Raw genomic sequence first — 57,483 nt, 5'->3', positions numbered from 1 at the left:
ATGGGTCAAGCCGATCGTCCTTTTTTTGCTCATCGCGGTGACGGTCTACACCCTGCTGCGCAAAGAGATGGGGTTGGTAGCGCGGGCGCATCCTTTGACGACGCGTGAGCGCTGGTATGCATTCGGCTGGTCTGCGGTAATTGGCGCGTACGATGGTTTTCTTGGCCCGGGGACAGGGAGTTTTTTGATCTTTGCGTTCATCCGCTTTCTTCGTTTCAATTTCGTTCAAGCTTCCGCATTGGCAAAAGTCGGTAACGTTGCGACCAACGTTGCGGCAATCGCATTTTTTTCCTGGCAGGCGCAGCCCATTTGGCTCTTGGGAATGTGGATGGCGTTTTGTAACGTGGCTGGGTCACTGTTCGGAACGTGGTTTGCGTTCCGATTCGGGGCGCTGTGGTTGCGTCGACTCTTTTTGGGCGTCGTTTCTTTGACGATACTGCGCTTATCGTACGAATGGGTGATACAATAGCCGGTTTCATTTTATCCGGATGGGGGACTTGCGATGAATGGACTTCATCTGATCGCCGATCTTTATGTCTGCCGTTGTGATCCCAAGTTGCTCAAAGAACGGGCGCAGTTGCAAACGTTGTGCGTGGACGCCTGTAAAGAAGCAGGCCTTACGGTGCTCGGCGACTATTTCTTTCAATTCACCTATGACAATGGTGAACCGGCAGGCGTGACGGGAACGGTGGTGCTCGCAGAATCGCATTTGGCGATTCATACCTGGCCGGAAGATCGCAATGTCACCCTGGATGTTTATGTGTGCAATTATTCGCGTGACAATTCAGCGCTTGCAAAGGCGGTTTATGACCGTTTGATCGAAGTCTTTGCGCCGGTTGAGACCGTTGGGCATCGTGTGGTTCGGGGACACATCGAAATGCCGCCGACGGAGGGTGTGTAGATGGCATTGCAACGGTTTTGGGAAAAGTTATCCGATGTCACCGGCTACTATTACGATCTGGAATTGATCGAATCTGGCCAAAGTCGCTACCAATCCTTTGAAGTCGGCATCTCTCCGCTCTATGGCCGCATGTTCCGCTTGGACGGATGTGCGATGACCTCTGAAGCCGACGAGTTCATCTACCACGAAAACCTCATCCACATACCGGCATTGGCGCATCCGGAACCGCGTCGCGCATTGATCATCGGCGGTGGGGATGGCGGGTCTGCCGAGGAGCTTTTGAAATACCCCTCGATAGAAGCGATCGATCTGGTCGAGCTCGATGAAAAAGTCATCGAATTGGCGAAAAAGTATTTTCACGCGATCCATCGTGGCGCACTCGATCATCCCAAAGTATCGGTTCGGATCGAAGATGGGTTGCAGTTCGTTGCGGAAGCGGCCCAATCCGGCCGACGCGATTACGATCTGATCGTGCTCGATCTCACCGACCCGGTGGGACCGGCCGAAGCACTTTACCAGGAACCCTTTTTCCAGCAGTGCGCCCTACTTTTGGGAGAGAACGGCTTATTGTCGTTGCACATCGGTTCGCCCGATCATTTGCCAGAGCGTATTAAAACTTTGGTGGCCCGTTTGCGGCGGGTCTTTCGTTATGTCTATCCCCATTTCCACTACATTCCGCTCTACGGCGCGCTCTGGGGAATTGCCGCGGCATCGAACGGAACCGATTGTGCGGTGATGACGCCGGAACGGATCGATGAGCGGATCACAACACGGGGGATTACGGACCTGCGCTATCTCGATGGGGAAAATTATCGTGCGCGGGGAATTTTGCCCCGATATGTTCGTGACTTGATCGCCTAGAAAGGTTTCACGTGAAACACAAGGCGCACTCAGCGGGCCATTATGCTGCACCAGAAACGCTCGCGGGTGCGCTCGATTGTGCGAGCGCGATCGTCGCCGCCGTGATCCGAGGGGAAAGTGCCACCGCGGCGTGGCAACGGATGGTCGCGCACAACCCTCAGGCCCCAGGATGGGCGAGGGTACAGGATTTTGCATGGAGTACCTTGCGTGATTACGGCTGGGGCGATGCCGTACTGGCGGCATTGAGTCGCAGACCTATCGATCGCACTGTGCGGCCACTTCTCTTGGTTGCGCTCACCGAATTGCGCAAAGGTCGTGTGCCGGTTCATGCGCTGATCCATGAAGCGGTTGCGGTTGCAAAAAAACGACGCACCGCCGCCTCAGGCTTCGTGAATGCACTCCTCAGGCGCTATGATCGCGAGCGCGCCCAGTGGGCACCCGAAGCTTGGGGTGCACGGAGCGATCAGGCAATCGCGGCGCATTGGCGGCACCCTCGATGGTGGGTCGAAAAAATCCAATTTGCCCACCCAAGTGTCTGGCAGACGGTGTTGCATCAGGGAAATACCCATCCGCCGATGGGATTGCGCGTCCGTAGCAGCGAAAAACGGAGGGAGGTTATCGCACGACTGCGGGAAGCGGGGATCGCAGCGGAACCGTTTGATCCGTTACCCGGCGCGATTTGGTTGCCAGAACCCGTTGCGGAAACGAAACTGCCCGAACCGGTGAGGAACGAGGTGGTGATCCAGGATATCGGAGCGCAATGGGCGGCACCGTTATTGGCGGTACGCCCAGGGGAACGGGTGTTGGACGCGTGCGCGGCGCCAGGCGGAAAAGCGCTCCACCTGCTCGACAGCGCGGCGATCGATTTGACCCTAGTCGAAAAAGAGAAAAACCGGTACCGCGCGATGCTCGCGCGCTTTCCGGAATTGAGTGAGCGCGCACAAGCGATCGTGGGCGATGCCCGCGAACCGCACGCATGGTGGGACGGGCGACCGTTCGACGCGATATTGCTCGATGCGCCGTGTTCCGGTTCGGGTGTCGTGCGCCGCCATCCCGATATCAAATGGTTACGGCGGGTAAGCGATCTCGAGACGTTCCGCACGGTGCAGCAAGCACTTCTGACTGCACTGTGGCCTTTGCTCCGACCCGGAGGCCGACTGCTCTATGTCACCTGTTCCGTGTTCGCCGAAGAAAACGAAAGGGTCATTGCAAAGTTTCTGAACAACCACAACGACGCTAAGCGGGTTCCCACCGAAGGGGTTGACGGGTACTATTTGCCCACCGAGCAGCACGATGGCTTTTACTATGCGCGTATCGAGAAGGTTGCCGAATCGTAAGCGCCGGCGTGTCGTGGCGGCGCTCATCGGTGGCGCAGGGAGTTTGTGGCTGCAAACCGGCAGGCGCACGCTCGCAGCCCAACCCGAAAACGAGCAAAAATTCGTGACGATCACGCACGCGGCGCTACGCGAAGCCGAAGGTTGGTGGGTGCTCGATGCCAAACTCACGTGGGCAGAGTTACCCGCAATTTGGCGGTCGCTGTTGGAAAAAGGGGTGAAGTTTCCTTTTGCGATCACGTTCCGCCTGCTTCAGGTACGATGGTGGTGGACGGATCAGGTTATTTGGGGGAAACGGTGGACTTTTCAACTGCAATACCGACCTGGAACGCGCATCTGGTGGCTGCAACACAACGGCAGCGTCGTTGCGCAGGGCAGTTGGCATGATGCGATCGCACCGGTGACCACCCTGCGCGGTTGGCGCCTGTTGGAACGCGATCGCTTGACACCGAATCCGGAACTCGAAGCCGAAGTCACGGTTTCGGTTGACGAACGGGAGCTCGGGCCGGTGTTACGGCTTCCCAGTGCGGAAAGCCGTGATCGCATCGATTGGGCGGGAACCCCGTACCGATGGCGACCCTGGGCGTAAATAGTGTGCGCGTTGCGGTCGGGTTTGCCGCGGCGATCTTCGTCATCCTGCTGGCCGCTTCGGCCAGTTTGGAAACGGTTCTGTTCGCTCAAGCGTTTCCCTATTTGCTCGGGCTTGCGGCGATCGCGGTCGCCGCGTTATTGACGATTGCACTCCGGCAGGGGGTCCATCTGTGGCGCCAGGTTCGCATGGGTCGGTTTGGCTCGCGACTGCGTGCAAAACTCACGGGCATCCTGCTCATGATGGCGCTTTTCCCTACCTTGGTCTTGTACGGCGTCACGGTCTTTTTCGTCGTGCGCGCGATCGACGCGTGGTTCGACGTCCGGGTGGAGCGTGCCCTCGATGCCGCTGGGCAGCTTGCCCGGCACGCGATCGATACCCAAGTGGCGCGTCTATTGGCAGAGGCGCAATGGCTCCAGAGCGAATGGGTCGCAAACGCGCACAGCATCCAAGGCGCGACTTTGGAGCAGTGGCGGCAAAAGATGGGGCTCGATGGCTTACTGATTTTGACGGGTAAAGGGGTCGTCCAAGGTTTTGCTGGCGAAGATCCACAATGGGTGCAGCAAGAAGCGGGCACTCCAGCCGAATGGCAATTGGCGAAACTGCAAGAAACCAGCCATCGCGTCGTCGAAACCGAGGAGAGTTCTTGGGTAAGGGTCGTGGTGTGGATCCCGCAAACGATCGAACAAGAGAGCGCCTTTATGGTGTTACTGCGCCGGGTGCCCACGTCGATTCGCACTGCGATCGACGAAGTCACGGAGGCACGCAGCGAATACGCGCAGATCACGCACGGTCGCGAGGCGTTGCAACGGCTCTATTTGGTGATCCTCTCCGTTGCGGTGGTAACCGCGTGGATTGCCGCCGCGATGATCGCGCTGCAGATTTCGCGCCATTTCATCACACCTTTGCTCGCGCTGGAAGAAGGCACGCGGGCGCTGGCAGAGGGGCGCTACGTCCCCGTGGCGGATCGTATTTCCAGCCAAGACGAGTTGGGTTGGGTCGTCCGCTCGTTCGATCGCATGAGCGAACAATTGGCAAAAGCGCAAGCCGAACAAGCACGGGCGCATGCCGAGGTGGAAGCCGCCCGCGCTTATCTGGAAACCGTGCTCGCCCATTTGACCACTGCAGTGCTGGTCTTCGATGAAACCCACCATTTGGTTCTCGCAAACGCGGCCGCGAAAGCGCTGCTCGGGGACGAAAGCACGACCCCGCTCAACGCCAACGATGCTTGGCGCGGAAATCCGGCATTGCGCGACCGCTTACAGGCAGTTATGGCGGTTGCGAGCGGCCCAGTTACCTTCGAATGGGTCGACGAGGATAAGGGCAAAACCTTCGTGGTTCATGTGGCACCGCTCACAGAGGCCACCAGCGGATGGGTTGTGGTGATCGACGACGTCACAGACGTCGTCCTTGCACAACGCCTTGCGGCGTGGGGCGAAATCGCGCGGCGGCTCGCGCACGAGATCAAAAACCCCTTGACGCCGATTCGTCTTGCGGCGGAACGGCTGCGGTACAAATTGGCCGAGAAATTGCCCGAGAAAGAGCGCCAGCTCCTTGAGCGCGCCACGACAACGGTGATCGACCAAGTGGAAGCGATGACCGAAATGGTCAATGCGTTTCGCGATTATGCGAAAATGCCGAACGCAAAAAAAACGCGTGTCGATCTTGCCGAACTCATCCGGTCGCTTTTGGTGTTCTACGAAGAGGGCGGGATCCCCGTCGAATGCGTCGTAGAAGGCGAAGGACCGTGGGCGATCGAAGGGGATCCCAGGCAGCTGCGGCAGGTGCTGCACAACCTTCTGCAAAACGCGCAAGACGCTCTGGAGGGGATCGCCGACCCGAGAATCGTTGTCCGCTTGGTGCGTCAGAATGATCGCATCGAACTGAGCGTTCAGGACAACGGGATCGGTTTTCCCGAAGGGTATCAGCAAAAAGCGTTCGAACCCTACTACACCACGAAGCGCAAAGGGACTGGGTTGGGCTTGGCAGTAGTCAAGAAGATCGTCGACGATCACCATGCGGCGATCGTGCTGACGACACCGGCGGATGGCAAGGGTGCAGAAGTACGTCTGACATTTGCCGCAGCCGACCGTGAGGAAGGAGACGATGGCAAAAGTTCTGATCGTCGATGACGAAGTGGGGATCCGCGAATGGCTGAGCGAGATCCTGGAAGACGAAGGCTATCGCGTCGCAACGGCCGCAAATGGTTCGGAAGGGCGGCAGAAACTGGCGGAATTCGCTCCTGAGGCGATATTGCTCGATATCTGGATGCCCGATTGTGACGGGATTACCCTGTTGAAACAATGGCAGAGCGAAATGGGGAGCGCACTTCCGCCCGTGATCATGATCTCCGGACATGCCACGATCGAGACCGCGGTCGAGGCAACACACCACGGTGCGTTCGGCTTTCTGGAAAAACCGATTTCGATGCAAAAATTGCTCGACGTGCTGAAAAAGGCGATCGAGCGCTATCGGGCACAACCGAAAGCAGAGACTCCACTCACGGTATCGCGGGTACCGCGACCACTTGCCCCCGTAATCGACGCGCTCAACGCGAAATTGCAGCACGACCATGCGGCGCTTCTTCATTTTCCCGAGCCGTTTTACGAGCAGTGGCTGTTGCGCCACCTCGGAGAAGGGCGGCACACCGTATGGTTGACGACGGAAACCCCACCGCTCTCGGTGGACCAGGTGAAGCAGTGGCGCAGCCATTTGGTCTTCGCGAATTTGGGCGAACGCGCGAACCGGATGCTCGCGAAAAACCTGTCGTTCCTCTATCAGTACGCAGCGGTTCATCAGGTGCGGTTGATCGCGGCGATTCGCGCGTGGGACGCTTTCGCGCAGTGGCGTCCCTTGGTCGGTGAAAAATTGGCGCGGGTATGGGAAGACCCCATCGTCGTACCCAAACGGGACGAGTCGATCGCGCTCGGTACGCTCGTCCAGGAGGCCTTGGAAGCCGAACTGGGGCAACCGTTGGCATGGCCAGAGGAGGCGAAACGGACGATCGAACGGATCGCGCTCGATGCCGAATGGACACTCGACGGGTGGACCCAGGCGCTCTTGCCGTTGGCCACCGAAGATCGACTCGATCCTGCAGCGATCGAAAGGGCGCTTCAGCGAAACCAACCGGAGAACGTGAGTACGCTCTTTGCACTGCCACTCAAGGAGGCCCGGGAAGCGTTCGAGCGGCTCTACCTGGAACGGTTGTTGGCGCGCACCGATCTCCCCGTGCAGCGGCTCGCGGATCTGGCGGGATTGGAGCGCACCCACTTCTACCGCAAGCTCCGCCAGTTGGGCCTCTCGCTGCGCCGGAAAGAGGAGGACGACGCGTGAACGTGATCATCTTGGGGGCCGGTCAGGTCGGCAGCACGGTGGCGGAGCATCTGGCGAGCGAAGAGAACGACATCACGATGATCGACGTCGACGCCAGCCGCTTGGCGGAGGTCGCAAACCGCATCGAGATGCGCACTTTGGTCGGGAACGCCGCGTCCCCCAGTCTGCTGGAACAGGCGGGCGCGCGCGATTGCGATCTGCTCGTCGCGGTGACGCAATCGGATCAGACCAACCTCTGTGCGTCTCTGATCGCAAAACGGCTCTTCAACGTCCCGCGCAGTATCGTCCGAGTGCGCGCCGCCGACTACACCGCGTTCCAAGAACTCCTGGGCGAAGAGGCTTTTGCGGTCGATTTCGCGATCTGCCCAGAACAGATCGTCTGCGAATACATCGTCCGCCTGGTGAACCACCCAGGGGTGCTGCAGCTGCTCGATTTCGCAAACGGCGCCGTCCAGCTTGCCGCGGTGCGTGCCGAACGGGGCGGAAAGCTCGTTGGCCACCCGATCAAACCGTTGCGCTACCACCTTCCCAACGTCGAAATGCGGGTCGCTGCGATCTACCGCCACGGGGTGCCGATCATTCCAGAAGGAGATACGGTGATCCATCCCGGCGACGAACTCTTTTTCTTGGCAAGCGCGGGACAAATCCCGGCGCTGCTTCGCGAACTGCGGCCGGCGGAGCGGCGCGGTTCGCGCGTGATGATCGCGGGGGGCGGCAATATCGGAATGCGGCTCGCGAAGCTGCTCGAACGCGACTACCGCGTGAAATTGATCGAATATAACAAGCAGCGCGCGCAGCAGCTGGCTGTCGAGCTCACCGATACCTTGGTGCTCGCGGGGGACGCCACCGACGAACATCTGCTCGACCGCGAAGGGATCGAAGAGGTCGATCACTTCCTCGCGGTGACCAACGACGACGAAGACAACATCATGGGGGCTGCGCTCGCCAAGCGGTTGGGCGCGAAAAAGACGTTGGCGATCATCAACCGCTCCGCGTACGTCGATCTGGTGCAAGGCGAAACGATCGACATCGCGATTTCGCCGGCGCTGGTGACGATCGGTGCGCTCCTCAAACACGTGCGGCGCGGTGACGTGGCCGCAGTCCACCGCTTACGGCGCGGTGCCGCGGAGGCGATCGAAATCGTCGTTCATGGCAACGCGCAGACGTCGAAAGTGGTGGGGCGGCGGATCGACCAAATTCGCTGGCCGCCGGGGGTGACGGTTGCGGCGATCGTCCGCGAAGAAACGGTCTCGGACGACGAAGAGGCTACCCCCACGCGGAAACAGAAACGGGTGGTGATGGCCCACCACGACACGGTGATCGAAGAGGGAGATCACGTGATCCTCTTTTGTACGCAACGGCGGCGCGTGCGCGAGGTCGAAAAGCTTTTCGCCGTCGGGTTCGGCTTTTTCTGAATCGGGGGAGCGGCGACGATGCGACCCTGGGTTCCGGCGCTTCATGCGTACGCGTACATTCTGATGCTCTTTTCCCTGCTCTTTTTGGTTCCCACCGCGGTGTCGCTGTGGCGCGCCGACGGCAGCCACACGCTCTACGAAGAAGCGATGGCAGCGGCGTTCGCTGCTGGAGTACTTCTCTGGGCCGCGACGCGGCGGTATCGGCGCCCGCTGCGCCCCGCGGACGGCTTTTTGATCGTGGCGCTCACTTGGGTGGTTTCCCCCCTCTTCGCGGCGATCCCGCTCTACCTCTACCGACCCGAACTCGGCTACGTGCGCGCCTATTTCGAAGCGGTCTCGGGGCTGACAACGACCGGCGCCACGGTCTATTCCGGTTTGGACGATTTCCCCTTTTCCCTCAACCTCTGGCGCGCGTTCCTCCATTGGGTGGGCGGAATGGGGGTGGTCGTCCTGGCGGTGGCGATTCTCCCTTTGCTGGGGATCGGGGGGCGGCAGGTCTTTCAGGCCGAATCGCCCACGCCGTTGAAAGAGGAGTCGCTCACGCCGCGCGTTGCCGATACTGCAAAGGGCCTGTGGCTCACCTACGCGGGGATGACGCTCCTCTGTATGGGGGCGTTCTGGTACGGTGGGATGTCGATCGAGGATGCGGTGATCCACGCCTTTTCGGTGATGGGGCTCGGTGGCTTTTCCAGTCACGATGCGTCGTTTGGCTATTTCCATAGCCTTGCGCTCGAACTGATCGCGATCGCGTTCGCTACGCTTGCCGGATTCAACTGGGCGACCCACTATTTGGCGCTGGTGCGAAGGTCCACGAAACCCTATTGGCGCGACCCTGAATTGCCCTACTATTTGGGTGTGCTCGCGTTCAGTAGCCTCATGCTCGCCGCCTATTTGACCGTGAACGGCGCGTACGCCGATTTCTGGCGGGCGCTGCGCGACACCGCGTTTTACGTCGTCTCGATCGCCACGTCGCTGGGTTTGGCGACGACCGACTACACCCTCTGGCCGTTCTTCGCCCAATTGTGGCTGCTCTTCCTGAGCAGTTTCACCGCCTGTGCCGGGTCGACGGGCGGCGGGATCAAAATGATGCGTGCGATCATCCTCTACAAGCAGATCTACCGCGAGATCGTGCGCGCGCTCCACCCCAACGCCGTCGTTCCCGTGCGCTTACGCAAGACGATCATCGAAAACCGTGTCGTTTTCGCGGTTTTGGGTTTTTCCTTTCTCTACATGGTCTCGATCGTCTCGCTCACGCTGGTGCTCAGTGCCAGTGGCCTCGATATCGTCACGGCGTTTTCGGCGGTGGTGGCGTGCATCAACAACACAGGGCCGGGTTTGGGCGCTGTGGGGCCGGCTGCGAATTACGGCTGGTTGAACGAAGGGCAGACGTTGCTTTTGACCTTTACCATGGTGTTGGGGCGCCTTGAAATCTTCACCTTTCTGGTCGTCCTCACCCCAGCGTTCTGGCGACGGTAACGGGGTGCTGGCTGTGTTATCCTCGCGCACGGAACCGTATTGCCGAGAGACGACGTGAAAAACGACCGTTTGCTGCGCGCGTTGCTGCGCGAACCCGTCGACCGCACCCCGATCTGGCTCATGCGCCAAGCGGGGCGCTATCTGCCGGAATACCGACAAACTCGGGCACGTGCCGGGAGTTTTCTCGATTTGTGCCGCAATCCGGCGTTGTGCGTCGAGGTGACGTTACAGCCGATCGCGCGGTTCGGACTCGACGCCGCGATCCTCTTTTCCGATATCCTCACGGTCCCCGACGCGATGGGGTTGGGACTCTATTTCGCCGAAGGGGAAGGACCGAAATTCGAGCGACCGTTGCGGGAAGAGTGGGAGATCCGCAACCTGGCGGTACCCGACCCCGAGGTGGAGCTGCGGTACGTGCTCGACGCGGTGCGGGAGATCAAAGCGGCGCTCGCCGACGAGATTCCGCTGATCGGCTTTTCCGGAAGCCCGTGGACGCTCGCGTGCTACATGGTCGAAGGGGGCGCAAGCAGCGACTACCACACCATCAAAAAAATGCTCTATGCGCGCCCGGAGCTGCTTCATCGGATTTTGGTGGTCAACGCCGAAGCGGTGACGCAGTACCTCAACGCGCAGATCGCCGCCGGTGCGGACGCGGTGATGCTCTTCGACTCGTGGGGAGGCGTGCTTTCCGAACGCGCGTTTGCCGAGTTTTCGCTTGCCTACCTGGAACGGATCTGCGCGGGACTTACGCGCACCGCGCGCGGTCGGCGCGTGCCGGTGATCGTCTTCGTCAAAGGGGGTGGGTTGTGGCTGGAACGCATCGCCGCCTGCGGCGCCGACGCGGTGGGGCTCGATTGGACGATCGAGATCGGTCGAGCGCGGCAGTTGGTCGGTGACCGCGTCGCGCTGCAAGGGAACATGGATCCCGCGGTGTTGCTCGCTCCACCCGAGGCGGTGCGTCGCGAGGCGCGCGCGATCCTCGCCGCGTATGGCGAAGGCACCGGGCACGTCTTCAATCTGGGCCACGGGATCTCGCAACACACGCCGCCGGAGCATGTCGCGGTGCTCGTCGAGACGGTGCAACAGGAGAGTGCGCAGTACCACCCAACCGCATCACCGTGATCGGGTGCGCGGCAGCACGATGAGCGAACGCGTTGCCCGCGTGTTGGTGCCGCAAGCGGGGAAATGCCTCTTCGATTACCGCGTACCGGACATGCACCCGATGTACCGCGGGCAGCTCGTCCGGGTTCCGCTCGGGCGGCGGCGCGTCTTGGGTGTGGTTTGGGCGTGTGACCCGGAACCCGAGGTGCCGCCAGAGCGGCTCAAGCCGATCGCCGAATGGTGGGACGATTGGCCGCCGCTCGATCCGGTCTTGTTGGACCAGATCGCGTTCGCGAGCGATTACTATTTGAACCCGCTGGGCGAATATCTGGCGTTTGTACTGCCGCCCGCACTCAGACGGCGCAAACGCCAAGTGGCGCTCGCCGCGGTAACGGATGGAGCGGTGGGCGAACACGCGACCGGCGAAAGCACCGCTTCCCAGCGCCGTTCGGAGCCGGTCGTGACGACGCCGGGGCCACGTTTGACCGCGGCGCAAGCGCGCGCGTATGCACAGCTCACCGCCGGTCCCACGGGTTTCGACCCCGTGCTGCTTTTCGGTGTCACCGGTAGCGGAAAAACGGAGTGCTACCTCCGTCTGATCGCGGAGACGCTGGCGGCTGGGCGCCAAGCGCTCGTATTGGTACCAGAAATCGGGCTCGTTCCCCAGACCACAACGCGGGTGGTCGCCCGTTTTCCGGGAGCGAGGATCGGCGTCTGGCATTCGGACCTCAACGCGCGCGAACGGCAGCGCCTCTTCGCGGCGTTGGTGCAAGGCGCGGTGGACTGTTTGATCGGCACCCGTTCGGCGATCTTTGCGCCGATGCCGCGCTTGGGGCTCATCTTGGTCGACGAAGAGCACGACGCCAGTTACCGACAGTTCGAAGGGGCGCCCTATTCGGCGCGCGATCTTGCACTGTGGCGCGGCAAAGCGGCGCAGGTGCGCGTCGTCTTGGGGTCGGCGACGCCGTCGCTCGAACGCTGGTGGGACAGCGAACGGGGGCGGATCCGCCGGGTGACGCTTGCGGAGCGCGCCACTGGCGTGCCGCTGCCGACGATCGAACTGTTGCCCGTGACGCGGGAAGCACCGCGCACCGCGGGATTGGTGCCCGAGGCATGGGAGGCGCTCAAAGAGACCCTTGCGCGCGGGGAACAGGCGTTGCTCTTCCTCAATCGGCGTGGGTTTGCGCCGACCCTCTATTGCGCCCATTGTGGCTGGGTTCAGGAGTGCCGCCGCTGTTCGGTGCGCATGGTCTATCACCGCGTCGACAGCCGGATGCGCTGCCACCATTGCGGCTGGAGCATCGCGGTGCCCGAGGTCTGCCCCACGTGCGGCAACGGCGGGTTGTCGGTTGCCGGGCAGGGAACGCAACGGCTCGAAGCGGAGTTGCACGCCGCGTTCGCCGATCATGGTGTGGTGCGGATCGACCGCGACGCGTGCCAAACCGCTGCGGCGTTTGCTGCGCTGCGCAAGACGGTGGCGCGCGCCGACGCGAAGCTCTTGATCGGCACGCAGATGATCGCGAAAGGGCACGACTTCCCGGCGCTTTCGCTGGTGATCGTCGTCGGCGCCGATGCGGGGCTGCTTGCGGCCGAGACGCGGGCAACGGAGCGCTTGATGCAGCAGTTGCTGCAAGTTGCAGGGCGGGCCGGGCGAAGCGGGCAACCGGGTCGAGTGCTGGTGCAGACCCGTTACCCCGACCACCCCTTTTACCAGCAACTGGTCGCGCACGACTACGCGGCGTTCGCCAATACGTTACTGACTGAACGCAAACGGCTAGCGTTGCCGCCTTTCGTGCATCAAGCGTTGCTGCGCGCCGACGCGCCACGCCTCGAAGTGGCGCTCGAATTCCTCACTTCAGCGAAAGCGACCGGCGAGGCGATGCGGGAACAGCACGCGCACGGGCATGCGGTGCGCCTCTTGGACGTGGTGCCGCTCAGGATCGTCCGTTTGGCCGGGCGCGAACGGGCGCAGTTGGTGGTCGAATCGCCGAACCGCGCTGCGCTCCACACCTTTTTGCGGGCGTGGCGGGAACGGTTGCTGCAGTGGCCACAACGCCAAGGGTTGCGGTGGCGCTTGGAGGTGGATCCGCTCGATACGTAGCTCAGAGCCGAAAGCGCGCAAACGCCGCTTTGAGTTTCGTCACCCAACCATTGACTTCGCTGCTTGCGGTCGTGATTTCGTTCGCTGCATTCGAAGTTTGCTGCGCGGCGGTTTTGGCATTGTGCGCCGCTTGGTCGATCGTTTCGCTCAACCGTTCGACGTCGCTCGCGACCTGCAAAATGGAGCGCGCCCGCTCGAGCGTGCCGTGCGTGGCGCGTTCCACCTGCGCCATGAACCCCTGCAACGCGCCGATCCGTTCGCGGCTCGACTGCGTTTCGGCCAGGGTCGCGTCGAGCTGGGCTTCGATCGCTTGACCCTGCTGCGCCAGATTCGTGGTGATCGTGTCGATCTCGCCCGCAGCCACCGCGGACTGTTCGGAGAGTTTGCGCACTTCGTCGGCAACCACCGCAAAGCCCCGGCCCGCCTCACCGGCGCGCGCCGCTTCGATCGCGGCGTTCAAAGCCAAGAGGTTGGTCTGCTCGGCGATTTCCCGTACTTTGTCGGTAATGCGTCGGATCGCTGCCGATTCGGCGATGAAGCGGCGGCTGGCGGCGTTGACCCCGTCGAGTTGCGTGTTCATCGCTTCCAGCGTAGCCAGCGCCTGAGCAAGCGCGCCGGCCATCTGTTGCGCTTCGTCGAGGGTCTTTTGCGCGTCGGCAACGACTGCTTGCGCTTCGGTACGGGCGTTGCGGGCGGTGGCATCGAGCGCGTCCGCAGCGTCGACGATCGCGGTGACGTGGGTTTCACTCTGCCGAGCGCGGTCGGCAATGGCCTGTGCGTTGGCTTCGCTCACTTGCGCGGCGCGCGCCAGCGCTTCGAGTGCGGCATGGACGGTGGAGAGGCTTTCGCGCCATTTGCCGATCATCTCGTGCAGCGCGGTGACGATGCGGCGCGTTTCGTCGCGCTCGCGAACCGCGATCTGTGTGGTCAGGTCACCTTGGGCAAGTTGCTGCACACCGTTGGCGATGCGCGTGATGGTCGCGAGCAACGAGCGCCGAATGGCCAAAGTCATGAGCAAAACGACGAGCGATGCCGCGGCGATCGCAGCGGACAAAAGCGCAAGACTGCGCCATTTCGCCGCGCGGTAGCTTTCGACATGTTCGGCAAGGAGCGCATGCACCGACGCGCCGTAGCCCCAGACCCCATCGACCAACTGACTGGCTTCGTCATAGACTTCGAGCGGATCGCGCGCGAAGAAGCCGAATTTGATCGCGTCGAGGGTGGTGTCGAGCATCTCCCCTTGCTCTTGCAGATAGCTCAGTTGCGCGTCGAAGAGGTCGACCAGTTCGGTGACGCCGAAACTGCGCAAGCGGTTGTGGATGAACGCCAGATCTTTGATGCTTTTTGCCAAGGTATGGCGATGGCGGGTGAATTCCAACAGTGCCGGTTCGCCGAAGCGTTGCTCGACGAACGCGAGCGTGAGCAACCCGCGCAAGCGGATGCTTGCGTCGGTGAGCGGAAGGATATCGTTCAACCACGCCTGAGTCAGACTGCTGATCGTCGGGTCGGGAATGAACGCGAGTTGCGATTCGACCGCGATGTGGCGCATCGTTTCCAATAATCCGTCGACGAGCGGCGTCAGCATCTGGAAGCGATCGGCCGCATCGCGGGTCTTGATCTCCTGCCAGGAACGATCGAGCATTGCGATCTGTTCGGTCAAGGTTGGCGAAAGCGGGGCTTGCGTGGCAAGGGTGCGAAACGCGTTCCATTGGCTGTCGATTTCAGTCACGAGCGTCTGCGCGTTTTGGGTCGCGTGCTGGTGGAGTTCACTCTTGGGGTCCGCAGCGAGCGTAACCCCGGACCAGGTGCGTAGGATGGGCACCTGACGGTAGACGTCCCCCAGGCGCGTGAGCAACTCGAGTCCGGCAAATTGCCGCTGCGCCGTTTGCACGCTTTGCCAATCTTTCCACAAGGTCAATCCATTGGTGGTCGCAACCAGCAGCCCGCCGACGATGAGGATCGAAAGGAGTTTGGCGGAAATCGACAAATGACGCATGATGACGCTCCAACCGCGCGGACAGGTAAACACAGTATAGTCGAAGGCATGCTCTGTCTAACGGCAAAATTGCCGATTGCTTTAGCGTTTTATTTCGGCTTTTGGCCGCGGCAACCATCCCCGTGGTAAGATGACGAAAAATAGAAGGTGGTCGCGATGAGCAAAGCGACGTTGCAACTGACCTATACCTTGACGCTGGAACTTCCGGCGGCGCTCGAAACGGTCCCAGAGGCGGATCTGGCGAAAACGCTCGACGGTCTTCTGGGGAACGCCGTCCATCAAGGGTTGCGGACCGTTGTGGGGAAGCGCTTGGCCGGTGCGGGTGTTCGCGTCACGAAGCTGACGCACCAAGTGGCGTTGACCCGCCCCCGCCGCGCGGTCGGCACAACGATCCCGAAAGAGCGGCTCGTCGCCGCGGCGCCCCATCTCACCGACGTGGAGCTGGCCGACGTCGAAGCAAGCATCGGCAATCTCCCGTTCCTCGCCGAGGAGGAGCTGCACAAGCGGATTCGGGCGCGCGCGTTGAAGCGCGTGAACGAGGTGCGGTTGGTGCCGGTCAAAGTGGTTGCCGAAAAAAGTAACGGCGAGCGGTTCGAAGGGGCAGCGGCACTCAACATCACGCACGGTGCGCTCTTCTTTCCCGAGGAGTTGCGGTCGCTGCGTTTGAAAGCCAACGCGCCGGTTCAGATCTACCTTCCCGACGTGGAAACGCCATTGGTTGGCGTCTATCGGGGATCGACCCTGGGTGGTCCGGTCGTCGAAATCCCAATCGAAAAACTCGCGCCGTACCGCGATCAGTTGTTGGCCGCGTGGCAAGCGAACCAGAAAGCGTGATTCTTTTGTCTCAGGACGTTCGTGGCGTTCTCTGATTTTGTTCCCGATTCCGATCCGGATAGCCTCCCTGATCCGAAGCATTTGCCGCCAGAGACCCAAGCACTGTTGGCACGGTTGGCTACCGATCCGACGGTCGGGTTGAGTTGGGAAGAGGTCCGACGTCGTCAGCGTATCCATGGGCGCAATCTTTCGGCAGGGCTTCCTGTGGCGTCGCGTCCGGACCGCACAGGTCTGCCACGGTTCGCGCTGGCGTTTGCGTGTGTCGTGCTGGCGGTGGCTACAGCGATCGAGCAAGAAGCGACTGCGGTTGCCTGGGCCTGGTTGCTGGTGGGAGGAACCCTGTTGGCAGCCGGATGGGGCATGGCGCGCTGGGGGCGTTGCGCGGCGCGCCGACTGACGCGCGTTCCCTGGCATCTCTGGGTGTTACGCGAAGGGGTGTGGCACCGGGTTCCGGCCACCGATTTGGTCCCCGGCGATATTCTTTGGCTGACACCGGGCACCCTTTTTCCAGCGCAGTTACACCTATTGGCGGTCTCACCCGACTGGCAGACCGAACCGTGGCAACGCAGTACGCAGGTGGTTTCCGGACAGGCATGGGCGGTCGTGGTGCGTCCCAGCCGTATCGATCCCCGTGGTGTGGTCGCTCTGGAAGATGAAGCCGACAAAAGCGCTGGTTGGGTTTGGCCAGCCCTAGCGGTGGCCGGTTGGTCGGCGGTGTTGGTGGTGGGTGAAGCGCCACTTGCGATCTGGCTCCACCAACTGGCGGTGCTGGCGCTCGTTCTCTTCCCGTGGTTCGATTCCGAGGTGCGCTCCGGTTGGGCGATCGCTTCGCGGTTGCGCTTTGCGACGCGCGGTGTCTGGTTTCGGACGCCGCACGCCGTCACGGCGCTCGGTCGCGCGGTGCACATTACGGTGGCGCGCACCGCTTGGTTCGAGCAGTGGCGCGTCGCCGCATTACTGTTGCCGTTCGATACCGTGCGCTGTGACAAAGCGGCACCGTCACCCGAACACGACGCGCCAGAGAGACCGCATACCCCAGAACTCCAATTCTGGCGCGGGGCGCGGCGGGTACTCAATCCGTTGGCGGTCACGGGTATGGTGCCATTCGCCCAAGCGGTGCGGGTGACGTTGGCGCCAGGCCCGGGATGCGTCACGCTCCTGCCGACCGGGAACGATGCGGTTGCCGCTAGCCTGTGGCAGAGCACGTGTGCTTTGGTCGGCGACTCTGCGCGAGATCCCTTGACGCAGTGGCGCGTGGTGGCGCGGGAACGCAAACCGGAATGGGGGCTATTCGGGTGGCTGACACGCTGCGCGGACCGGCGGGGGCGGGTTTGGGTCGTGGCGACCGGCGAACCGGAAGCGCTGCGGGCAGCCGGGGTGACGCGTGCGGCGTGGCGCGGAGCGTTCGATTCCGACCAATGGTTCGCGCGCATCGAAGCGGCGCGGCACAACGGCGCGTGGGTGATCGGCGTTGCGCACGGAGTCAGCGCACCCGAGCGCGTGGATGCCAACGCGGAGATGCTGGCATGGCTGGGTGCGTGTGCGGTGGTGCCCGTCCCTGCCGGTTCGTTCGCTGCGGTGACGTCGGCGGTACCCAGTGAACCCGAGGGGGTGTGGCGGGTGCTTGCCGACGACGTACCGGCGACCACCCGCGCGGCGTGGTCGGCGCTGGGTTGGTGGCCTGGGGCGGCCGAGTCCGAGGTCTGTGATCCGCGCGTGCAGCAATTACCGCCGGGGGCACCGTGGGTCTTGTGCCAGACAACAGCACCGCGTGTCTCCCCGAACGCGGACCAGAACGATACCGCTCATCGCGTTTTGGTGCTGCTCGACGCCGATCGCTTCGACCAGGGTCCGCTGCCGGATGTGCGGGTAGCGAGGGGGTTGACGCAATTTGCCGCATTGCGCGCGGAAGTGCGCGCCCAGACGCAGCGCATGGCGCAATGGCAACGGCGACTGCAATGGCGTTGGGGGGTCGTCGGAGCGACGCTCGCGCTGTGGTTGACCGTTGGCCCCACGGCACCGGTTGCGGCGCTCCCGGCGTTGGGGCTCGTTTGGCTGCAGATTCAACCGTTCCTGCACATGCGCACCCGTGATAAGATAAAAATATCAGAAAATGCTGTTGCAGGAGGCGACGATGACGCAATCCGTGACGATCGACGCCAATGAAGCGAATTTCGAACCGACGGTCCTTGCCGAATCCCACCGTCGGTTGGTGGTCGTCGATTTTTGGGCACCTTGGTGCGGTCCGTGCCGGGTGCTGAAGCCGGTGTTGGAGCGGCTCGCCGCCGAATATGGGGGCCGTTTCCTGCTGGCGAAGGTCAATTCCGATGAGAACCCGACGTTGGCCGCGCGCTATGGGGTCCGCGGCATTCCCAATGTCAAGGCGCTGCGTGACGGCCAGGTGGTCGATGAATTCACTGGCGCACTTCCCGAGCTGGAGGTGCGCCGTTGGCTCGAACGGTTGCTGCCCTCGCCTGCTGAACCGAACTGGCGGCAAGCGGTTGCCGCGCGCGAGGCGGGCGACGCCGCAACCGCCGAGCGGCTCCTACTCGAGGGGCTTGCCGAAGACCCCGCGTTCGACCGGGCGCGGCTCGATCTTATTGCGCTACTCCTGGATCAGAAGCGCGTAGCGGAAGCAAGCGAACACTTTCGTGCGCTCCGTGAGCCGGACAGCGACGACGCGAAACGGCTCGAGGCGCGGTTGGCGTTACTTGCCGACGGTACCGCCGAATCTCTGGAAGCACTCGCAGCGCGGCACGTCACGGGGGAGGATTCTCAGGACGGTTCAGTGCGGTGCCGCTGGCGGATCGACCACGGTGATCGCATAGGGTGGGTCGATCCAACGGAGGCGTTGCTGGAGCGGCGCGGTCACGGTGATGGTGCCGTCCGCGGCGACGCGAAGCGCGCGCGTCACCCCGAAACGCGCGGCGTAGCGCGGCCAATCGTCGCCGACCAGAAAAAGCGGTTTGCTGACGACGTCGGAGCGAAGCCCCGTTCGGTGATCGGGTTGCGGCAGGATCACGACGGTAAACGCCTGATTCTCCGTGGCGGGCCACCCGGTGCGCGGGTCGATCAGGTGGTGGTAGCGGTGTCCGTCCGCGAGGAAATAGCGCTGGTAGTCCCCCGAGGTGCCGATCGCTTCCCCATCGTAGAGCGGTAGCACCGCGAGCGGTTCGGCGCGGCGCGGGTGTTGCAGCGCGATGCGCCAGGGCCGCGTGGCGTTGGGCTGCCCCAGCGCGAGGATGTTGCCGCCGATGTTGATGAGCGCGGCCGCAATCGCGTGGCGGCGGACGATCTCGGCGGCACGGTCGAGCGCGTAGCCTTTGAGGTAGCCACCGAGGTCGATGGCGACCGCGGGGTTGGAGCTGGTGACGCACGCCGCAGGGGTTTCGTTCGTGGCGATCGCGTCGACCGCGTCCGGCTGCGCGCATGGAGACGCGGGATCGGGGGTAAGCGGCGTGATGGTGAGCGCTGCAAGCGATGGATGGCGGTCGCGCAACGCGGCAACCGCCGCGGGGTCGGGCGGTTGGTTGGCGCTGAAGTCGCTGCGGTGAAAGCCCCACAGCGCAACGAGTGCGCCAATGCCCGGGTCGAAAAGTCCTTCGCTGGCGCGGACGAACTGTTGGGCGTCCCTGAGGATCGCCGCCATCTCCGCGCTCACGCGAGCGGGGTGTCCGGCAGCGATCGCGGCGTTCAAGCGGGTGAGTGCCGACGGCTCCCAGGCGTGGTAGGTGCGATGCAGGCGCGCGAGTTCGCGGCTGATTTCCGCCAAGACGCTGTGGGCGTGTTCCGCGTCGGCGTCGACCACGGTGAGTTCGACGCGGGTGCCGAAGACGAACTGCTCTTCGCGAACCAACGTGGGTTCGCGCGAGCACGCGGCAAGCGCAAAAAGCAGCGACAGCCAGACAAGTGGCGTGACGATACGGCGGAAGGCGGTACGGCGTGCAGACACGGACATGGTTCAGTGGTTCGCGATCACCGCTTCGAGCCGTTCGATCGCACACGCCGCAGGGTTCTCGCCACTTTGCGCGGCGATCTCGACGAAGCAGGTGGGGCTCGTGACGTTGATCTCGGTGAGTCGGCCGCCGATCAGGTCGAGCCCGACGAAAAAGAGGCCGCGTCGCCACAGGATCGGTGCCAGCGTTTCGGCGACCCGCCGCTCTTCCGGGGTGAGCGGCATCGCCACGCCGGTACCCCCGGCGGCGAGGTTGCCGCGCGTTTCGCCCGCTTTCGGGATCCGCGCCAGCGCCCACGGCACCACCGAACCGGCGATCAACAAGACCCGTTTGTCGCCGTCGGCGATCGCGGGAAGGTACTGCTGGACCATGATCGTGCGCTGGCCCTGTGCGGTGAGGGTCTCGACGATCGCGTTGCGGTTGGGGTCGTCGTGACGGACCCGAAAAATGCCCGCGCCCCCCATCGCGTCGAGCGGCTTCACGATGACGTCGCCGCCGAGCGCGTCGATCGCTTCCTGGACGTCAAGCATGCGCCGCACCACCTGCGTGGGGGGGATGAATTCGGCAAATTCGAGGATGCTCAATTTTTCGGAGTGGTCGCGCACCGCGCGCGGGGCGTTGAAGATGCGCGCGCCTTCCTGCTCCGCCCGCTCAAGGAGCCAGGTGAGCGTAAGGTATTCGAAATCGAACGGCGGGTCGAAGCGCAGCAGCACCGCGGAAAATTCACGGAGCGCCCGCCAGCGTGGGGTCACACCTTCTGCCCACGCGGTATGCGGGGCGTTGGGGTCGACGGCAAGCGGCAGCGCTTCGGCACAGACGCGGTCGTGTCGCCAGGCAATCGCGCCGGGATAAGCGACCCAGATGGTGTGGCCACGCGCGGCCGCTTCCCGCATCAGAAAGAGCGAGGAGTCTTTCTTCGGGTTGAGCGCAGCGAGCGGATCGATCAGAAAGAGGAGTTCCATCGTTGGCTTTCCGTCATCGGGCGGTCGCAAGTGGGGTTGCCGCTACATCGCTGTGCGATTCGTTCAACGATTCGATCTCGCGGGTGGCTGCCGCAAGCGCCAGACGCGCAACGACGCCGTACGCGTAGAAGCGGTTGGGTTCGGCGTCGGGTGCGGCGGTGAAGTCGGGCACCGAGCAGGGGCGAGCGAAGGTGAGCGGTGTGAAGTGCATCCCAGGGGCGTTGAGGTTGTCGTCTGGGCCGCGTTCGGTATGGACGCGGTAAAACCCGCCCACAACGTAGTGATCGATGAAATAGACGACCGGTTCGGCGGCAGCGCCGTCGACCCGTTCGAAGGTGGGGACCCCCTCTTGCACGATCACTTGGGTTACCTCGAGCCCCTCTTTGACCCGTGCCATTTTGTTGCGGTCGCGGCGCGAGAGTTCCCGAAGTTCCACGGGGTCTTTGACGACCATCACCCCCATGCCGTAGGTGCCCGCATCCGCTTTCATCACCAAAAACGGCGTTTCGGTGATGCCGCGCGCGGCGTATTCCCGTCGGATTTCGGCAAAAAGGTCGCTTGCGGCATCGGCAAGCGCCTCCACCCCCTGTTTGTGGCGGAAGTCGACGCCCCCCACGGTGCGGTACGCGGGGGTGAAATACCAGGGGTCGAGCGCAAAGGCTTCGGCGAATTCGTTCGCAACCTGCGCGTAACACGCCGCGTGGTGCGATTTGCGGCGACGATGCCAGCCCGCTTGCGGCGGCGGGATCACGATCTGCTCGAGCGGTTCGGCGAGGATCGCCGGAATCCCTGCGGAGAGGTCGTTGTTGAGGAGGATCGCGCACGGGTCGAAATCGGCAAGTCCGACGCGGTTGCCACGCCGGACGATCGGTTCGAGGATGAGTGTGCCCGCTGGTGTTTCGAACGGCGTCGGTTCCGTGATCTCAGGAAGGAGCGAGCCGACGCGCACCTCGACCCCCGCCAGGCGCAAAAGCCGTTGCAAGTGGAAGACGTTGCTGAGGTAGAAGCGGTTCCGGGTGTGGTTTTCAGGGATGAGCAAGAATTGCCGCGCTTCGGGACAGACCCGTTCGATCGCGACCTGCAGCGCTTGCACGGCAAGCGGCGTAAAGGGCTCTGCCAGGTTGTTGAATCCGCCTGGGAAGAGGTTCAAGTCCACCGGCGCGAGTTTGAACCCGGCGTTTCTGAGGTCGGTGGAGGCGTAAAAGGGTGGCATGTGCTCGGTGAACCAGTGGCGAAACCAGCGTTCGATCGCCGGTTGGTGCGCGAGGAACTGGTGTTCGATTTCGAGCAACGGACCGGAAAGGGCAGTGGTGAGGTGGGGGATCATACGCAAAGTCGCAGTCCGTAAGCGGAAAGAGAGAACGGCGCGGCTGCACGCGGTGCAGTCGCGCCGAATGTGCGAATCGAAACGGGGTAAATTACCCGAGAACGGCTTTCTTCAGCGCCGCACCGGCGGTGAATTTCGGGAGTTTCGTCGCCGGGATGGTGATCGTGGCGCCGGTCTGCGGGTTGCGACCGGTACGTTCGCCGCGGGTGACGACTTCGAACGAGCCAAAGCCCGTGAACGTGATCTTTTCGCCTTTCGCGAGCTGTTCGGTGACGGTGGCGAGCACGGCGTCGAGCGCACGTGCGGCCTCTGCTTTGCTGCTGCCCATCTTGTCGGCCAAGGCTTCGACGAATTCGCTTTTGTTCATGATTTTCGCTCCTGAAAAAATGGTGGAACAACCGGGCGTGTCGCCCCCTCCTCCTGCATGTGTTCGCTATTTTGCCGCAAAAACGGTCGTTTGCAACCCCTTTGGCTCAGCGGAAGACGATGGTGCGTGCGCCGTGGATCAAGACCCGGTCTTCGATATGATAACGCAGCCCGCGCGCCAGCACCGCTTTTTCGATGTCTTTACCGTAGCGGATCATCTCGTCCGGTGTGTCGGTATGGTCGACACGGATCACGTCCTGCTCGATGATCGGCCCTTGGTCGAGCTCGGGCGTCACGTAGTGACAGGTGGCGCCGATCAGTTTCACGCCGCGTTGCCACGCTTGGTGGTAGGGGCGCGCGCCGACGAAGCTGGGCAGGAACGAGTGGTGGATGTTGATGATCTGTCCCGCATACGCGTCGCAGAGTTCGGGCGGCAGGATCTGCATGTAGCGCGCCAGCACCATCACGTCGCCTTTCGCTTCGTCGAAGATCCGGCGGATTTCGGCGAACGCTTCGGGTTTGTTCTCTGGCGTGACCGGGACGTGAAAATAGGGGATCCCGTGCCATTCGACGATGCCGCGCAGCGTCTGGTGGTTGGAGATCACGCAGGGGATTTCGACGTCGAGCTCCCCGGCTTGCCAGCGCGCCAGGAGGTCGTAGAGGCAGTGTTCTTGCTTCGAGAACAGGATCACGACCCGCTTTTTCACCGCCGAATCGGTGATCCGCCACTGCATCTGGAGCGGTTCGGCGACCGCATGCGCGAACTGTTCGCGCAACGTCACGAGCGGCAGCGTGATCGAATCGGCGCGCAGTTGCAGGCGCATGAAGAAGCGACCCGACGGGTTCGCGGCGTCGGCCGGTTCGGCGTGGAAATTGGTTTCGAGGATCCACCCGCCCAGTTCGGCAAGGAACTGCGACACCCGCGCGACGACACCAACCTGGTCCGGGCATGACGCGACGAGCGTGTAGGTGCGTTCGCTCATCGTGCGGCTGCCTCTTGCCGTTCTTGGGCGATGCGGGCAAACGCGTCGTCGATCGCCGCACGCAGTTCGCTGTACGCTTCGGGGACGAGCGGGAACTGCGGGAACGCTTCGACCACGACCTGCGGCGCGCGAAAGAGGATGCCGGCGTCGGCTTCGGCGAGCATCGTGGTGTCGTTGTAGGAGTCACCCGCGGCGACGACCCGGAAGTTGAGCTCTTTGAAGCGCTTCACCGCTTCCCGTTTCTGGTCCTTCATCCGCAGCCGGTAGCCGGTGATCGTGCCGTCGGGAGCGACGACGAGGTTGTGGCAAAAGAGGGTGGGCCAACCGAGTTGTCGCATCAAGGGGCGCGCCAGCTCTTGGAAGGTATCGGAAAGGATGATCACCTGGTAGCGTTCGCGCAAACCATCCAAAAAGGTTTTGGCGCCCGGTAGCGGTTCAAGGGTGGCAACGACCCGTTCGATCTCCCGGAGGCCTAAGCCGTGCTGTTTCAGGATCTCCAGGCGAAAACGCATCAACCGATCGTAATCGGGTTCGTTCCGGGTGGTGCGCTTGAGTTCCGGGATTCCCACCGCTTCGGCGAACGCCACCCACATTTCGGGGATCAACACCCCCTCGAGGTCGAGACAAACCAGTTCCATCTTCGCTTCCAAAGGGATACAATAAACGAATTCTAACAAGGAAGCCTACTCAATGCGCGGAGGGATCTGGCTTTTGGCGGCTGTGCTCGGCGTCGTCGCAGTGGTCGGCGGCGTGGTGGCGCGGGAGCAGGCGCCAGCGGTGCAGCTCAAGGAGGAGGCGCGGGCGATCCGGCAGCAGGCAGACCAGGAACTGGCCGCGGCACGCACCGCCTGTACGCAGCGGATTCAAGTCGATCTGTGTCTGGACGAAGCCCACCGTCGGTGGTTGGCACGCTTGCAAGAAGCAGCGGAAAAAGAGGAGATGGCGCGTCGTCTGTCGTCGGGCGCGGCTTCGTCGGCTTCGTCGTAAGGTGCCGGTGCGGTGCGCGGTCACGGGGCGCGCTGTTGGCGCTTCAGCGCCCGCAGGCGGGCGCGGTCGATCGCGGTTTTGCTGGGTTTTGTAGGTGCCGCTTGCAGGGCGCGACGTTCGGCCACTTGTGCCTGGCGGCGGGCGTGACTTTCGGGGTCCTCGTGGTAGAGCGTTTGTGCCACCTCGGCGGGGCCGCGGCGGTCGCTGAGCGCAGCAACCGTAATCTGCCATTCGTACGGGCCGATGCGGATCGTGTAGCGTTCGCCCACTTTGACGCGGTGCGACGCCTTCACCCGTTCGCCGCCGCGCTTGACGTGTCCCGCCGCGATCGCTTCTTGCGCGCGGGTTCGGGTTTTGAAGAAACGGGCAGCCCAGAGCCAGACGTCCAGGCGAACCGAATCGAGGTTTTCCGCTCTAACGGTGTGGTGCCCCATGAAAGGTCATCCGGGTTGCGTTTGCGCGATGATACCCGAACCGCCAGGTAAGCAAAAGGAGTCGTGATTTTGGCCAAGCGCCTCGCTCATCTTTTTCAAGCCCTCGACGCATCGGACCGGGATCCCCATGCGCCGCTCCTCGGGGCGTGGTTGATCCGCTTGACGCTCGCGTTCGGGTGGCACCGCCACTTGGACAAGGAGAGCATCTTTTCCGAGCCGATCCTGCTCGACAGCGACTACGTGCGCTACGTGGGCGAATTGGTCCCGACGCGGGAGGACGAAGACGGCGATACGGTGATCGACCGCGCCGCGATGCGCAAGCTCGGCACCGCAGGGATCGAGAAGCGGTTGCTCGAACGCTTGGAGCATCTCGAAGCCGCGATCAACCCGAAATTGCCGTTGTTGCGCAATTCGGCACGTTTGGGCAAAGTGCTCGGGCTCAACCGCGCCGAAGTGGGCGTGTTGCGTTTCGCGGTGGCGTTGGCGGCGTTTCGCCGTTTCCACGCGGCGGTGGCGGCGGCGAACCAACCGGGTGGGCTCGACCATGTGGCGTTGGCGGTCGCGGCGATCGCGAACGTTCGCCGCGCGCTCGTCGTCAAAGCGTTGCGGCCCGACGGGGCGCTGCACCGCGCCGGGTTGGTTCGGGTCGATGCGGCGCACCGTGCGGGGCACGACCTGGAAACGCGCTTCGACGTGATGGGGCGGCTGCCGCACCTCTTGCTCTCGAGCCAACTCACCACCGACGACTTGATGGCGGCGTTCGTTCGGCCGGTGGTGCGGCAACCGCGCTGTACGCTCGCCGACTTTCCCCATTTGGCGCAGGATGCCGCAACCTTGATCGCGCTCTTGGACGGGGCGCTTGCGGCCCGTGCCAAAGGGGTGAACCTGCTCTTTTATGGCCCGCCGGGTACTGGCAAAACCGAGTTCGCGCAAGCGCTCGCGCAAGCGCTTGGCGCGCGGCTGGTGGAGACGCCAGCGCAGGATGAAGCGGGCGAACCGATCCAGGGTCAAGAGCGGCTGCGCGCCTACGCCGCGGCGTCGAGCATCACCGCGCGTGCCGAACGCACGCTGATGCTGCTCGACGAAGCCGAGGATGTGTTGCCCACCGCGGGGCATTCCCTCCTTTCCTTGTTGGGCGGCGACGACGACACCGCGCCGGCCCGCGGCGCGAAAGCGTGGACCAATTGGCTGCTCGAAAACAATCCACTGCCAACGATCTGGATCACCAACGACGCGACGTTCGATCCGGCCTATTTGCGCCGTTTCGCGTACGCGGTGCGTTTTCCCGTCCCGCCCGAAGGGGTGCGGTTGGTGATCGCGCGGCAAGCGTTTGCGGGATTGGACGCCAGCGACGAATGGTTGATGCGCCTTGCGCGCCACGAGGCGGCGTCACCGGCGCTCTTGGCGCAAGCGGCGCAGGTGGCACGTTGGGTGGCGGCGCGCCCGGCTGGGAAAGGACCAGAGACGGCAGTTTCACCGCTTGCCGCGGCGGAACGGGCGTTGTCGGCGAGCTTGGCGCTCCTGGGCGAACAGGGTGTGCCGCGGCTACCTGCCGCGACTGCGCTCGACTGGGCGTTCCTCAACCTCGACATCGATCCGGAGCAGCTCGTTGCGGCGCTGTCGCGGCAACCGCACGCAACGCTCTGCTTCTATGGCCCGCCCGGTACCGGCAAGACCGAATTCGCGCACGGGATTGCGCGCGCGCTCGACAAGCCGATCGTGGTGAAGCGCGCCTCCGATCTGTTGTCCAAATGGCTGGGCGAAAGCGAAAAGGCGATCGCGGCGATGTTCCGGGAAGCGCGCGAGCGCGGGGCGGTATTGCTGCTTGACGAGGCCGACAGTTTCCTGGCCGACCGCCGCGGGGCGCACGCGCACTGGGAGGTGACGCAAACCAACGAACTGCTCACGCAGATGGAGGCGTTCGACGGCATTTTCATCTGCACCACCAACTTGGTGGAACAGCTCGACGCCGCAAGCCTGCGCCGCTTCGCGTTCAAAGTGCGGTTCGACTACCTCACCGCGTCGCAGCGGGCAGCGCTCTTCGTCCAAGAGGCGGTGCGGCTGGGGGTTCCGCGCGACGAAGCCGAAGCGTGGAGTGGCCGCACCCGCGCGCTCGACCGCTTGACGCCTGGGGATTTCGCGGCTGCGGTGAAGCGGTTGCGTCTGCTCGGTGGTGCGGCAAGCGGCGAGGCGCTTTTGCACGCGCTGCGGGAAGAGGTGGTCGCAAAGGGTGGCCCTCGGCAGCGGCTCGGTTTCTGAAAACGATTCCCCACACCAGAGAGGAGCGTGCGCGATGACCAAACCCACGCGAACCGACCCAAGACCCACCCAAAACGCCGCGGCGGACGAACGCGCCCCCGACCGTCGCCGTCGTCTGGCATTGACCGTACCGGCCGCGTTGGCGCTCGCTGCTGGGGGGGCACGGGCGGGGAGTGGTTTCGGCGACGAGATGCCGCACAAAATCGTCTACCAGCTCAACCAAGCCGACCCCGAATACATCGGACATATCCTCAACTCGGTCTCGGCGATGCTGGGAAAATACCCCGATCAGATCGCAATCGCGGTGGTCTGCTTCGGCCCGGGCATTCACCTCATCGCCAAAGCGCCGCAGCGCCCGATCCCGGAGGAGTTGCGGCAGCGGGCGAAAGGGCAGGCGGAGTTCTACGGCGTGCGCTACATCGCGTGTGGCAATACGATGAAAACGCTCGGGTGGGGCCCGGAGGCGATCGAACCGTTTGCCGAGATCGTCGAAGTGGGCGCGGCGGCGATCATGGAGCTCCAAGAGGCCGGGTACGCCTATCTGGCGTGGTGATCGGGTTTTCCCTAACTGTTCCCGAATGCGGTAACGCGCAAAAATAAAACCAAATCGCCACCGAACACCACGATTCGCGAGCGGTCGCCGCAGAGTCGAACCGCTTTGCGGCGCGCAGCCACACCAAAGGAGACAGAAGATGAACGCACCCATCGGTCAGCTGGCGCTGGCCCGCTATACCCTGGACGACCGCTACCGTGAACGCCGGGTTTTCTTGACCGGGACGCAGGCGCTCGTTCGGTTACTGATCAACCAGAAGATCCGTGACCAGGCCGCCGGGCTCAACACCGCGGGTTTCGTTTCCGGCTACCGCGGCTCCCCGCTGGGCGGTCTCGACAAAGAGTTGTGGCGCGCGCAAGCTTTCCTGCGCGACCACGCGATCGTCTTTCAACCCGGCGTCAATGAAGATCTGGCGGCCACCGCGGTCTGGGGAACGCAACAGGTCGGCCTGTTCCCGGGTGCCCGCTACGACGGCGTCTTTGCGCTCTGGTATGGCAAAGGTCCGGGGGTCGACCGCAGTGGCGACGTCTTGCGCCACGGCAACGCCGCAGGTACGTCGCCCCACGGCGGCGTATTGGTCGTTGCCGGCGACGACCATGCGGCGAAATCGTCGACGCTGCCGCATCAGACCGACCATATCTTCAAAGCGGTGATGATGCCGGTGCTCGCGCCGGCCAACGTGCAGGAGTACCTCGATTACGGAATCCACGGTTACGCGCTGTCGCGCTACAGCGGCTGCTGGGTCGCGTTCAAAGCGGTGGCCGATACGGTGGAGAGCGCCGCGTCGGTCGACGCCGATCCGTTCCGCGTCACCGTGACCCTTCCCACCGACTTTCCGATGCCGCCGGGCGGACTCAACATCCGCTGGCCCGATCCGCCGCGGGTGCAAGAGGAGCGGCTGCTGCACCACAAGCTCTACGCAGCGCTCGCGTACGCGCGGGCGAACGAACTGAACCGCATCGTGATCGAACCCGAACGGCCGCGCCTGGGGATCATCACCAGCGGCAAATCCTACCTCGACGTGCTGCAGGCGCTCGAAGACCTGGGTATCGACGCCGAACGCGCCAAGGCGATCGGCATCCGCCTGATGAAGGTCGGGATGGTCTGGCCGCTCGAAGCCGACGCGGTGCGTCGCTTCGCCGACGGGTTGGAAGAGATCCTGGTGGTCGAGGAGAAGCGGCAGCTCATCGAATATCAGCTCAAAGAGGAGCTCTACAACTGGCGCGAAGATGTCCGGCCGCGGGTGGTCGGCAAATTCGACGAAAAGGGGGAGTGGGCCCACCTCGTGCGTCCCGACGGCACCGTCGACCACGGCGAATGGCTCTTGCCCGCGGCGGGGGAGCTCACGCCAGCGATGATCGCGCGTGCGATCGGCAACCGCTTGGCCCGTTGGTACGATTCGCCCGAAATGCGGGCGCGGCTCGAATGGATCGCGCAGAAAGAGGCGGCGTTGGCGCGCCTGCCGCTTCATGCTGAACGGCTCCCCACCTTCTGCCCCGGGTGTCCGCACAACACCTCGACCCGCGTGCCCGAAGGGAGCCGCGCGGTTGCCGGGATCGGCTGCCACTACATGGTCACCTGGATGCCGGAGCGCCACACCAGTACCTTCACCCAGATGGGGGGCGAGGGGGTGCCGTGGGTCGGGCAGGCGCCGTTTACCGAAACGCGCCACATCTTCGCCAACCTGGGCGACGGCACCTACTACCACTCCGGGATCCTGGCGATTCGGCAGTGTATCGCGGCGGGCGTCAATATCACCTTCAAGATCCTGTACAACGATGCGGTCGCGATGACGGGCGGGCAGCCGGTCGACGGACCGCTCACCGTCCCGATGATCGTCGCGCAACTCAAAGCCGAAGGGGTCCATAACTTGGTGATCGTCACCGACGGAACGCCGCACGTCTATGGTCCGGCCGACGTCGACCATGTGCCGATTCGCCACCGCAAGGAGCTCGACGCGATTCAGCGCGAATTTCGCGCGTTGCCTGGGGTTTCGGCGATCATTTATGACCAGACCTGCGCGGCGGAGAAGCGGCGGCGCCGCAAACGCAAGCAGTTCCCCGATCCCCCGCGGCGGCTCTTCATCCACCCGGAGGTTTGCGAAGGGTGCGGCGATTGCGGGGAAGTGTCGAACTGCGTCGCGGTCTGGCCGCTCGAAACCGAGTTTGGTCGCAAGCGGCAGATCGACCAGTCGAGCTGCAACAAAGACTACTCCTGTGCCGACGGCTTTTGTCCCAGCTTTCTCGTGCTCGAAAACGCGCAGCTCAAAAAAGGAGAAGCGCTTGCGGGCGACGACGATTGGCCGCTGCCGCCCGAACCCGGCGTGCCCGCGCTCGACCGCCCGTGGAACCTCCTGGTGACCGGAGTCGGGGGGACCGGTGTGGTGACGATCGGCGCGCTCATCGGCATGGCGGCGCACCTGGAAGGGAAAGGGGTGACGACGCTCGACATGACCGGTCTTGCGCAGAAAGGGGGCGCGGTCTTCAGCCACATACGGCTAGCTGCAACTCCAGAGCGGATCACCGCAGCCCGCATCGCTGCCGGGGAAGCGGACGCGGTGATCGGCGGCGACCTGATCGTCACCGCGAGCGACGAGGCGTTGGCGAAAATGGCCGTCGGGCGTACCCGTGTGGTCGTCAATACGGCTGAGACGCCGACGCTCGAATTCACGCGCAACCCCGACTGGCAGTTCCCCCGCGAGCGGCTGCTGGCGCAGATCGGTGAAGCGATCGGGGGGGCGCCCTTCGCGTTCGACGCCACCCAATTGGCGACGCGGCTGATGGGCGATGCGCTCTTCACCAACGCCTTTCTGCTTGGCTACGCGTGGCAACAGGGGTGGGTGCCGGTTTCTGAGGCGGCGCTCCTGCGCGCGATCGAATTGAACGGGGTCGCGGTTGCCGCGAACCAGAAAGCGTTTTTGTGGGGGCGGCGCGCCGCGGTCGATCTGGATGCAGTGCGCGCTTTTGCCCACAGCGAACCCAAGGGGATCTTGCGCCTGTCGAAGACGCTCGACGAAATGATCGCGCGCCGCGTCGCGCACCTCACCCGCTACCAGAACGCGCGCTACGCCGAACGGTACCGGGAGCGGGTCGAACGGATCCGCGTCGCCGAACGCGCGTTGCGGCACCAAGCGGGTCAGGCGCTGCCCGATTCCGCATCCGAGACACCAGACGATTTGCCGCTCACCGCGACGGTGGCCCGCGAATACCATCGCCTTTTGGCGATCAAAGACGAATACGAGGTGGCGCGGCTGTGGAGCAGCCCCGAAGTGTGGCAACAGCTGACCGAGACGTTCGAACCCGGCTTCACGCCGCAGTTTTTGCTCGCGCCGCCGTTCTTGGCCAAACCCGACCTCCTGACCGGCCGCATCGAAAAGCGCACCTACGGCCCGTGGCTGCGCCGGGTTTTCCCGTGGCTGGCCCGGTTGAAATTCCTGCGCGGTACCCCGTTCGACCTGTTCGGACAGAGTGAAGAGCGGCGTTGGGAGCGGAAACTCATCCGTCTCTACGAAAGCGATCTGGCGGAAATCGCCGACCAGTTGCGCCGCGATCGCGCGACCCTTGACGCGGTGTCGCGTGCGGAAGCACTGGCGCGTTGGCCGCGCACCGTGCGGGGCTTCGGGCACGTGAAGCGGCGCCACGGCGAAGCGGCGCTGGCCGCGCGGGAGCGGGCGCGCGAAGCGCTGCGAAACGGGAATACCGCGACGTGACACAGGAAAGAGAGGACGACATCCCGATGTCCCATGCCGAACCCGACCCGAACCGGCCCGCCGTGACCGGGCTGATCCTTGCCGGTGGCGAAGGGCGGCGCATGGGTGGCGTTGACAAAGGGTGGGTTACCTGGCGTGACAAACCGCTCATCGCGTGGGCGATCGAGCGGTTGCGTCCGCAGGTTACTCAGCTCCTTGTCAGTGCCAACCGCAGCCTCGAGCGCTACCGCGCGCTTGGCTACCCCGTGGTCAATGACGCCCCTGAATGGCGCTTTGCCGGGCCGCTTGCCGGGATCGCCGCGGGGCTCGCGGCCGCAGCGAGCGATTGGGTAGTGACGGTACCGTGTGACGCGCCGCTCCTGCCTCGCGATCTCGTAGCGCGCTTCTTGGCCGCGGCGCACGCTGCGGGCGCGTTTGCCGCGATGCGTGACGCAAACCGCGCGGGCGAAGAACTGCCGCCCGTCTTCTTCGCCCACGACGGCGCGCGCGCCCATCCGGTTTTTTTGCTCCTGCACCGCGCCCATTTGCCGAGTCTGACCGCGTTCCTTGCGACCAATCGGCGTAGAATCGACGCCTGGTACGGAACTTTGCCGCACAGCGCGGTCTCATTCGCCGATGAACCCGACGCTTTTGCCAATTGCAACGACCCAGAATCCCTTGCCCAGCTCGCGGCAACAGCACGTTAGGTGGGCGTACCTGGCGCCGCTCTTCCTGTCCGCGTGCGCGGTGCAGCCCCCGCAATACCCGAATCCCGAAGCCGATTGGCCCAAGCGTTTCCACCATGGCGTTGCCGAGGTTGCGCCAGCCAACGTGTCGTCGCCCTGGTTGACCGCCGCACCGTCGCTCGCCCAACTCTTTACCGCGGTGCGGGCGGCGAACCCTGAGCGAGAGGCGGCGCTTGCGCGGTGGGCGAAAGCCGCAGCGCTCGCCGAGGCGGCGCAGGCGCAAGCCGGGGCAGTGACGATCACCGCGAATGCGGGCGTGACGCGTAGCGGTACGGGCGCGGCGCGCACCGGCCAAGCCAGCGTCGACGCCACCACGCAGGCGGGGATCGATGGGCAGTGGACGCCAGACCTTTTCGGTAGGCGCGCGGCGGCGGCGCGCGCCGCGGCGCTGCAAGCCGAGGCGGCCCACTGGGCAGCCGCGCACCTTGAACGGCAGTTGCTCTGGCAAGCCGCGCAGGCCTACCTCGACGCGATCGCCGCGCGCGCGCAGCAGGCGGTGAGCGAACGGCAAATGGCCATCGTCGCGCAGAGCCGGGCACTCCTTGACGCCCGCATCGCGGCAGGACTCGCAAGCGAACGGGAACGGGCACAGCTCGAAACCCTGGCAGCGCAACTCGCCGCACAGCGCGCCCAAGCGCAGGCGCAGTATGCTGTTGCCGTCGAACGCCTGGTGACGCTTACCGGAGGCGGAGAGGGCCCTTGGCGCGATCCGCCGCCCCTTTCTGCAGACGACCTCTTGCCACCGCCGCCCGACCCCGGTACCCCGATCGACCTCTTGCGCCGCCGTCCCGACGTGCGCGAAGTGGAGCGGCAGCTCGCGGCAGCGGTGGCCAGTGCGCTCGAAGCGCGCGCGGCGCAATACCCGACTTTTCCGCTCACTGGGACGCTTGCGTTCGCCGCGGCGAATCCGGCGGCGATGTGGCAGATGAGCGCGGCGAGTTGGGCGTTGGCGTGGAACCTTTCGGCGACGCTCTTCGACGGTGGGCAGCTTGCTGCCGAAGCGCGCGCTGCCGACGCCGCGGTGCGCGAAGCGGCTGCGAACTACCGGGCTGCGCTTGTCGCGGCGTTGGGCGAGGTCGAACAGACGCTTGCGCAGCTGCACGCGAACGACGCGCGCCGTCACGCGCTTGCCGCCGCAGCGCAGGCAGCCGAGCGGGCGTGGCAATTGCTGGACGCGCAGTACCGCGCCGGGCTCGTCGATTACGCGCTCGTCCTCGACGCGCAGCGCACCTGGCTCAGCGCCGAAGCCGCTTACCAGACGGCGCTCGCGACGAGCCGAAACGACCGCCTGCTGCTCGAATACCATCTGGGCGTGCCATGGTGAGCGCGTGAAGGAGGGTGCGGTGACCGCAAGGGGAGCAAGGAGAGCAAGGAGCATGCTATCGTGAGGGAGGCAGACCATAACGAGGGGGGACAGACTGCTGTGGGGGTGCTTCCGCCAGAACTGAGCGCACGGCTGCGCGCCCAGCCCCGGCGCACACGCTGGCGCTGGATCCTCTTGGCGCTGCTCTTTGGAGGGGTTGCCGGAACGTGGTGGTGGTACACGCAACCTGCGCAGCCGGTGGTGCGCTACGCCACCGACGCAGCGCGAATCGCGGACCTGGTCGTGACGGTGACGGCAACCGGGTCGTTGCAGCCGACCCGACAAGTAGACGTGGGTGCGGAGATTTCGGGCACCGTGCGTGAGGTATTGGTCGACTACAACGACCGCGTCACCCAAGGGGCGGTGCTGGCGCGGCTCGACACCCGTAAGCTCGAAGCGCAGCGTCGCCAATTGACGGCGCAGTTGGCGGCAACGCGCGCTAAGCGCCAAGAAGCCGCAGCAACGCTCCGAGAGGCGCGCGCCCGGCTTGAGCGGTTGCGCACTGCGGCGCAGGCAAGCAACGGCCGCGCGGTGGCGCAGACCGATCTCGACGCCGCCGAAGCGGCGCTGGCGCGTGCCGAAGCCAGCGACGCGCAGGTAGCTGCTCAGATCGCTCAGATCGAAGCGCAACTGGAGGAGGTGGCGATCAACCTCGACAAATCGGTGATCCGCTCCCCGGTCGACGGAGTGGTGTTGCAGCGCAAAGTCGACCCCGGCCAGACGATTGCGGCGTCATTGCAAGCACCGGTGCTCTTCGTGATCGCCGAAGACCTGCGCGAAATGGAGCTATTGGCCGACGTAGACGAAGCCGACGTCGGCCGGGTCCGCGCCGGCCAAACGGCGCGCTTCCGGGTCGATGCCTTTCCCGACGAGACCTTCACGGGGCGAGTGACGATGGTGCGCTGGGGCAGCGAGGTGGTCAATGGCGTCGTCACCTACAAAACGGTGATCGCAGTGCAAAATCCTGACCTGCGGCTTCGTCCCGGGATGACCGCAACCGCCGAGATCGAAACCGATCGCCGCGAAGGGGTATTGACGGTGGCGAACGCGGCATTGCGCTATCGTCCGCAAGCAAAGCGGGCAGAAGCGTCGAAAGGTTTTTCCCTTTTCGATTTTCTGCGCCCGCGGATTCCCCGCGCCCCACAATCACCGCCGCAGCACGACACGCACGGCGCGGTAACACTCTATGTGCTGCAAGGGGGCGCGCCAAGCGCGGTGATGGTTCGTTTGGGGCTGAGCGACGGGCAGCGCAGCGAGGTAATCCAAGTGGAAAGAGGGGAACTGCGCGCCGGTACACCGGTGATCGTTCGGGAACTGCGCGCGGAGGCGCCGTGAGCGACGCACCCCAGCCGCAAACCCCGGCGCCGGGCTCGGGCGGGGCAACCGCTGCGGGTGCTGCGCTTTCCCCGCTCGTCGTCTTGGAAGGGATCACCCGCGTCTATGGGGCGGGCGACGCCGCGGTCTCTGCACTTGCCGGGATCGACCTCACCGTGGCGCACGGCGAATTCGTCGCGCTGATGGGGCCGAGCGGTTCGGGAAAATCGACCTGTATGAACGTGATCGGCTGCCTCGATACGCCCACCCAGGGGCGCTATACGTTGGCAGGGCTGGAGGTGACCGCGCTCGACGCCGACGCGCGGGCGCTGCTGCGGCGCTACGTGATCGGTTTCGTCTTCCAAGGGTTTCACCTCTTGCCGCGGCTCACTGCGTTGGAAAACGTCGAATTGCCGTTCCTCTACCAAGGGGTGAAAGCGGCGGAGCGCCGCGCGCGCGCCCAAGCGGCGCTTGCGCAGGTGGGGCTTTCCGGTCGCGAAGGGCATCGCCCGAGCGAACTCTCTGGCGGCCAACAGCAGCGGGTCGCGATCGCGCGCGCGATCGTCACCCGGCCGCAGCTTCTGCTCGCCGACGAACCCACCGGCAACCTCGACACCGCGCGCAGCCACGAAATCATGCAACTGCTGGCCACGCTCAACGCAACGCTCGGGGTGACGATCGTGATGGTGACCCACGAACCGGAGATGGCCGAATACGCGGGGCGCATCGTCCATTTCCGCGATGGGCGGATCGAACGTGAGGAGAGGGGCGGCCTATGTGGATGATCGCGTGGCGCGAAGCGGTGCGGGCCCTTTCGCGCAACCCGTTGCGCTCGTTTCTCACCGTGCTCGGGGTGGTGATCGGGGTTGCGGCGGTGATCGCGCTCGTCACGCTGGGGCGCGGCGCAACCGCCGCGGTGCAGCAGCAGATCGCCGCGATGGGGTCGAACGTTCTCTTCATCAGCCCGTCGCGCGGCTTCGGGCCCGGCAGTCTGACCGTTCCGTTCACCGTCGAAGATGCCCGCTTTCTCGAGCGCGAAGCGGCGTCGATCGCGATCGCTGCGCCTGCCGCGGTGACCAACCGCACCGTGATCGCCGGCAACCAGAGCACGACGACACAGATCGTCGGCATTGGCGAAGGGTACTTGACGGCCCGGCAGTGGCCCGTAGCGGACGGCCGTGAACCGACGCCGGGCGAGCTCCGTTCCGGTGCCCCGGTCTGTCTGCTCGGACAGACGGTAGCGACGACGCTCTTTGGCGACCGCTCGCCGGTCGGCGAACGGATGCGGCTCGACCGGTTGAGTTGTTCGGTGATCGGGGTGCTCGCAGCGAAAGGGCAATCGGCATTCGGCAGCGACCAGGACGACCTGGTGATGGTGCCGTTGCGCCTCTATCACCGCCGCATCGCGGGCAACACCCAGGTGCGGTTCATCATCGCTGCCGTTGCGCCCGGCTACACCAGTAGCGAAGCGATCGCCGAAGTCCAACAGTTGCTGCGGGAACGGCGGCGGGTCGCACCGAACGAGAGCGACAACTTCCGCATCACCGATTCGCGCGAAATCGAGCGGACGTTCACCTCGACTACCCGGATGCTCACCGCGCTCCTATCCGCGGTGGCGGCGATTAGCCTCGTGGTCGGCGGGATCGGGATCATGAACATCATGTTGGTTTCGGTCACCGAGCGGACGCGTGAGATCGGCATTCGGTTGGCGATCGGCGCGCGCGCGGTCGATGTGATGACGCAGTTCCTGGTCGAAGCGGTGGTACTTTCGCTTGCGGGCGGCGCGATCGGGATCGTCCTCGCGCTCGTGGCTTCCTATTTGGCGGCGCAGGCGCTCGACTTCCCGTTCTTGCTCGATCTGGGCGTGATCGCGCTCTCGGTGCTCTTTTCCGCCGCAGTGGGGGTGGTGTTCGGTTTTCTGCCCGCGCGCCGCGCCGCGCGGCTCGACCCGATCGTCGCGCTCCGTCAGGAGTGATCGGAAAACAGCAGAGTCAGCTGGGCTTGGGCTCTGTTGGGGAGCAGCCGTTCGCAGCGGCGAGCACCTCGGCGATGAACGCGCTTTTGCCGTTCGCATAGGCGAGACGATCGTCTGCGTAACGCCGGGCGAGCTCCGTTTTGAGCTGGGCGTAGCGTGCTGCGAGCGCAGAGTTGGCACGCAGCAGGTCACGGAAGCGCAACCGTACGGTCCATTCGTCCGAATCGGGTGGGAAGAAGTGGAGGTGACACCGCCGTGCGCCGGTTTTCGGGTCGCGGCGGATGAACCAGGTGTAGGCAGGGGCTACCCCCTGCTCGTCGAGTCGCCACAAGTATTCGTAACCGGCTGCGGTGAGACGCGGCGCGGCGATTTCATGAACCCAGGTGAGGCTTGGCGCGATCGCCATCAAATCGATGATCGGCTTTGCCGGCATTCCGGGAATGGCCGTGCTGCCAAAGTGTTCGATCGACGCGAGTTCGGGTAGAAGGGCGCGGATACGGGCGATCTCCTCTGCCGCTTGTTCAGGCCACGACGGGTCGTAGGGAACGAGAACCACCGGTTCGTCACGGGCGCGGCGCCACGCGGGAGAATCGCGCGTCATGTTCGCGTCACAAAAACGAATTCCCCTCGACGATCGCGCGCGCCTCTTCTTCGCCGATGCGCACGCGGGCATTTGCCAGGATGTAATCGATGAGCCAACGGGTGAGGCGTTCGCTCTCTGCCGGGTCGAGCGCCACGAATGCGCAGCCGATGCGGCCGTCGCTCACCACCGCGCGGACTTCGGCTTCACCGCGAATCGGTTGCGCGTCGTTGTCGTTGTGCAAAACGAAGGGAAAGGAGGTGGTGGGTAACTCAGTAGGGCGGCCACACGAAAAGCCGCCCAACGAGAGGTCATAGACGGGGCGGTCATCGCCGCCGGGCATGCCGGCGAAGTCCACCCGAAAACGGCGCGACGAGACGAGCGCGACGTAGATCCGTTGGTGGCGGCGGCGCTCCGAGGGCGCGGCGTCCGTTGTCAGGTAGCTGCCTGCTCCGGCCATACCCATCATCCTTTCTGACGGTTTTGTCGGACCAGCGCGATCAGCCGATCCGCTTCGGCCAGTGCGGCTTCGTGGCTGCCGGTGAGCGACGCCGAAGTGCGATAACGCCCCGCGATCGCAAGCGTCGGCACCCCTTGGATCTGGTATTCACGCGTCTCGCGGTCGGCCTGTTTCACGCGGGTCTGTACGCCGAACGAATCCCACGCTTTCGCGAGCGCCGCACCGTCGGCCCCCTGCTCGCGCACCCATTCGGCGGCGCCGTCGCGGTCGTAGAGCGGACGCCGTTCGTCTTGCAATGCGGCAAAGACGCGCGGATGGAGCGTGTCGAGCGCGCCGATTGCCGCGAGCGCGAAATGAAACGTCGCCAGCCCTTGGAGCACCCGTTGGTTCCAGATGACCGGCACCGCGCGCACCCGCACGTCGTCGGGCAATTTCGCTTTCCACGTCTGCAAGAGCGGATCGAAATTGCGGCAATGGGGACAGCCGTAATGGAAGAACTCCAGCACTTCGATCACGTCGCTGGGCGAGGCGATCGGTGGGTCGATCACTTCGTGGGTGGGGGCGGCTATGCCGGCACGCGGCAGCGCAGCCAACGCAAGCAACCCGCCTGCGGTGCGAAGCCACGCGCGACGGGTAAGCAGATCACCAAAGTCATTGTGCATTCGCTCCTCCTGAACAGGGTGATTACCCTCTGACCATCACGGGTTGGTAACCCGCCCCTTGCAGCCGGTTGCGGACCGCTTGCGCCGCCTGTTGTGAGGGATACGGGCCGACACGGACGCGGTAAAGGGTTCGACCATCATCCATCCGGGTGGGTTCCACGTGCGAAGTGAGCCCCAAGAGTGCCAGCTCGGCGCGCACCCGGTTGGCCTCTTGCTCCGAGCCGAATGCGCCCACTTGCCAGAACCAGCGTTCGTTCGCGGCGGGCGGTGCCGAGGGAGCTGGCGGGACCGGCCCCGTGATCGAGGACGTCGCGTTCGGTGTTGCCACGGGCGGTGTGGCAGCCGGTTCCAGGGCAGCGGCGGCAAGCGGCGCCGACCCAGGCTGTGTGGCGACCGATTGGGGGGGGTTGGGTTCGGTAGGTGCGCCACCGTTTTGGCTGCGAAGCATCCCGAGAATCTCTTTCGGGATTTCGCTGGGGGTGACGGTGGGCGCGGATTGGGTGCGAAACGGGGAGTGGCGCGTGACGTACCAGGCCGCAGCCAGCGCGAGCATCGCGCCCAGCGCAATCCCAAGGAGCAGCCCCACCAGGGTTCCCCCCCACTGGGGGCGCGGAGGTTGTGTTCGCGCTGCGATCCGAGCCACGTTCATCGTTCCGTCACCATCCCAACCGACTCACATCCGCTCCGGCGCCGAAACGCCGAGGAGCTGCAGACCGTTTTTGAGGACCCATTGCGTGGCGCGCGCCAACGCCAGCCGCGCGTGGCGTACCGCTGGGTCCTCGACCAGGATGCGATCGACGTTGTACCACGCGTGGAAATCGGCAGCAACCGCTTTCAGGTAGAACGCGATATGGTGCGGCGCCCGCTCTTCGGCGGCGGTGGTGACGATGGCGGGGAACATTTGCAGCTGCTGCGCGAGCGCAAGCGCTGCTGGCGAGGCTTCGAGCGGGGCGAGGTCGGCGGTAGCGAGCGTTTCGTCGATCGCAGCGTCGCCGGCTTCGTGCTCGCGCCATTCGCGCAGTACCGACGCGATGCGCGCATGCGCGTACTGAACGTAATAGACCGGGTTGTCGTTCGATTGCCGCTTTGCCAGATCGAGGTCGAAATCGAGATGCTGATCCGACTTACGCAGGATATAGAAGAAGCGGGCCGCGTCGTTGCCCACTTCGTGGCGCAGTTCGCGTAACGTGACGAATTCACCGGCGCGGGTGCTCATCGGCACCTTTTCGCCGTTGCGGTAGAGCACCGCGAACTGCACGAGCAAGACTTCGAAGCGGCTGGTGTCGAGCCCCAGCGCCTCCAGCGCCGCACGCATGCGGGGGATGTAGCCGTGGTGGTCGGCGCCCCAGATGTCGATCACGCGGTCGAAGCCGCGTTCGAATTTGTTGAGGTGATAAGCGATATCGGAAGCGAAATAGGTGTAGCTGCCGTTGGCGCGCTGCACCACGCGGTCTTTTTCGTCGCCGAACGCAGTGGCGCGGAACCACTTCGCGCCGTCTTGGGTGTAGATGTGGCCCCGCTTTTCCAGCGTTTCGATGGTGCGCGCGACCAAACCGGTGTCGTAGAGGCTCTGCTCCGAAAACCAGTTGTCGAAGGTGACGCCGAACTCAGCAAGGTCGTCGCGGCAATCGCCGAGCTGTTCGGCCAGCACGAACTGGTGCAGCCACACATAATCTTCGCCCAACAACCGCTTCGCGTTCGCGATGAGCGCATCAAGCCGCGCTTCGCGTTGTTGGGCTGCGTCGGCGTCGGTGCGTTCCGCAGGCGGCTCTTCGGGGACGCCCGCAAGGAGCGCTTCCGCCGTGGCAGTGCAGAACCGTGCGCCGTGCGCCTGTTTGAGGGTTTCGGCCATCGCGACGACGTATTGCCCCTGATAGGCGTTTTTCGGGAAGGGAATCTCGACACCGAAAAGCGCAAGGTAGCGCAGCCAGGTGGAGAGCGTCAGGATGTCCATCTGGCGGCCAGCGTCGTTGACATAGTATTCCCGCGCGACCTGCCAACCCGCGAATGCCATGACGTTGGCAAGCGTCGCACCGTACGCGGCGCCGCGACCGTGCCCGACGTGGAGCGGCCCCGTGGGATTGGCGGAGACGAATTCGATCTGTAACCGTTCGGCGCGGGGTTTGCCGGCGCCAAAGCGGTCACGGGCGGTGAGGATCTTCGGCACGACCGCCGTTTTCGCTGCCGGGGTGAGACGGATGTTGAGAAACCCAGGCCCGGCGATCGTCACCTCCGCAACCCACGGGTGGGGGGTGAGCTCGCGCCGGATCGCTTCGGCGATCGCGCGCGGGTTTTGTTTGAGCGCTTTGGCGTGCGCCAGCGCCCAGGTGGTGGCCCAGTCACCGTGGCTGGGGTCTTTGGGGCGCTCGAGCGTCACCGGTTGATGGGCGTGGTCGGGAAATGCTGCGGTGATGGCTTGATGCAGCCACCCCGCCAAGACGTGTCGGGGTTCCAAGTGGGTCCAATCGTGTGTGGTTTGTGCCATGATCTTGGTAACGAAAGGGTTTGCTTCCGATTATACTCGCCCCGCTGAGCGCGCGCACCCCATCGGCTCGAAATGAGACCACGGGCGGGGAACGTTCGCAACGGCCCAAGGGCGTGATCGCGCAACCCAAGAACCTGAGAGTGAACGAAGAGGAGGGAACGTGGCGCAGGAACGCGAACCGCGTCGGGAGCGAACGGGGCAGCTGCCTCTGCCGCTCTTCGTCATTGCGGCGCTTGTCGTGATCGGTGCCGGGGTGCAGGCGGTGGCGAGTTGGCTCGCGCCGCTACTGGTCGCAGTCTTTCTTGCGATGATCTCGGTGCCGCCGCTCGTCTGGCTCCATCGCCGTAAAGTGCCTTGGGGGCTGGGGATCGTGCTGCTCTTCGTCGTCGTTGGGTTCGCAGTGTTTCAACTCTTCAACGTCATCGAGCTCACCGCGCGACAACTGGCGGCGAATGGCCCGGAATACCAGAGCAAATGGTTGTCCTTCTACAGCGGCGTGCAAGCGTGGCTGGCGGCGCGCGGCGCGCCGTGGGAGTCGCTCCTGGCGGAGTTGCCGACCCCGTCGCTTGCGGTGATCGCGCAAGGGGCGCGGACGCTCGCTGCGGCAACCGGTCAGGTGACGGCCAATTTCGCGTTGGTGCTCTTGGCGTACGTCTTTTTGCTGCTGGAGGTGCCAACGCTTACGGCCCGTTTCACCGCGGCGTTCCCGCGCGAGCGACGGGCACAGGTGCGGATGCGCCGCTTCTTGGCGGCGGTGAATCGCTATCTGGTGATCAAAACCAGTGTGAGCGCCGCTACCGGGTTGCTGGCGTGGGGGCTGTTGGCGTGGCGTGGGGTCGATTTCGCGCTCTTTTTCGGCGTCTTGGCGGGGCTCTTGAACTTCATCCCGACGATCGGCTCGATCATTGCCGCGCTGCCCGCGGTCGTCTTGGCGCTGTTGCAGTATGGCCCAATCGACGCGGCGGTGGTTGCGGTGGGGTATCTCGCGATCGACGTCGTATTGGGCAACGTCGTCGAGCCGCGCTGGATGGGGCAAGCGCTGGGGCTTTCGCCGACGGTGGTGCTGGTCTCGCTCCTTTTGTGGGGCTGGTTGCTCGGCACCGTGGGCGCGTTTCTCTCGATTCCGCTGACGATGATCGCGAAATTGGCGCTCGAAAGCCACCCGAGCACGCGGGGGTGGGCAGTGCTCATGGGCGGGGCGGTCCATTCGGGCGGAAAACGTACACCTGGTTGAAACCGGCTTGGCGCAACCGCAGCGCGTGGAGCTGGCTCAACACCCCTTTGTCGCAGTAAAGCAGATAGCGTCGGTTGGGGTCGAACCCCTTCGCTGCCTCTTTGAGTGCGAAAAAGGGGACTACCCGGTGGGGCAGGGTAAGCGGTGCCGCTTTGACTCGCTCCGGTGGGCGAATGTCGAGAATTTCGTCGCCCGCTTCCGGCGTCGTCACGACGGGCACCGCCGGTTGGGCGTTGATCGTCTGCGGGAGCTGATCGACCGGGGTTACCTCGCGCGCGGCGATCGCTTCGTCCAGGCGCGCGAAATCGAAACGGCGTTCGACCGCGGCCAAGCGTTGGAACGAACCGTGGGTGACCGGATGACGCGAGATCACCGCGCAATATTCCGGCATCGTCTCGGCGAACTGCCGCGCGCCGATGCGCTCGGCCCATGTGATGATCTCCCCTTTGTCCACGAACGCGAGCGGCCGCAACACCAGTTTGCGCGTTGCGCTGTCGATGAGCGCCAGATTGCGCAGCGTCTGACTGGAGACCTGTGCGACGCTTTCACCGGTGACGAGCGCGTCGATGCCCATTTCGTCCGCGATCCGTTCCGCGGCGATCAGCATCAACCGTTTCAGCATCACGCCCATGTAGCTGTCGGGGATCTGAGTGAGCAACGCCTCGACCACCCCTTCGAACGGCACCGAGATGAAGTGGAGGCGGTGTGACAGCGCGAACCGCTGCCACAGATAGAAGCTCATCTGCTTGACGCCCAAGTCGTGCGCGGCACCACCCAAGTTGAAGAAGAGAAAGTGGGTGCGTACGCCACGGCGCAGACTCATGAAACTGGCCACGGTCGAATCGAAACCGCCGGAGACGAGCGCGAGCGCCTCACCTTGCGAGCCGAGTGGAAAACCGCCCAGCCCCGGAATCCGCGCGTCGACGAAGGCAAGCTGCGTACCGTCGAGTTCGAGCTCGACCACCACCTCCGGTTGGGTGAGGTCGACCTGCGCGTTCGGGGCGGCGGCAAGGAGCGCGGCGCCGACGGCGCGCTCGATCTCCTGCGAGGTGAACGGGTGTGTGCCCTTACGACGAGCGCGCACGGCAAAGCGTTTACCGGTGACGCGGGGTGCCGCTTCGGCAACGATCGCGGCAGCGACGGCGTCGAGCGTCGGGGTGTCGAGCTGCGCGCTCTTGACCCGCCATGCTTGGTTTACCCCCGGGGTCTGCGTGAGCGCGGCTTCGGCCGCAGTCGCGCAAGGGTCGGCAACCGTGACGTCGATGCGGTCGCGGTGGCGCGCAAACGTCGCTTCGATCCCGCGCTTGGCGAAAACCGCTTTGAGGTTTTCGGCAAGCTGCGCGCTCAGCTGTTTGCGCACGCTGCTGCCCTTGATCATGATTTCCGGTGCAAAGCGAACCCAATAGCGCATCGTCTCGTCCCCGCCTAGTGAAGGAGCGTATTGTACGGAACCGGCGGACAAGACGGTACAATGCGCAGGTTCTTTCGCTATCACGTCCGTCATGCGCCTTTTGCGCCTCATTCGCATCGTTTGGATCGGCTACCGCTACCGGCTCGACGAGATCGTCTGCGCGGCCGACCCGTCTGGGCGGTTGTCCCGATGGTGGCGCCGCCTCTTTTTCTGGCGGCACGATGCGACGCCGCGTGGCGTGCGCTTGCGGGTGGCGCTCGAATCCCTGGGTCCGATCTTCGTCAAGTTCGGGCAGATGCTCTCCACCCGCCGCGACCTCATCCCGCCGGACATCGCCGACGAACTGGCAAAGCTGCAAGATCGCGTCCCCCCGTTTTCGAGCGCAACGGCGCTCACGATCCTCGAACACCATTTCGACCGCCCCGTGACCGAAGTGTTCGCGGCGTTCGACCCCGAGCCGGTGGCAAGCGCGTCGGTGGCGCAGGTCCACTTCGCACAACTCTTCGACGGGCGCGAAGCGGCGGTGAAGATCTTGCGTCCGGGCATCCGTCAGGTGATCGAACACGACGTCGCGTTGATGGATGCCGCTGCGTGGCTGCTCGAAACCCTCTGGTCGGAAGGGGAGCGGCTGCGGCCGCGCGAAGTGGTCGCGGAGTTCGCGAAATCGCTCGAAGACGAGCTCGACCTGATGCGAGAAGCGGCGAACTGTTCGCAATTGCGGCGCAATTTCCGTGATGCTAAGCTCCTCATCGTGCCTGAGGTCTATTGGGACTACTGCGGCAGCCAGGTGATGGTAATGGAGCGGATGCACGGCACGCCGATTTCGCGGATCGACGCGTTGCGGGCGCAGGGGATCGACCTCAAACGGCTCTCCGCCGCGGGGGTCGAGATCTTCTTCACGCAGGTTTTTCGCGACGGCTTTTTCCACGCCGACATGCATCCGGGCAATATCCTGGTAGCCCCCGACGGGCGCTACATCGCGCTCGACTTCGGCATCATGGGCACGCTTTCCGACGAAGACAAAAACTACCTCGCGGTCAATTTTCTCGCCTTTTTCCAGCGCGACTACCGCCGGGTGGCGCTTGCGCACATCGAAGCCGGATGGGCGCCGCCGTACGTGCGCGTCGAAGAGTTCGAAGGGGCGATCCGCGCGGTCTGTGAGCCGATCTTCGACCGCCCGCTCAAAGAGATCTCGTTTGGAAAAACTCTGTTGCGGCTCTTTCAGACGGCGCGGCGTTTCGAAGTCGAGGTGCAGCCGCAACTGGTGTTGCTGCAAAAGACGCTCTTGAACATCGAGGGGTTGGGGCGGCAGCTCGACCCCGACCTCGACCTGTGGCAAACCGCGAAACCCTTTCTCGAACGGTGGATGAGCGAGCAGGTGGGGTGGCGGGCGTTGCCCAAAGCGCTGCGCGAGGAGGCGCCCCATTGGGCGAAATGGGTACCGCAACTGCCGCGCCTGTTGCACCAGGAGTTGCTCGCGCGCGAAACGGCGCGTCGGCAAGCGAAGATCGCCGCGCGGCGCGCCGCGAAAGCCAAACGCAAGGAACGGGTGCGCCGTACAGCGCTCGTCGCCGGGTGGGTGGCGTCGCTCGTGCTCGTTTGGTGGTTGGTCAAAAACGGTTGGCTGTAAGATGCACCACACCTGTACCTGCCATTCGCTCGATCGCGCACGGCTTGCGCAGGTCCTCGACACCTGGGCAGCCGGTGACCCGATGCTCGCCCAACTCCCGGCGCGTTTTGCCGAGCGCCCGCACCTGATCGCACCGGTGGCGCTTTTCGTGCCGGAAGCGGATCTGGCGACGATTCGCGCGGTGGTCGCCGCGGTCGAACGGTTGGCACAAACCACGGCATGGCAGAAAGCGGCGCTCGGGACGGCACCGGCAACGGCGCGCCACGCCACCGCCGCGCGGGGTGTGTTGATGGGGTACGACTTTCACATCACCGAGCGCGGGCCGCAACTTATCGAGATCAACACCAACGCCGGTGGTGCGATGATCAACGCCATGATCCGGGCGGCGCAGCGCGCCTGCTGCCCGGAATTGGCAGCGAAAATCGCGGCAGAGACCGAACAACCCCCGCCCACCGCGGCGCTGTGCGCGATGTTTCAGACCGAATGGCGGCGCTGCCGGGGAAACGCGCCCCTTACCACGATCGCGATCGTCGACGACGATCCCGGAGAACAGTACCTCTACCCCGAGTTTCTCCTTTTTTGCGCGTTGCTCACCGAAGCGGGGTACCGCGTCGCGATCGCGGACCCCACCGCGCTTACCTGTGCCGACGGGCGGCTGTGGCTGCGTAGTGACGCGGGGGCGCGTGTTGCGATCGATCTCGTCTATAACCGCTTGACCGACTTCGCGCTCGAAGCCCCGGCGCACGCGGCGGTGCGGGACGCGTACCTTGGCGACGCGGCGGTGGTGACGCCGCACCCGCGCGCCCACGCGCTCCTAGCCGACAAGCGGCGGCTGGTCACGCTTTCGGACGACGCCGCGCTGCAGGCGCTCGGCGTCGATGGCGAAACGCGGGCGCTCCTGTTGGCGCACGTGCCGACCACCGTGTTGGTGACACCCGAAAATGCCGCGACGCTCTGGGCCGAACGGCGCGCGTTCTTTTTCAAACCAGTGGCCGGTTACGGCAGCAAAGCGGCGTACCGCGGCGACAAACTGACGCGCCGCGTTTGGGAGACGGTGATCCTGCCCGGCACCTATGTCGCACAGGCCTACGCGGCCCCGGCGGTGCGGCCGGTGCCGGAAGCGGAAACGGGGGGCGCGACGAAACCGTTCAAATTCGACATCCGCGCCTACGCCTACGACGGCGAGGTGCTGCTCTTCGCTGCGCGCCTCTACGCGGGGCAGACCACCAATTTCCGTACGCTCGGCGGTGGGTTCGCACCGGTCTTCGCCATTTGAGCCGTTGCCACTTTGCTATCATCAGAAGATGGAACGAACCCGCCAGGTGCCGCTGCGCGTCGTGCTCGGGGTCGTCTGGGCGTTTTCCGTGCCTGTCGCCTCAGGCGCCCAAGATGAGCCATCGGTTGCCGCGCCAGAGCGCGCCGAGCAGACGGCGCCACCTTCCGTTCGTGTCGAAGGGGTCACCGGCCGCTTGCGGACGAACGTCGCGCGAACCGTGGCGCAAGTGCCGCGCGCGTGCGCTACGGCATCACCGGAGCGCGATGCCGCATGGCGCCGCCGCGTGGTCGCGAAGGCCGAAAGCGCGCTGCGGGCGTTGGGCCATTTTCACGCCAAAGTCACCGCACGTTGGGCCGATGACGCGCCGTGTTCCCCGTTGGTGCTCACGATCGACCCTGGACCGCCCACCCGCTGGTCGCATGTCGCAATCACGATCGACGGGCCGCTGAGTGACTCCGACGCGGCGCAGGCGTGGCGCGCTACGGTGCCGCTCAAGGTCGGCGAGGTTGTCGATCAAGGGGCGTTCGACGCGACGCGAGACGGGCTCCTTGCGCTCGCGCAGCGTGAAGGGTTCGTCGACGCGCGTTTCCGCCGCAAAGCGCTCATCGTCGATCGCACCCGCAATACCGCCGAAGCATGGTTGGTGCTGGAGAGCGGCGCGCCGCTCGTGATCGGCGCGATCGACGCCCCCGACGCACCGGTCGAAGCATCGGTTCTACGCCGCGCGCTTCCCGTCGCACCGGGTGACCGCTACCGGCTGGAAGCGGTGGCTGAGGCGCAACGCAGCCTCATGAGTACCGAATGGTTCGACCGCGTGCGGGTGCTCCCCGATTGGGCGGCGCGTACCGGGGACCGGGTTCCGCTCCGGATCGAATCGACCCCCGCGCCGCGCCGTCGCTACGAGGCGGCACTTGGCTATTTCAGCGACATCGGCGCGCAATTGCGCGGCACGATTGCCTGGCCGTTGCTCAATCGCCGCGGTCATCAGGGCGAAATCACGCTGTTGTTCGCACGCGAAACGCAGCGGCTCACCTTCGACTACCGTGTGCCGCGCCGCCACCCCAAGACGGAGTTTTTGCTTTGGCACGGCGAATGGTCGCGGGAATCGCGGTTGGGACTCACCGAGCAGACGGCACAGGTGGGGCTTTCATGGACGCGCGTGCGGGACGCCTGGACGCTTTCGGTCGGGTCGGACTGGCTGCGGAGCCGAACCGATTCGGGAAGCGCCGTGACGCAAAGCCACTTCTGGTTGCAACACCTCACCGTGGGCTGGCAAGGGTTCGACGATTCCCTCTTTCCTACCCGCGGTTTCGGCTGGCAGGCAACCGTACGCGGTGCGACCCGTAGGCTTTTGAGCAGCGACGACCTCATGCAGATGCACCTGCGCGGGCAGTTCGCATGGCCGTTCGGACGCACGATCGTGCGGGCGCGCGGCGAATGGGGGACGACGTGGGGCGGCAAATTGACCGAATTGCCGCGCGCGCTGCGCTTTTTCGCGGGCGGGGATCGTTCGGTGCGTGGCTATGGCTACCAGACGTTGGCCCCGCGCGATGGGAGTGGTCGTGTGCTCGGTGGACAGCATCTGGTGGTGGCGAGCGTCGAGCTGCTCCACCCCGTCGGGCCGCCGGGTTGGTACGGCGCGCTCTTTTTCGATACCGGTCAGGCGTTCGACAGTTGGCTCGACTTTGCGCCCGCTTCCGCGATCGGCGTCGGCGCCCGCTGGCGTTCGCCCGTTGGGTTACTCCAGGTCGACCTCGCCGTGCCGCTCGACGGTGACCGCCGTACCCCGCGGCTCCACCTCGGACTGGGAGTGACCTTCTGATGCGGCGGCGGCACCAATCGTGGTGGCGGGCGCTTTTGGCGCTGGGCGTCGCGGGGCTTGCGGCGTTGCCGTTCTGGATTGCCGAGGCGGTGTGGCTGCTTGTGCAGTTCGTGGTGGCGGGTGTGGTGCTCTTTACTGCTGCGATCACGACCGAAACGGGAACTGCATTGCTGACCCGGTGGGTGGATCGCATGGTGCCTGCACTGCAGATTGCCTACGAATCGGGGACGCTTCGTACTGGCGTGGTCTGGCGCAACCTCGGTTGGCGTGACGAAGCGCTGACCGTGCGCGTCGACCGGGTCACGATCGCGCTCGATTGGGGGGCGCTTGCGCGTCGGACGATCCATTTGCGCGCGCTCGGGCTCGAACGCGCTACGGTGACGGTCAAGCCGCAGCTGGACGACGCGCCGCCGAGCGATTGGCGCGCCGAACTCGATGCGCTCGCTGCAACGCTCAAAGCCGTGCCGGTGGCGATCGCGGTCGATCGCTTTGCTGCTACCGCGCTTACGATCCACCACCCGGCGATGACTGCGCCCTACCGCATCGATCGACTGAGCTGGCGCGGTGCGCTTCGTGCCACCGACGCAACGCTTGACGACCTCCTCGTCGCAAGCGCCGACGGTGCGCTCTCGGGTGCGCTCACTGCTGAGTGGCGCACCGTTCCGCGCGTTTCCGCGGCGCTCACCGCGCGCCACGGCAGCGCTCAGCTCGTGGTCGCCGGTGCGGGCGACGCAGACGGCACCGTCGAGATGCACCTGCGGTTTGCTGCCCCGCAATTGGCGGAGCTACCGCTCGTCAAACAGTTGCGCCTGCCGCTTGCCGGTCGGGTGGTAGTCGAAGGCGCGATGCGAGGTCCTTGGCACACGCCCGAACTCGCGCTCGAAGCGGCGTTCGATCGACTCACTTGGGGGGATGCGCCACCGATCGACCGCATTCGTGGGCAGCTCACCGGGACGCTTGCCCGCCACGAAATCCGCGTGCAGGCGGCGTCGGCACCCGGTTCTGTCGCGCTCACCGTGGCGGGCGCAGCACGCACGGGGGCAGACGACGCCGCTTTCGCGTGGCAGGGCGCGCTGACCGCGTTCACCATAACATCACCGCAACTGGGCGTCTGGCGTCTGCGCAAGGCTTCGGCGCTCACCTGGCGCCCCGGCGCCTGGCAAGTCGCGCCGCTCTGTTTGACCCCGGGGGAGGCGGCCGGGGAGCTCTGCCTGAGCGCCCAACAGCGGCCTGAAGCGCCAGTCTCCGCCCACGCCACCGCGCGCTTTCCGCTCGCGACGGTGCAGCGTCTGGCGCGACCGTGGCTTCCGGAAGCCTCGCCGGTGGCCACGTTGAAACTCGACGGTACGCTCACCGCACAGGTCGATTGGACCCAGCCGGAGACGATCGCGGCGCAAGCGCAGGTGTCGATCCCGTCGCTTGCGCCGTTCGCGCCGCTCGTGCCTGACGTGACCGGCATCGACGGTCGCGCTATGCTGGACGCAGCCGTGTCCGGAACGATCGCCGCACCCCAAGTCGCCGCGACCCTGACACTCCACGACGGTACCGTGACATTACCGCAGGCAGGGGTCGGTCTGCGGTTGCCGCAGGCGCGCCTTGCGCTTGCCCCGGATCGTACCCTGACCTTGAGTGCGACGGTGGCGAGCACCGCGGGCGGCACGCTGACGGTGACGGGCACGGGTACCGCCGCGTGGCCCGACTGGTCGGCCGCGGTGCAGATTCGTGGCGAACGGTTCGCGGCGATGCGGGTGCCGGAACTTGCGCTCGATCTTGCGCCGGCGCTCTCCGTGTGGGCGCAACCCAGCGGCGCCGTGGTTCATGGGCGTGTCGTCGTCCCGAGCGCGACGCTGCGCGTGCAGGCGCTACCCGAAGGGGTGGTCGGCGAATCGGACGATCTGGTCTATGCCGACGCCCCGCAGGAAAAAACCAGTGGCTATCCGGTGGCGCTCGCGGTGGAGACGGTATTGGGAGACGCGGTGCGGGTCGAAGGGTACGGTTTTACCACCCGCCTGATCGGTGCTTTGATGGTGCGCCGGGATCCCCCCGCGCCGCCAACCGGAACCGGCACGATCGCGCTCGTAGACGGCCGCTACCGCGGCTACGGAGTCGATATGGCGGTGCGCAGCGGCAGTGTGACCTTTGCCGGCCCACTCAGCGACCCGATCGTCGAAGCAGAAGCGGTCCGTACCCTGCCGAACGAAGGGCTCGTGGGGTTGCGCCTTTGGGGGCCGGTGTCGAAGCTGAAGAGTGAACTCTTTGCCGAACCAGCGCGGCCGGAGGGCGAGATGTTGAGTCTGCTCATCACCGGCCAGCCCTTGGGGAGCGGCGGCACGTCACTGGGGTTGCTCCTCACCGCGGCGCGTGGGTTGGGGCTGACCCAAGCCGACAGCGTCTTGCAGGACTTGGGGCAGGCGTTTGGTTTCGACGAAGTGGGGATCGCCACCACCGAAACGGGGACCACCGAATGGACGCTCGGCAAGCGCCTTGCGCCCAACGTGGTCGCCCGTTACTATGCCGGGGCGGAACAAGGGGTGGGTCGGCTGGTGATCGCGTGGCAGTTGCGCCCGGTGCTCGCGCTGCAGATTACCGCGGGCGCGCGGCAAGGGATCGAGGCGGTCTTGCGCAGCGAAAAGCGGCGCTGAGCGCGCCGCGTTACCGTTCGCACGACGGCGTTTTCTCCAAGCGCCGCACTCACGGAAGGATGAGGCCGCTGCCGCCGCCAGCGCGACCGCCCCCCAAACCGCCTGGGCCGCCGGCGCTTCCGGGGCCGCCCTGTCCTCCCAGTCCGCCGCCGACGAGCGCCTGCTTCGCCAACAGCGACGACTGTTCGAGTTCAAGGCGGCGCAACTCGTCCTGCATCCGCTCGAGCTGCTTTTCCGCGGCGTCGGCAAACCTTGCGACCGCGTCCGAGAGGCTTTTCGCCGGGATTTCGAAGGTGAGCGGTAACGCCCCCATCGGCGTCATCACGGTGAGTTCGCCGATGAACTTCTCGTCGCGGTCGGGATCGGGCAGCCCATCGGCGGTCACCGGAATCATGCGCCGGATCGCCCCCACTTTCGGGTCGGAGATCGTCTCTTCGCGGAAGAGCCCGTTCGGGTCGGGATTGGGAATGCGTTTCGCCATCGTTTGCTCCTTTCGTTGGTTCGCAGTTGCGCAGACAGATGCCGATTCTACCTGGCTTTGCCGTGCGGCGCGGTTTTTACGCGGACTCCTTGTTACAATCCGATCCGGGACGCAAAGGAAGACCAGGATGTTTACGGGAATCGTGATCGGCGTGGGACGCATTGCTGCGGTGACGCCGCTTGCCGATGGGGTGCGGATCGCCGTCGATGTGGGCTCGCTCGATTTCTCCGACGTGCGGATCGGTGACAGCGTCGCCCATAGCGGCGTCTGCCTCACCGTGGTCGGGCGGCGCATGGTTGCGGGCAATCCGTGCCTGGAGTACGACGTCTCCGGCGAAACGCTCTCGTGCACCACCGGGCTCAACGAGGTCGGGTCCCGCGTCAATCTCGAAAAAGCGCTCAAAGTCGGCGATCCTTTGGGCGGCCACTGGGTCACGGGCCATGTCGACGCGGTGGGTGAGGTGGTCGCAGTGACCCCAGTCGGCGAAAGTACGCGCGTGCAGTTTCGCGCGCCACCGCAAGTGGCGCCGTTCGTCGCCCGCAAAGGGTCGATCGCGATCGACGGCGTCAGCCTCACCGTGAACGAGGTCGAAGATCGTGCCGACGGCAGTTGCCTCTTTACGGTGAACCTCATTCCGCACACGGTCGCGATGACCAATTTCGACCGCCTGACCGCTGGGACGCGCGTCAACCTTGAAGTCGACCCCATCGCGCGTTACGGCGAACGGCTCCTTGCCTACGCCCGCCATTTTGCGCAGACGCCCGAATCGCTGCCTGAAACGGATGTGCTGGGAGGTGATGGTCCATGAACGACGTCGGCGAAACGGTCGCGCTCGCGTCGGTGCCCGAGATCATCGCCGAGCTCCAAGCGGGCCGGATGGTGATCCTGGTCGACGACGAGGACCGCGAAAACGAAGGTGACCTGGTGATGGCCGCCGAATGTGTCACGCCGGAAGCGATCAACTTCATGGCGAAGTACGGTCGTGGGTTGATCTGCCTCACGCTCACGCCGGAGCGGTGTGCGCAGTTGGGGTTGCGGCTCATGGCCGAAGCAAACGGCACCCCCTATGGCACGGCCTTTACCGTCTCGATCGAAGCGGCGCAGGGGGTGACCACCGGCATTTCGGCGTACGACCGCGCCCATACCATCCGCACCGCGGTAGCGCGCAACGCGAAACCTTCCGACCTGGTGCAGCCGGGCCACGTCTTTCCACTGATGGCGCGCAAAGGGGGGGTGCTCATTCGCGCCGGTCACACCGAAGCCGGTTGCGACCTCGCGGCGCTTGCCGGGTTCGAACCGGCAGCGGTGATCTGCGAAATCCTCGACGAAGACGGCACGATGGCGCGCCTGCCGCAGCTCAAGCGGTTCGCAGCGCAACACGGGCTCAAGATCGGCGCGATCCGCGACCTCATCGAATACCGGCTGCGCACCGAAACGCTGGTCGAACGGATGGCGGAAAAGGCGATCGCGACCCCGTGGGGGGCACTCACCCTCACCGCGTTTCGCGACACCACCACCGGCGACGTGCACTTCGCCGCATGGAAAGGGCCGATCACCGCCGACCAAGAGACGCTCGTGCGGGTGCATGAACCGGTTTCGATCCTCGACTTTCTCGACCCGGGCTACGCCGGGCACAGCGTGACGCTGCCGCAGGCGTTGGAGCGGATCGCCCTGCACCCTGCTGGTGTCGCGGTGATGCTCTACCGCGCGCAGAGCGGCGAAGAGCTCTTGGAAAACTTCACCGAACAGCGGGTGCGTCGCCGCGCCTGGGACCCCCGTTTCCTCGGCGTCGGGGCGCAGATCCTCCGTTCGCTGGGGGTCGGCAAGATGCGCCTCATGTCGCACCCGATGCGTTTCCCGAACCTGACCGGTTTCGGGCTGGAGGTGGTGGGTTTCGAAGAAGAGGGATGACACCGTTTCGCATGACCGATCATGCGCGCTTCGAAGCGGCGCGTCGGGGAATCACGCTCGAACGGATCGCTTCGACGATAGAAGCGCCCGAGTCGGTCGTTGCGGGTGCAGGCGGCCGATCGATTTACCAAAAAAGGATCGTTTTCGCGGCAAAGACGTACCTGGTGCGCGTCGTGGTCGAAAGTGGGCACGAACCGCCAGTGGTCGTTACGGTCTATCGAACCAGTAAAATGGAAAAATATCTGCAGCGAGGGGATGGCGAGCATGAAGGCGGTCTATGATCGGGAAACCGATACCCTCCATTTGACGTTGCGCGAAGGCACGATCGAATCTTCGGAAGAGATCCGACCGGGTGTGATCCTCGATTTCGATGCGGAAGGCAACGTAGTCAGTATCGAGATCTTGGATGCCAGTCAGCGGACGCACGCCCCCAATTGTATGGAATTTGCGGTGGCGGCACCGTCGCCCGCTGTTTTGTGACGTTTTTAGGATCGACTCATGGCACGATACGACGACATTTACGAATACGAACCGAACCTCGACGGCCGCGGTGTGCGCGTTGGCATTGCGCTCGCGCGCTTCAACCAGGAGGTGGGCGATGGCCTGCTTTCGGCGTGCGTCGCGGAATTGCGCCGTTTGGGCGTCTCCCCCGATGCGGTCGCGATCGTCACCGTCCCCGGCGCGCTCGAACTGCCGCTCATCCTCCAAAAGATGGCGCGTTCTGGCCGCTTCGACGCGCTCATTGCGCTGGGTGCGGTGATTCGGGGAGAGACCTACCATTTCGAGATCGTCGCGAACGAGATGGCGGCTGGGATCACCCGCGTACAGCTCGAGACCGGTGTCCCGATCGCCAACGGGGTGCTCACCACCAACACCGACGAAGAGGCCGAAGTGCGCATGCACGGCAAAGGGCGTGACTGTGCGCAAGTGGCGGTGGAGATGGCGAACCACCTGCGCGCGTTGGCCCGGCAAGGAGGTGCGCAGTGAGCGCGGCCGAGCGCTCCACGCCCCTCGACAAATCGCGCTCGCGGCGGCGGCTTGCGCGCGAGCTCGCGCTCAAAGGGGTCTACCAGTGGCTGCTCACCGAACACGACCTGGCCGCGATCGAACAGCAACTTGCCGAAGAGGCGGATTTTCCCCACACCGACCATCTGCTGATGCTGGAGCTGCTCCGCACCGCAATTCGCCATGCCGATGCGTTTCGCGCCAAACTGGCGCCTTTCTCGCGCCGCGCGATCACCGACCTCGACCCCATCGAGCACGCGATCCTGTTGATCGCCGCGGCAGAGTTTGCCGGCCATCCGGAAACCAACCATCGGGTGATCATCGACGAGGCGATCGAGCTGGCGAAACGCTACGGCGCAGACGAAGGCTACAAATTCGTCAACGGTGTGCTCGACCGCTTTGCCAAACGCGAGCGCGCGGTGGAATTCACATCCCGTTCGTGAAAAAAGCCCGCTCGTAAACAAGGGAGCGCACGCTCCCTTTCATTTGTGTCACTTCTTGACCGAAAGCGTCCGCCGTTGACGCGGCGCATCGTCGTCCCAGCGGTCGTACGCGGGCGCATCCCACGCGCGACGGGGGCGATGTGATCCTTCCGGCTTATCCCAGCTTCCGGTTCGGCTCCGTTCCCAGCCGCCGCGTTCCTGCCCGGCGTACGATTTGGCGTGGGCAGCAGTGCGGCGCGTTTTGCTGGGGCCGCGACGCTCGTTCCGGCCGTGCCCGTTTGCCGAGTGGCGCTGCCCCCCTGCGGGGCGCGGAATGCTCGGCTCCAGACCGGCAATGGTCACTTCCGGGAGCGTCCGGCCGACGAAGCGGCTGATCCCCTGGATCAAGCGCGATTCGTTGGGGTGCACGAACGTGACCGCCACCCCTTCGCGTCCGGCACGACCGGTGCGACCGATGCGATGGACGTAGTCTTCGAACTGTTTGGGGGGATCGAAATTGATCACGTGCGAAATGCCGGCGATGTCCAGCCCGCGTGCCGCAACGTCGGTCGCGACCAGCACCTGCACCGCGCCGCGCCGGAGTTGCTCGACCACGCGGCTGCGGGCACGCTGCGACATGTCGCCATGAAGCGCCGAGGCACGCAACCCCGAATCCTGGAGCCGACCGGCAAGCGCTTCGGCACCGCGTTTGGTCGCGGTGAAGATCACCGCCTGTTGGAGTGCTTCGTCGTTCAGCAGGTGCGCGAGCAACCGGTTCTTGTGCGCTTCGTTGTCGAAATAGTGTACCCGTTCCTCGATCTTCGGCGCCGCTTCCGGGGTGCGCGCCACCTCGATCCGGCGCGCATTCCGAGTGATCGAACGCGCGAGTTGTCCCACGACCCCTTCGAGCGTCGCGGAAAAGAGGAGCGTCTGCCGGTTCGCTGGGGTGGTGGCGACGATCTCGCGGATGTCGTCGATGAACCCCATGTCGAGCATGCGGTCGGCTTCGTCCAGCACCAGCGTCTCCACCGCGTCGAGCGTGAGCGTGCGCTGGTTGAGGTGATCTTTGAGGCGCCCGGGGGTGGCGACGATCACATCGACGTAGCCCGCAAGGTCTCTACGTTGCGGGCCGAAAGGCATCCCACCCACCAGGGTCACGGTCTTCAAGCGGCGAAGCCCGCTTCCGTAGGTACGAAACGCCTTTTCGACCTGCTGCGCGAGTTCGCGGGTCGGGGTGAGCACCAGCACGCGCGCACCGCGTGTCCGGGGATCGGGGCGGGGGTTTGCCAGACGCGCCAAGAGCGGCAGCGCGAACGCTGCGGTCTTGCCGCTACCGGTCTGCGACGAAACGAGCAGATCTTCGTTCGCGAGCACGGCGGGAATCGCCTCGCGCTGCACCGTCGTCGGTTCGGTGTAACCCGATTGGGTGACGGCGGACAAGATCGATTGGGGGAGCCCCAGATCGGCGAAGGTGGTTGCGGTTTGCGTTGGAGTTTCGGGAGAAAACGGTGTCGTTGCCATGAACGTTCCTTTCGATGAAAGATAAAAAATATCCATCCGGACATGAACCGTCGATGGCAACGAGCCAAGTACAATGCAGGTGCTGCCGCTTGCGCGCGGAGCCGACGACGGGACTGCGGCGACAGTCCCAGAAGCGTGACGCGCCCAACAGGCGCCAAGAAGAATCTACTGACTGCGACGCAATGCAACCGACACTATAACACGGTAAGAGAAGATCCCCAAACGCAACGCAACTCAAAGTAACCCAACCCAATTCACCAACCCAACCAATAGACCACGAACACGGAAGCCCCATGGACGCGTTTGCGATCATTTTTCCCGATTTTGCCTGCATTGCGCTCGGCGTGGTGCTCAGAAGGTTTCTGCTCACCGAGGAACGCTTTTGGGTGGGTGTGGAGCGGCTCGTCTATTTCGTACTCTTTCCCGCGTTGCTGTTTCGCTCGTTGGCCAACGCGCCCTTTGCATTGGGCGACGCGGTGATGCTGATCGCAAGTGGCGCTTTGGTGATGGGCGTGGGATTCGTGCTCGTCTTCGCGCTCGGCCGATGGGTCGGCGACGAACCCCTTGCGGTGGCGTCGCGCGCGCAGTGCGCGTACCGCTTCAATACCTACATCGGCATGGCGGTTGCGCAACAGGCTTATGGGGCGACGGGCCTGGCGTGGATGGGGGTGCTGTGCGGCGCGCTGGTGCCGCTCGCGAACGTGTTCGCAGTGGGCAGCATGGCGCGGCGGTCTCCGGGCGGAATGCGGCACCTCATTGCCAACCCGCTGGTGCTCGCGACGGTGGCGGGGCTCCTCTTTCACGCAGTCGGTGGCGTGGTGCCGCAGCCGGTCGATGCGCTGTTGGCGCGGCTGGCCGCCGCAGCGGTGGCGATCGGTCTGTTGGCGGTGGGTGCCGCGCTTACGCCTGCGCGCGATCTCGTGCGCTCTGGTGGCCTCATTGCCACGATCAAATTGGTGGTGAGCCCGGCGTTGGCATGGCTGTTGGGGCAGTGGTTGGCGCTCCCGCCGCTACCGTTCGCGGTCTTGGTGCTCTTTGCGGCGCTTCCGTCGGCAAGCTCCGCTTATATCCTCGCGTCACGGATGGG

At 64.6% G+C, this 57,483-nt stretch carries 50 protein-coding genes and 1 pseudogene (2 of these 51 only partly in view); 35 read left to right on the top strand and 16 right to left on the bottom strand.

Annotation, left to right across the window (positions count from 1 at the left end; genetic code table 11):
• The 11 genes in view from ACYQ4Z_RS09740 to priA are tightly spaced (at most 54 nt apart) and all read left to right on the top strand, a layout consistent with a single transcriptional unit that may run on beyond the window.
• Positions 1-469 carry the 3' portion of a sulfite exporter TauE/SafE family protein gene (locus ACYQ4Z_RS09740; RefSeq protein ID WP_459860898.1) on the top strand. The gene continues 308 nt to the left of window position 1, outside the view, so 469 of the gene's 777 nt are visible here — the last part of the coding sequence; its start codon lies off the left edge, out of view; it ends in the stop codon at positions 467-469.
• Positions 470-502: 33 nt separating this feature from the next.
• Positions 503-901: an adenosylmethionine decarboxylase gene (speD, locus tag ACYQ4Z_RS09735; protein ID WP_459860896.1), complete on the top strand. Its 399-nt coding sequence runs from the start codon at positions 503-505 to the stop codon at positions 899-901.
• Positions 902-1,762 carry a polyamine aminopropyltransferase gene (gene speE / locus ACYQ4Z_RS09730; protein WP_119335972.1) on the top strand — a complete coding sequence of 287 codons (861 nt, stop codon included), beginning with the start codon at positions 902-904 and terminating at the stop codon, positions 1,760-1,762.
• A gap of 11 nt (positions 1,763-1,773) precedes the next feature.
• Positions 1,774-3,099 carry a 16S rRNA (cytosine(967)-C(5))-methyltransferase RsmB gene (gene rsmB / locus ACYQ4Z_RS09725; RefSeq protein ID WP_459860894.1) on the top strand — a complete coding sequence of 442 codons (1,326 nt, stop codon included), beginning with the start codon at positions 1,774-1,776 and terminating at the stop codon, positions 3,097-3,099.
• Entirely contained in the window at positions 3,086-3,685 is a 600-nt protein-coding gene (locus ACYQ4Z_RS09720; RefSeq protein ID WP_219972635.1) for a DUF4390 domain-containing protein, read from the top strand. The genes rsmB and ACYQ4Z_RS09720 overlap by 14 nt, the downstream gene beginning before the upstream one ends.
• A complete protein-coding gene (locus ACYQ4Z_RS09715; protein ID WP_459860892.1) occupies positions 3,667-5,817 on the top strand; it encodes a sensor histidine kinase in 2,151 nt (716 codons plus the stop codon). Before ACYQ4Z_RS09720 ends, ACYQ4Z_RS09715 begins: the two co-directional genes overlap by 19 nt.
• On the top strand, positions 5,792-7,018 hold the full coding sequence (locus ACYQ4Z_RS09710) for a sigma-54-dependent Fis family transcriptional regulator (RefSeq protein WP_459860890.1): 1,227 nt from the start codon (positions 5,792-5,794) through the stop codon (positions 7,016-7,018). Before ACYQ4Z_RS09715 ends, ACYQ4Z_RS09710 begins: the two co-directional genes overlap by 26 nt.
• A complete protein-coding gene (trkA, locus tag ACYQ4Z_RS09705) occupies positions 7,015-8,433 on the top strand; it encodes a Trk system potassium transporter TrkA (protein WP_459860888.1) in 1,419 nt (472 codons plus the stop codon). The genes ACYQ4Z_RS09710 and trkA overlap by 4 nt, the downstream gene beginning before the upstream one ends.
• Positions 8,434-8,451: 18 nt before the next feature.
• On the top strand, positions 8,452-9,909 hold the full coding sequence (locus ACYQ4Z_RS09700) for a TrkH family potassium uptake protein (RefSeq protein ID WP_459860887.1): 1,458 nt from the start codon (positions 8,452-8,454) through the stop codon (positions 9,907-9,909).
• A 54-nt stretch (positions 9,910-9,963) separates the two neighbouring features.
• On the top strand, positions 9,964-11,031 hold the full coding sequence (hemE, locus tag ACYQ4Z_RS09695) for a uroporphyrinogen decarboxylase (protein ID WP_219972641.1): 1,068 nt from the start codon (positions 9,964-9,966) through the stop codon (positions 11,029-11,031).
• Positions 11,000-13,111, top strand: a complete 2,112-nt coding sequence (gene priA, locus ACYQ4Z_RS09690; protein WP_219972642.1) for a replication restart helicase PriA — start codon at positions 11,000-11,002, stop codon at positions 13,109-13,111. The genes hemE and priA overlap by 32 nt, the downstream gene beginning before the upstream one ends.
• Before the next feature lies 1 nt (position 13,112).
• Here priA and ACYQ4Z_RS09685 read toward each other — a convergent pair whose 3' ends face one another.
• On the bottom strand, positions 13,113-15,107 hold the full coding sequence (locus ACYQ4Z_RS09685; RefSeq protein WP_459860886.1) for a methyl-accepting chemotaxis protein: 1,995 nt from the start codon (positions 15,105-15,107) through the stop codon (positions 13,113-13,115).
• A 156-nt stretch (positions 15,108-15,263) separates the two neighbouring features.
• Here ACYQ4Z_RS09685 and ACYQ4Z_RS09680 point away from each other — a divergent pair, with 156 nt between their 5' ends.
• The 3 genes and pseudogenes from ACYQ4Z_RS09680 to ACYQ4Z_RS09670 all read left to right on the top strand — a co-directional run.
• Positions 15,264-15,941, top strand: a complete 678-nt coding sequence (locus ACYQ4Z_RS09680; protein WP_219972644.1) for a hypothetical protein — start codon at positions 15,264-15,266, stop codon at positions 15,939-15,941.
• Positions 15,942-15,962: 21 nt separating this feature from the next.
• Positions 15,963-18,107 carry a hypothetical protein gene (locus tag ACYQ4Z_RS09675; protein WP_459860885.1) on the top strand — a complete coding sequence of 715 codons (2,145 nt, stop codon included), beginning with the start codon at positions 15,963-15,965 and terminating at the stop codon, positions 18,105-18,107.
• A pseudogene (locus ACYQ4Z_RS09670) lies at positions 18,055-18,630 on the top strand (thioredoxin domain-containing protein); the annotation flags it as partial. The gene ACYQ4Z_RS09675 and the pseudogene ACYQ4Z_RS09670, both read left to right, overlap by 53 nt.
• Positions 18,631-18,726: 96 nt before the next feature.
• Here ACYQ4Z_RS09670 and ACYQ4Z_RS09665 read toward each other — a convergent pair.
• The 6 genes from ACYQ4Z_RS09665 to thrH all read right to left on the bottom strand — a co-directional run bounded on the left by ACYQ4Z_RS09665 (position 18,727) and on the right by thrH (position 24,173).
• Entirely contained in the window at positions 18,727-19,899 is a 1,173-nt protein-coding gene (locus ACYQ4Z_RS09665; RefSeq protein ID WP_459860883.1) for an FAD:protein FMN transferase, read from the bottom strand.
• A gap of 3 nt (positions 19,900-19,902) precedes the next feature.
• Positions 19,903-20,859, bottom strand: a complete 957-nt coding sequence (gene gshB, locus ACYQ4Z_RS09660; protein WP_459860881.1) for a glutathione synthase — start codon at positions 20,857-20,859, stop codon at positions 19,903-19,905.
• Between the two features lie 13 nt (positions 20,860-20,872).
• Positions 20,873-22,186 carry a glutamate--cysteine ligase gene (gene gshA / locus ACYQ4Z_RS09655; protein ID WP_459860880.1) on the bottom strand — a complete coding sequence of 438 codons (1,314 nt, stop codon included), beginning with the start codon at positions 22,184-22,186 and terminating at the stop codon, positions 20,873-20,875.
• A 91-nt stretch (positions 22,187-22,277) separates the two neighbouring features.
• Positions 22,278-22,553, bottom strand: a complete 276-nt coding sequence (locus ACYQ4Z_RS09650; protein ID WP_119335956.1) for an HU family DNA-binding protein — start codon at positions 22,551-22,553, stop codon at positions 22,278-22,280.
• 106 nt (positions 22,554-22,659) lie between these two features.
• Entirely contained in the window at positions 22,660-23,535 is an 876-nt protein-coding gene (gene purU / locus ACYQ4Z_RS09645) for a formyltetrahydrofolate deformylase (protein WP_459860879.1), read from the bottom strand.
• Positions 23,532-24,173: a bifunctional phosphoserine phosphatase/homoserine phosphotransferase ThrH gene (thrH, locus tag ACYQ4Z_RS09640; RefSeq protein ID WP_219972651.1), complete on the bottom strand. Its 642-nt coding sequence runs from the start codon at positions 24,171-24,173 to the stop codon at positions 23,532-23,534. Before thrH ends, purU begins: the two co-directional genes overlap by 4 nt.
• A gap of 52 nt (positions 24,174-24,225) precedes the next feature.
• On the opposite strand from thrH, the gene ACYQ4Z_RS09635 reads away from it, so the two are divergent.
• Entirely contained in the window at positions 24,226-24,522 is a 297-nt protein-coding gene (locus ACYQ4Z_RS09635) for a hypothetical protein (protein WP_119335953.1), read from the top strand.
• Between the two features lie 20 nt (positions 24,523-24,542).
• Here the strand turns inward: ACYQ4Z_RS09635 and ACYQ4Z_RS09630 are convergent, their stop codons facing one another.
• Positions 24,543-24,956, bottom strand: a complete 414-nt coding sequence (locus ACYQ4Z_RS09630; RefSeq protein WP_119335952.1) for an RNA-binding S4 domain-containing protein — start codon at positions 24,954-24,956, stop codon at positions 24,543-24,545.
• A gap of 63 nt (positions 24,957-25,019) precedes the next feature.
• On the opposite strand from ACYQ4Z_RS09630, the gene ACYQ4Z_RS09625 reads away from it, so the two are divergent.
• From ACYQ4Z_RS09625 to ACYQ4Z_RS09590, 8 genes are all read left to right on the top strand, one after another.
• Positions 25,020-27,215: an AAA family ATPase gene (locus ACYQ4Z_RS09625; RefSeq protein WP_459860877.1), complete on the top strand. Its 2,196-nt coding sequence runs from the start codon at positions 25,020-25,022 to the stop codon at positions 27,213-27,215.
• Positions 27,216-27,249: 34 nt separating this feature from the next.
• On the top strand, positions 27,250-27,768 hold the full coding sequence (locus ACYQ4Z_RS09620) for a DsrE family protein (RefSeq protein WP_459860876.1): 519 nt from the start codon (positions 27,250-27,252) through the stop codon (positions 27,766-27,768).
• A 139-nt stretch (positions 27,769-27,907) separates the two neighbouring features.
• On the top strand, positions 27,908-31,477 hold the full coding sequence (locus ACYQ4Z_RS09615) for an indolepyruvate ferredoxin oxidoreductase family protein (protein ID WP_459860875.1): 3,570 nt from the start codon (positions 27,908-27,910) through the stop codon (positions 31,475-31,477).
• Between the two features lie 26 nt (positions 31,478-31,503).
• Positions 31,504-32,163, top strand: a complete 660-nt coding sequence (mobA, locus tag ACYQ4Z_RS09610; protein WP_267912302.1) for a molybdenum cofactor guanylyltransferase MobA — start codon at positions 31,504-31,506, stop codon at positions 32,161-32,163.
• Entirely contained in the window at positions 32,135-33,526 is a 1,392-nt protein-coding gene (locus tag ACYQ4Z_RS09605) for an efflux transporter outer membrane subunit (protein WP_219972656.1), read from the top strand. Before mobA ends, ACYQ4Z_RS09605 begins: the two co-directional genes overlap by 29 nt.
• A 60-nt stretch (positions 33,527-33,586) precedes the next feature.
• A complete protein-coding gene (locus ACYQ4Z_RS09600; protein WP_459860873.1) occupies positions 33,587-34,900 on the top strand; it encodes an efflux RND transporter periplasmic adaptor subunit in 1,314 nt (437 codons plus the stop codon).
• 83 nt (positions 34,901-34,983) lie between these two features.
• A complete protein-coding gene (locus ACYQ4Z_RS09595; protein WP_459861018.1) occupies positions 34,984-35,664 on the top strand; it encodes an ABC transporter ATP-binding protein in 681 nt (226 codons plus the stop codon).
• On the top strand, positions 35,655-36,854 hold the full coding sequence (locus tag ACYQ4Z_RS09590) for an ABC transporter permease (RefSeq protein ID WP_219972659.1): 1,200 nt from the start codon (positions 35,655-35,657) through the stop codon (positions 36,852-36,854). Before ACYQ4Z_RS09595 ends, ACYQ4Z_RS09590 begins: the two co-directional genes overlap by 10 nt.
• A 16-nt stretch (positions 36,855-36,870) precedes the next feature.
• On the opposite strand, the gene ACYQ4Z_RS09585 is transcribed toward ACYQ4Z_RS09590, so the two are convergent.
• Genes ACYQ4Z_RS09585 through argS form a run of 5 tightly spaced genes read right to left on the bottom strand, consistent with a single transcriptional unit; the run spans position 36,871 to position 41,041 of the window.
• Complete coding sequence (locus ACYQ4Z_RS09585) at positions 36,871-37,455, bottom strand: GrpB family protein (RefSeq protein ID WP_219972660.1); 585 nt, start codon at positions 37,453-37,455, stop codon at positions 36,871-36,873.
• A gap of 7 nt (positions 37,456-37,462) precedes the next feature.
• Entirely contained in the window at positions 37,463-37,894 is a 432-nt protein-coding gene (locus ACYQ4Z_RS09580) for a PilZ domain-containing protein (RefSeq protein ID WP_459860872.1), read from the bottom strand.
• A gap of 5 nt (positions 37,895-37,899) precedes the next feature.
• Positions 37,900-38,556: a thiol:disulfide interchange protein DsbA/DsbL gene (locus ACYQ4Z_RS09575; protein ID WP_219972662.1), complete on the bottom strand. Its 657-nt coding sequence runs from the start codon at positions 38,554-38,556 to the stop codon at positions 37,900-37,902.
• A gap of 22 nt (positions 38,557-38,578) precedes the next feature.
• Positions 38,579-39,205: an SPOR domain-containing protein gene (locus tag ACYQ4Z_RS09570; RefSeq protein ID WP_119335941.1), complete on the bottom strand. Its 627-nt coding sequence runs from the start codon at positions 39,203-39,205 to the stop codon at positions 38,579-38,581.
• A 24-nt stretch (positions 39,206-39,229) separates the two neighbouring features.
• On the bottom strand, positions 39,230-41,041 hold the full coding sequence (gene argS / locus ACYQ4Z_RS09565) for an arginine--tRNA ligase (protein WP_459860871.1): 1,812 nt from the start codon (positions 41,039-41,041) through the stop codon (positions 39,230-39,232).
• A gap of 160 nt (positions 41,042-41,201) precedes the next feature.
• On the opposite strand from argS, the gene ACYQ4Z_RS09560 reads away from it, so the two are divergent.
• Positions 41,202-42,275, top strand: coding sequence for an AI-2E family transporter (locus ACYQ4Z_RS09560; RefSeq protein ID WP_459860870.1), 1,074 nt, complete (start codon positions 41,202-41,204; stop codon positions 42,273-42,275).
• Here ACYQ4Z_RS09560 and thiI read toward each other — a convergent pair.
• Entirely contained in the window at positions 42,229-43,686 is a 1,458-nt protein-coding gene (gene thiI, locus ACYQ4Z_RS09555) for a tRNA uracil 4-sulfurtransferase ThiI (protein ID WP_219972665.1), read from the bottom strand. The two genes, ACYQ4Z_RS09560 and thiI, sit on opposite strands and share 47 nt — an antisense overlap.
• 91 nt (positions 43,687-43,777) lie before the next feature.
• Here thiI and ubiB point away from each other — a divergent pair, with 91 nt between their 5' ends.
• From ubiB to ACYQ4Z_RS09535, 4 genes are read left to right on the top strand one after another with little or no spacing between them, the layout of a single operon-like run.
• Positions 43,778-45,316 carry a ubiquinone biosynthesis regulatory protein kinase UbiB gene (gene ubiB, locus ACYQ4Z_RS09550; protein ID WP_459860869.1) on the top strand — a complete coding sequence of 513 codons (1,539 nt, stop codon included), beginning with the start codon at positions 43,778-43,780 and terminating at the stop codon, positions 45,314-45,316.
• Between the two features lies 1 nt (position 45,317).
• Positions 45,318-46,592, top strand: coding sequence for an ATP-grasp domain-containing protein (locus ACYQ4Z_RS09545; protein WP_459860868.1), 1,275 nt, complete (start codon positions 45,318-45,320; stop codon positions 46,590-46,592).
• Positions 46,593-46,620: 28 nt separating this feature from the next.
• Positions 46,621-48,414, top strand: coding sequence for an autotransporter assembly complex protein TamA (locus tag ACYQ4Z_RS09540; RefSeq protein WP_219972667.1), 1,794 nt, complete (start codon positions 46,621-46,623; stop codon positions 48,412-48,414).
• On the top strand, positions 48,414-51,056 hold the full coding sequence (locus tag ACYQ4Z_RS09535; protein WP_459860867.1) for a translocation/assembly module TamB domain-containing protein: 2,643 nt from the start codon (positions 48,414-48,416) through the stop codon (positions 51,054-51,056). The genes ACYQ4Z_RS09540 and ACYQ4Z_RS09535 overlap by 1 nt, the downstream gene beginning before the upstream one ends.
• 49 nt (positions 51,057-51,105) lie before the next feature.
• On the opposite strand, the gene ACYQ4Z_RS09530 is transcribed toward ACYQ4Z_RS09535, so the two are convergent.
• Complete coding sequence (locus ACYQ4Z_RS09530) at positions 51,106-51,537, bottom strand: hypothetical protein (protein WP_459860866.1); 432 nt, start codon at positions 51,535-51,537, stop codon at positions 51,106-51,108.
• 127 nt (positions 51,538-51,664) lie between these two features.
• Here ACYQ4Z_RS09530 and ACYQ4Z_RS09525 point away from each other — a divergent pair, with 127 nt between their 5' ends.
• The 6 genes from ACYQ4Z_RS09525 to nusB are packed head-to-tail and all read left to right on the top strand — an operon-like array spanning position 51,665 to position 54,896.
• Positions 51,665-52,345 (top strand): riboflavin synthase, encoded by a 681-nt coding sequence (locus ACYQ4Z_RS09525; RefSeq protein WP_119335932.1) that lies wholly within the window; start codon positions 51,665-51,667, stop codon positions 52,343-52,345.
• Positions 52,342-53,448, top strand: coding sequence for a bifunctional 3,4-dihydroxy-2-butanone-4-phosphate synthase/GTP cyclohydrolase II (ribBA, locus tag ACYQ4Z_RS09520; protein ID WP_119335931.1), 1,107 nt, complete (start codon positions 52,342-52,344; stop codon positions 53,446-53,448). Before ACYQ4Z_RS09525 ends, ribBA begins: the two co-directional genes overlap by 4 nt.
• Positions 53,445-53,729, top strand: a complete 285-nt coding sequence (locus ACYQ4Z_RS09515) for a DUF4258 domain-containing protein (RefSeq protein ID WP_119335930.1) — start codon at positions 53,445-53,447, stop codon at positions 53,727-53,729. The genes ribBA and ACYQ4Z_RS09515 overlap by 4 nt, the downstream gene beginning before the upstream one ends.
• Positions 53,713-53,928, top strand: a complete 216-nt coding sequence (locus tag ACYQ4Z_RS09510; protein WP_119335929.1) for a DUF2283 domain-containing protein — start codon at positions 53,713-53,715, stop codon at positions 53,926-53,928. The genes ACYQ4Z_RS09515 and ACYQ4Z_RS09510 overlap by 17 nt, the downstream gene beginning before the upstream one ends.
• Positions 53,929-53,946: 18 nt before the next feature.
• Positions 53,947-54,435, top strand: coding sequence for a 6,7-dimethyl-8-ribityllumazine synthase (gene ribH, locus ACYQ4Z_RS09505; RefSeq protein ID WP_217125981.1), 489 nt, complete (start codon positions 53,947-53,949; stop codon positions 54,433-54,435).
• Positions 54,432-54,896: a transcription antitermination factor NusB gene (gene nusB / locus ACYQ4Z_RS09500; RefSeq protein ID WP_219972671.1), complete on the top strand. Its 465-nt coding sequence runs from the start codon at positions 54,432-54,434 to the stop codon at positions 54,894-54,896. Before ribH ends, nusB begins: the two co-directional genes overlap by 4 nt.
• Before the next feature lie 48 nt (positions 54,897-54,944).
• Here the strand turns inward: nusB and ACYQ4Z_RS09495 are convergent, their stop codons facing one another.
• Positions 54,945-56,396, bottom strand: a complete 1,452-nt coding sequence (locus tag ACYQ4Z_RS09495) for a DEAD/DEAH box helicase (protein ID WP_219972672.1) — start codon at positions 56,394-56,396, stop codon at positions 54,945-54,947.
• Between the two features lie 293 nt (positions 56,397-56,689).
• Here ACYQ4Z_RS09495 and ACYQ4Z_RS09490 point away from each other — a divergent pair, with 293 nt between their 5' ends.
• Positions 56,690-57,483 carry the 5' portion of an AEC family transporter gene (locus ACYQ4Z_RS09490; protein ID WP_219972673.1) on the top strand. Its footprint extends 97 nt past the window's final position, so the window shows 794 of its 891 coding nt (coding positions 1-794); it begins with the start codon at positions 56,690-56,692; its stop codon lies beyond the right edge, outside the window.

The organism is Hydrogenophilus hirschii (assembly GCF_054656675.1).
The sequence above is the reverse complement of the archived record's forward strand: the minus strand, read 5'-3'. Positions and strand labels throughout refer to the sequence as shown.

Bases quoted from the DNA above. Each gene is read 5' to 3' on its own strand.
- speD (WP_459860896.1), top strand. From the start codon at position 503: ATGAATGGACTTCATCTGATCGCCGATCTTTATGTCTGCCGTTGTGAT.
- speE (WP_119335972.1), top strand. From the start codon at position 902: ATGGCATTGCAACGGTTTTGGGAAAAGTTATCCGATGTCACCGGCTAC.
- ACYQ4Z_RS09715 (WP_459860892.1), top strand. From the start codon at position 3,667: ATGGCGACCCTGGGCGTAAATAGTGTGCGCGTTGCGGTCGGGTTTGCC.
- ACYQ4Z_RS09710 (WP_459860890.1), top strand. From the start codon at position 5,792: ATGGCAAAAGTTCTGATCGTCGATGACGAAGTGGGGATCCGCGAATGG.
- ACYQ4Z_RS09700 (WP_459860887.1), top strand. From the start codon at position 8,452: ATGCGACCCTGGGTTCCGGCGCTTCATGCGTACGCGTACATTCTGATG.
- ACYQ4Z_RS09685 (WP_459860886.1), bottom strand. From the start codon at position 15,107: ATGCGTCATTTGTCGATTTCCGCCAAACTCCTTTCGATCCTCATCGTC.
- ACYQ4Z_RS09680 (WP_219972644.1), top strand. From the start codon at position 15,264: ATGAGCAAAGCGACGTTGCAACTGACCTATACCTTGACGCTGGAACTT.
- ACYQ4Z_RS09665 (WP_459860883.1), bottom strand. From the start codon at position 19,899: ATGTCCGTGTCTGCACGCCGTACCGCCTTCCGCCGTATCGTCACGCCA.
- gshB (WP_459860881.1), bottom strand. From the start codon at position 20,859: ATGGAACTCCTCTTTCTGATCGATCCGCTCGCTGCGCTCAACCCGAAG.
- gshA (WP_459860880.1), bottom strand. From the start codon at position 22,186: ATGATCCCCCACCTCACCACTGCCCTTTCCGGTCCGTTGCTCGAAATC.
- ACYQ4Z_RS09650 (WP_119335956.1), bottom strand. From the start codon at position 22,553: ATGAACAAAAGCGAATTCGTCGAAGCCTTGGCCGACAAGATGGGCAGC.
- purU (WP_459860879.1), bottom strand. From the start codon at position 23,535: ATGAGCGAACGCACCTACACGCTCGTCGCGTCATGCCCGGACCAGGTT.
- thrH (WP_219972651.1), bottom strand. From the start codon at position 24,173: ATGGAACTGGTTTGTCTCGACCTCGAGGGGGTGTTGATCCCCGAAATG.
- ACYQ4Z_RS09635 (WP_119335953.1), top strand. From the start codon at position 24,226: ATGCGCGGAGGGATCTGGCTTTTGGCGGCTGTGCTCGGCGTCGTCGCA.
- ACYQ4Z_RS09630 (WP_119335952.1), bottom strand. From the start codon at position 24,956: ATGGGGCACCACACCGTTAGAGCGGAAAACCTCGATTCGGTTCGCCTG.
- ACYQ4Z_RS09620 (WP_459860876.1), top strand. From the start codon at position 27,250: ATGACCAAACCCACGCGAACCGACCCAAGACCCACCCAAAACGCCGCG.
- ACYQ4Z_RS09615 (WP_459860875.1), top strand. From the start codon at position 27,908: ATGAACGCACCCATCGGTCAGCTGGCGCTGGCCCGCTATACCCTGGAC.
- mobA (WP_267912302.1), top strand. From the start codon at position 31,504: ATGTCCCATGCCGAACCCGACCCGAACCGGCCCGCCGTGACCGGGCTG.
- ACYQ4Z_RS09590 (WP_219972659.1), top strand. From the start codon at position 35,655: ATGTGGATGATCGCGTGGCGCGAAGCGGTGCGGGCCCTTTCGCGCAAC.
- ACYQ4Z_RS09585 (WP_219972660.1), bottom strand. From the start codon at position 37,455: ATGACGCGCGATTCTCCCGCGTGGCGCCGCGCCCGTGACGAACCGGTG.
- ACYQ4Z_RS09580 (WP_459860872.1), bottom strand. From the start codon at position 37,894: ATGGCCGGAGCAGGCAGCTACCTGACAACGGACGCCGCGCCCTCGGAG.
- ACYQ4Z_RS09575 (WP_219972662.1), bottom strand. From the start codon at position 38,556: ATGCACAATGACTTTGGTGATCTGCTTACCCGTCGCGCGTGGCTTCGC.
- ACYQ4Z_RS09570 (WP_119335941.1), bottom strand. From the start codon at position 39,205: ATGAACGTGGCTCGGATCGCAGCGCGAACACAACCTCCGCGCCCCCAG.
- argS (WP_459860871.1), bottom strand. From the start codon at position 41,041: ATGGCACAAACCACACACGATTGGACCCACTTGGAACCCCGACACGTC.
- thiI (WP_219972665.1), bottom strand. From the start codon at position 43,686: ATGCGCTATTGGGTTCGCTTTGCACCGGAAATCATGATCAAGGGCAGC.
- ubiB (WP_459860869.1), top strand. From the start codon at position 43,778: ATGCGCCTTTTGCGCCTCATTCGCATCGTTTGGATCGGCTACCGCTAC.
- ACYQ4Z_RS09545 (WP_459860868.1), top strand. From the start codon at position 45,318: ATGCACCACACCTGTACCTGCCATTCGCTCGATCGCGCACGGCTTGCG.
- ACYQ4Z_RS09540 (WP_219972667.1), top strand. From the start codon at position 46,621: ATGGAACGAACCCGCCAGGTGCCGCTGCGCGTCGTGCTCGGGGTCGTC.
- ACYQ4Z_RS09535 (WP_459860867.1), top strand. From the start codon at position 48,414: ATGCGGCGGCGGCACCAATCGTGGTGGCGGGCGCTTTTGGCGCTGGGC.
- ACYQ4Z_RS09530 (WP_459860866.1), bottom strand. From the start codon at position 51,537: ATGGCGAAACGCATTCCCAATCCCGACCCGAACGGGCTCTTCCGCGAA.
- ACYQ4Z_RS09525 (WP_119335932.1), top strand. From the start codon at position 51,665: ATGTTTACGGGAATCGTGATCGGCGTGGGACGCATTGCTGCGGTGACG.
- ribBA (WP_119335931.1), top strand. From the start codon at position 52,342: ATGAACGACGTCGGCGAAACGGTCGCGCTCGCGTCGGTGCCCGAGATC.
- ACYQ4Z_RS09515 (WP_119335930.1), top strand. From the start codon at position 53,445: ATGACACCGTTTCGCATGACCGATCATGCGCGCTTCGAAGCGGCGCGT.
- ACYQ4Z_RS09510 (WP_119335929.1), top strand. From the start codon at position 53,713: ATGAAGGCGGTCTATGATCGGGAAACCGATACCCTCCATTTGACGTTG.
- ribH (WP_217125981.1), top strand. From the start codon at position 53,947: ATGGCACGATACGACGACATTTACGAATACGAACCGAACCTCGACGGC.
- ACYQ4Z_RS09495 (WP_219972672.1), bottom strand. From the start codon at position 56,396: ATGGCAACGACACCGTTTTCTCCCGAAACTCCAACGCAAACCGCAACC.